Annotated in this window: 30 protein-coding genes, 1 tRNA gene and 2 rRNA genes; 15 read left to right on the plus strand and 18 right to left on the minus strand. The window is 57.4% G+C overall.

The features are described 5' to 3' along the window. From ACEW8N_RS05455 to ACEW8N_RS05465, 3 genes are all read left to right on the plus strand, one after another. A 23S ribosomal RNA gene (locus ACEW8N_RS05455) occupies positions 1–1,002 on the plus strand; the annotation flags it as partial. 49 nt (positions 1,003–1,051) lie between these two features. Then, positions 1,052–1,168: ribosomal RNA gene (gene rrf, locus ACEW8N_RS05460) — 5S ribosomal RNA — on the plus strand. A gap of 219 nt (positions 1,169–1,387) precedes the next feature. After that, positions 1,388–2,374, plus strand: a complete 987-nt coding sequence (locus ACEW8N_RS05465; protein ID WP_373498795.1) for a beta-ketoacyl-ACP synthase III — start codon at positions 1,388–1,390, stop codon at positions 2,372–2,374. Positions 2,375–2,387: 13 nt separating this feature from the next. Here the strand turns inward: ACEW8N_RS05465 and ACEW8N_RS05470 are convergent, their stop codons facing one another. Both ACEW8N_RS05470 and ACEW8N_RS05475 read right to left on the minus strand, forming a co-directional pair. Further along, on the minus strand, positions 2,388–3,749 hold the full coding sequence (locus tag ACEW8N_RS05470; protein ID WP_373498796.1) for a sigma-54-dependent transcriptional regulator: 1,362 nt from the start codon (positions 3,747–3,749) through the stop codon (positions 2,388–2,390). 25 nt (positions 3,750–3,774) lie between these two features. Next, positions 3,775–4,701 (minus strand): sensor histidine kinase, encoded by a 927-nt coding sequence (locus tag ACEW8N_RS05475; protein WP_373498797.1) that lies wholly within the window; start codon positions 4,699–4,701, stop codon positions 3,775–3,777. A gap of 27 nt (positions 4,702–4,728) precedes the next feature. On the opposite strand from ACEW8N_RS05475, the gene ACEW8N_RS05480 reads away from it, so the two are divergent. Then, positions 4,729–5,079, plus strand: coding sequence for a hypothetical protein (locus ACEW8N_RS05480; RefSeq protein ID WP_373498798.1), 351 nt, complete (start codon positions 4,729–4,731; stop codon positions 5,077–5,079). 258 nt (positions 5,080–5,337) lie between these two features. Here ACEW8N_RS05480 and ACEW8N_RS05485 read toward each other — a convergent pair whose 3' ends face one another. From ACEW8N_RS05485 to ACEW8N_RS05500, 4 genes are all read right to left on the minus strand, one after another. Continuing rightward, positions 5,338–8,079 carry a DUF1566 domain-containing protein gene (locus tag ACEW8N_RS05485; RefSeq protein ID WP_373498799.1) on the minus strand — a complete coding sequence of 914 codons (2,742 nt, stop codon included), beginning with the start codon at positions 8,077–8,079 and terminating at the stop codon, positions 5,338–5,340. A 156-nt stretch (positions 8,080–8,235) separates the two neighbouring features. Beyond that, positions 8,236–9,909, minus strand: coding sequence for an Hsp70 family protein (locus ACEW8N_RS05490; RefSeq protein ID WP_373498800.1), 1,674 nt, complete (start codon positions 9,907–9,909; stop codon positions 8,236–8,238). Beyond that, complete coding sequence (gene grpE / locus ACEW8N_RS05495) at positions 9,902–10,684, minus strand: nucleotide exchange factor GrpE (protein WP_373498801.1); 783 nt, start codon at positions 10,682–10,684, stop codon at positions 9,902–9,904. Before grpE ends, ACEW8N_RS05490 begins: the two co-directional genes overlap by 8 nt. A 221-nt stretch (positions 10,685–10,905) precedes the next feature. Then, positions 10,906–12,999 (minus strand): 6-phosphofructokinase, encoded by a 2,094-nt coding sequence (locus ACEW8N_RS05500; RefSeq protein ID WP_373498802.1) that lies wholly within the window; start codon positions 12,997–12,999, stop codon positions 10,906–10,908. Between the two features lie 334 nt (positions 13,000–13,333). Between ACEW8N_RS05500 and ACEW8N_RS05505 the strand changes: the two genes are divergently transcribed. The 8 genes from ACEW8N_RS05505 to ACEW8N_RS05540 all read left to right on the plus strand — a co-directional run bounded on the left by ACEW8N_RS05505 (position 13,334) and on the right by ACEW8N_RS05540 (position 23,145). Further along, positions 13,334–14,158, plus strand: coding sequence for a transporter substrate-binding domain-containing protein (locus tag ACEW8N_RS05505; protein WP_373498803.1), 825 nt, complete (start codon positions 13,334–13,336; stop codon positions 14,156–14,158). A gap of 121 nt (positions 14,159–14,279) precedes the next feature. Then, positions 14,280–15,290 carry an amino acid ABC transporter permease gene (locus tag ACEW8N_RS05510; protein ID WP_373498804.1) on the plus strand — a complete coding sequence of 337 codons (1,011 nt, stop codon included), beginning with the start codon at positions 14,280–14,282 and terminating at the stop codon, positions 15,288–15,290. Continuing rightward, the gene (locus ACEW8N_RS05515) at positions 15,290–16,021 is read left to right on the plus strand and encodes an amino acid ABC transporter ATP-binding protein (protein ID WP_373498805.1); all 732 of its coding nucleotides are present in this window, start codon (positions 15,290–15,292) and stop codon (positions 16,019–16,021) included. Before ACEW8N_RS05510 ends, ACEW8N_RS05515 begins: the two co-directional genes overlap by 1 nt. Positions 16,022–16,220: 199 nt before the next feature. Beyond that, entirely contained in the window at positions 16,221–16,898 is a 678-nt protein-coding gene (locus tag ACEW8N_RS05520) for a CBS and ACT domain-containing protein (RefSeq protein WP_373498806.1), read from the plus strand. Positions 16,899–16,951: 53 nt separating this feature from the next. Next, a complete protein-coding gene (locus ACEW8N_RS05525; RefSeq protein WP_373498807.1) occupies positions 16,952–17,641 on the plus strand; it encodes a superoxide dismutase in 690 nt (229 codons plus the stop codon). A gap of 185 nt (positions 17,642–17,826) precedes the next feature. Next, entirely contained in the window at positions 17,827–21,402 is a 3,576-nt protein-coding gene (gene smc, locus ACEW8N_RS05530; RefSeq protein WP_373498808.1) for a chromosome segregation protein SMC, read from the plus strand. A gap of 191 nt (positions 21,403–21,593) precedes the next feature. Then, positions 21,594–22,667: a signal recognition particle-docking protein FtsY gene (gene ftsY, locus ACEW8N_RS05535; RefSeq protein ID WP_373498809.1), complete on the plus strand. Its 1,074-nt coding sequence runs from the start codon at positions 21,594–21,596 to the stop codon at positions 22,665–22,667. Between the two features lie 205 nt (positions 22,668–22,872). Further along, positions 22,873–23,145 (plus strand): HU family DNA-binding protein, encoded by a 273-nt coding sequence (locus tag ACEW8N_RS05540; RefSeq protein WP_373498810.1) that lies wholly within the window; start codon positions 22,873–22,875, stop codon positions 23,143–23,145. Between the two features lie 56 nt (positions 23,146–23,201). Here the strand turns inward: ACEW8N_RS05540 and ACEW8N_RS05545 are convergent, their stop codons facing one another. The 11 genes from ACEW8N_RS05545 to mfd form a co-directional block, all read right to left on the minus strand. Continuing rightward, the gene (locus ACEW8N_RS05545; protein WP_373498811.1) at positions 23,202–23,480 is read right to left on the minus strand and encodes an acylphosphatase; all 279 of its coding nucleotides are present in this window, start codon (positions 23,478–23,480) and stop codon (positions 23,202–23,204) included. Positions 23,481–23,536: 56 nt separating this feature from the next. Further along, a complete protein-coding gene (gene ligA, locus ACEW8N_RS05550; protein WP_373498812.1) occupies positions 23,537–25,567 on the minus strand; it encodes an NAD-dependent DNA ligase LigA in 2,031 nt (676 codons plus the stop codon). After that, the gene (locus ACEW8N_RS05555) at positions 25,549–26,325 is read right to left on the minus strand and encodes a nucleoside phosphorylase (RefSeq protein WP_373498813.1); all 777 of its coding nucleotides are present in this window, start codon (positions 26,323–26,325) and stop codon (positions 25,549–25,551) included. Before ACEW8N_RS05555 ends, ligA begins: the two co-directional genes overlap by 19 nt. Continuing rightward, entirely contained in the window at positions 26,294–26,548 is a 255-nt protein-coding gene (locus ACEW8N_RS05560; protein ID WP_373498814.1) for a hypothetical protein, read from the minus strand. The genes ACEW8N_RS05555 and ACEW8N_RS05560 overlap by 32 nt, the downstream gene beginning before the upstream one ends. 27 nt (positions 26,549–26,575) lie before the next feature. Continuing rightward, a complete protein-coding gene (gene glyS / locus ACEW8N_RS05565) occupies positions 26,576–28,660 on the minus strand; it encodes a glycine--tRNA ligase subunit beta (RefSeq protein ID WP_373498815.1) in 2,085 nt (694 codons plus the stop codon). Between the two features lie 2 nt (positions 28,661–28,662). Continuing rightward, positions 28,663–29,535 carry a glycine--tRNA ligase subunit alpha gene (glyQ, locus tag ACEW8N_RS05570; RefSeq protein ID WP_373498816.1) on the minus strand — a complete coding sequence of 291 codons (873 nt, stop codon included), beginning with the start codon at positions 29,533–29,535 and terminating at the stop codon, positions 28,663–28,665. Between the two features lie 39 nt (positions 29,536–29,574). Beyond that, positions 29,575–30,639: a galactokinase gene (locus tag ACEW8N_RS05575; RefSeq protein ID WP_373498817.1), complete on the minus strand. Its 1,065-nt coding sequence runs from the start codon at positions 30,637–30,639 to the stop codon at positions 29,575–29,577. Next, the gene (gene recO, locus ACEW8N_RS05580; protein ID WP_373498818.1) at positions 30,629–31,423 is read right to left on the minus strand and encodes a DNA repair protein RecO; all 795 of its coding nucleotides are present in this window, start codon (positions 31,421–31,423) and stop codon (positions 30,629–30,631) included. The genes ACEW8N_RS05575 and recO overlap by 11 nt, the downstream gene beginning before the upstream one ends. A gap of 65 nt (positions 31,424–31,488) precedes the next feature. Beyond that, entirely contained in the window at positions 31,489–32,508 is a 1,020-nt protein-coding gene (locus ACEW8N_RS05585) for a peptidylprolyl isomerase (protein WP_373498819.1), read from the minus strand. A 7-nt stretch (positions 32,509–32,515) separates the two neighbouring features. Beyond that, positions 32,516–33,172, minus strand: a complete 657-nt coding sequence (locus ACEW8N_RS05590) for a SurA N-terminal domain-containing protein (protein WP_373498820.1) — start codon at positions 33,170–33,172, stop codon at positions 32,516–32,518. A 208-nt stretch (positions 33,173–33,380) separates the two neighbouring features. After that, on the minus strand, positions 33,381–36,893 hold the full coding sequence (gene mfd / locus ACEW8N_RS05595; RefSeq protein WP_373498821.1) for a transcription-repair coupling factor: 3,513 nt from the start codon (positions 36,891–36,893) through the stop codon (positions 33,381–33,383). A gap of 20 nt (positions 36,894–36,913) precedes the next feature. On the opposite strand from mfd, the gene ACEW8N_RS05600 reads away from it, so the two are divergent. From ACEW8N_RS05600 to htpG, 3 genes are all read left to right on the plus strand, one after another. Continuing rightward, positions 36,914–36,989: transfer RNA gene (locus ACEW8N_RS05600), tRNA-Thr, on the plus strand. 194 nt (positions 36,990–37,183) lie between these two features. After that, on the plus strand, positions 37,184–38,803 hold the full coding sequence (locus ACEW8N_RS05605; RefSeq protein WP_373498822.1) for a pyridoxal-dependent decarboxylase: 1,620 nt from the start codon (positions 37,184–37,186) through the stop codon (positions 38,801–38,803). Between the two features lie 60 nt (positions 38,804–38,863). Further along, positions 38,864–40,816 (plus strand): molecular chaperone HtpG, encoded by a 1,953-nt coding sequence (gene htpG / locus ACEW8N_RS05610; RefSeq protein WP_373498823.1) that lies wholly within the window; start codon positions 38,864–38,866, stop codon positions 40,814–40,816. A 45-nt stretch (positions 40,817–40,861) separates the two neighbouring features. Here htpG and ACEW8N_RS05615 read toward each other — a convergent pair. Next, positions 40,862–41,190: general secretion pathway protein GspB (locus ACEW8N_RS05615; protein WP_373498824.1), on the minus strand; the 329-nt coding region annotated here is incomplete at its 5' end.

Raw genomic sequence — 41,190 nt, forward strand, 5'->3', positions numbered from 1 at the left:
GTAAACGGCGGCCGTAACTATAACGGTCCTAAGGTAGCGAAATTCCTTGTCGGGTAAGTTCCGACCTGCACGAATGGCGTAACGACTTCCGCACTGTCTCAACCAGGGACTCAGTGAAATTGTATTGGCGGTGAAGATGCCGTCTACCCGCGAAAAGACGGAAAGACCCCGGCACCTTTACTATAGCTTGACATTGGACTTTGAACTAGTATGTGTAGGATAGGTGGGAGGCGAAGAAACTGGGACGCAAGTTTTGGTGGAGCCGCCCTTGAAATACCACCCTTGCTATTTTAGGGTTCTAATTTCGGCCCATGAACTGGGCGAAAGACAGTGTCTGGCGGGTAGTTTGACTGGGGCGGTCGCCTCCCAAAGAGTAACGGAGGCGCGCGAAGGTTCCCTCAGGCCGATTGGAAACCGGCCATCGAGTGTAAAGGCATAAGGGAGCTTGACTGCGAGAGAGACATTTCGAGCAGGTACGAAAGTAGGTCTTAGTGATCCGGCGGTTCTGCATGGAAGGGCCGTCGCTCAACGGATAAAAGGTACGCCGGGGATAACAGGCTTATCGCGCCCAAGAGTTCACATCGACGGCGCGGTTTGGCACCTCGATGTCGGCTCATCACATCCTGGGGCTGGAGCAGGTCCCAAGGGTTCGGCTGTTCGCCGATTAAAGTGGTACGTGAGCTGGGTTTAAAACGTCGTGAGACAGTTTGGTCCCTATCTTTCGTGGGCGCAGGATATTTGAGGGGATCTGTTCCTAGTACGAGAGGACCGGAATGGACGAACCACTGGTGTTCCAGTTGTCGCGCCAGCGGCATAGCTGGGTAGCTAAGTTCGGAAAGGATAACCGCTGAAAGCATCTAAGCGGGAAGCCCACCTCGAGATGAGATATCCCATCCGCAAGGACTGAAGACACCTCGAAGACTACGAGGCAGATAGGCCGGGTGTGTAAGTGCGGCAACGCATTGAGCTGACCGGTACTAACGAGTCGTGAGGCTTAGCCACAAATTAAGCGACACAAAAGGTTGAAGCGCTTTGATGTACTTATACGGATTTCGGTGGCGATGGCAAAGAGGCAACACCCGTTCCCATTCCGAACACGGAAGTTAAGCTCTTTAGCGCTGATGGTACTGCACGGGAAGCTGTGTGGGAGAGTAGGACGCCGCCGTTATCACTCAAAAAAAAGCCCGTTTCTCACCGAAACGGGCTTTTTTTATGATGACATATCGACGCCGGACCAGACGCTAAAAAATGGAAAGGCTCCGCTGCGATTCATCTGAAAAGAACGCGTCGGTCAACGGCTAGAAAATCTGTAATGCCGATGGTATTCATTCTCTGTATTTGCCTGATAACGGCTCTGGCTCTCGTCTGATTTTCAGGAGGAAGGTTAATGCGCGCGATTATAACTGGCCTTGGACACTACTCTCCGGAAGAAAAATTGACCAACAAGGATCTGGAGAAATTAGTAGACACCAATGATGAGTGGATAAGGGTCCGAACCGGCATCGCGGAGCGGTCCATCCTGGATAAGGCCAAAGGGACTTCCTATATGGCCCTTAGGGCCGCAAGGATGATATTTGAGCAAAGCGCCGTGTCGCCGGAGGAGATCGAACTGATCATTTTAGCGACCATTACTCCGGATATGCCTGTTCCCAGCGCTGCATCGGTTATTCAAAAGGAGTTGGGCGCTCATCGCTGCTGGGGGTTCGATTTGAACGGCGGATGCACGGGGTTCGTCTACGCCCTTGCCACGGCATCTCAATTTATAGAAACCGGCCGGTATAAAAACGCTTTGGTGATCGGCGCGGATAAAATGAGCTGTATCATCAACTATGAAGACCGGAACACATGCGTTATTTTTGGCGATGGTGCTGGTGCGGTTCTGCTTGAGCAATCCACGGAATCTGATCGGGGAATCATTGATTTCGACCTTCATCTTGACGGTATCGGTATTGAATATTTGAATGTTCTGGGTGGAGGAAGCCTTCATCCCGCAACGATGGATACCGTACAGCAAAAGATGCACTATGTGTATCAGGATGGAAAAACCGTTTTTAAATATGCCGTAAAAGGCATGTGCAGTGTCTCGGAAGAGGTTTTAAAGAGAAACGGGCTGTCTGGAAAGGACCTGAATTACCTGATTCCCCATCAGGCCAATTTGAGAATCATCGACGCTGTTGCCAAAAAGCTCAGATTAACGCCGGAACAGGTGATTATCAATATCGAAAAATATGGCAACACAACCGCCGCGACGATTCCCCTTGCCATGTCGGAGGCCCATCAACAGCATAAATTCAAAAAGGATGATTGGGTGCTGCTGTCCGCTTTCGGAGCAGGATTCACCTGGGGCAGTGTTTTGCTGAAGTGGGCCATATGACGCGGCGCATCTGTCACAAAGCGATGTCGTACGCTTTGATTTTAGATAATAAAGATGGATGGCTGATTTCAAGGAGTTGAATCGCTTTTGTTCGGTTTCCGCCCGTTTCTTCGAGGGCCTTTGTGATGAGATGTTTTTCAAGCATCTTCTGAGCTTCCTTCAAAGAGTACCCCTCGAACATGGTGGTCCGCTTTTTTTCGCCAGGCATGGCCTCCCGCAAAAATGGAAAGTTGTCAGGTGTAAGGATCGTTTCGTCCGCGAGGACGGCGGCCCGTTTGATTGAATTTTCCAGTTCCCGCACATTTCCCGGCCACGAGTGTCGCAGCAGCAGTGGCATGGCCTCCTTTGAAATGCCATGGATGTCCTTGTTCATGGACCGACTGACGCGATCGATGAAATGCATGGTCAGCAACGGGATGTCATCAGGGCGTTCTCTCAGGGGCGGAATCGTGATGGGAAGGACATTCAGTCTGTAAAACAGATCCTGCCGAAACATATCCCGCGAGATGCCCTCCTGGAGGTCTTTCGAAGTCGCCGCAATGATTCTGGCATTGATGGGCCGGGTTTTGGAGTCTCCGATGGGCCGGATTTCATTCTCCTGAAGCACCCGTAGGAATTTGACCTGAAGCGACAACGGCAGCTCCCCGATCTCGTCCAGAAACAAGGTTCCGCCCTCCGCATTCTCAAACAGCCCCTTCCTGTTTTTATCGGCACCCGTAAATGCCCCTTTTTTATATCCAAAGAACTCGCTTTCGAGCAGATTCTCCGGAATCCCCCCGCAGTTCACCGCGACAAACGGTCCGCCGGACCGGCAGCCTTCAAAGTGAACCCCCCGCGCGATCAACTCCTTGCCCGTCCCGCTCTCCCCGGAGATGAGAACGGTGGCATCGTATTGGGCTGCTTTTCGGGCGAGCCTGAATACCGCCTGCATGGCGTCGCTTTTTCCGATCATCCGAGCAAAGGAAGAACCCGACTCGATCGTCCGGATACGCTCCTTCAACTGCAGGTTTTCCCGACGCAAGCTCTCCCGTTCCTCCGCTTTTTTGAGGGCCAGATAAACCTCGTCTGTCTTGAAGGGCTTGGAAATATAGTCATATGCCCCAAGTTTCATGGCATCCAGCGCAGTATCGATGCTTCCATATGCCGACATGACGATTACTGTGGTATTGCTCACATCGTCCTTGGCGATTCTCAGGAAATCCATTCCCCCCATGTGAGGCATGTTGAGGTCGCATAGGATAAAATCATAGGACTCGTCCTTGATCATGCGGAGTCCGATCGCGCCATCGGCTGCGGTATCGACCTGGTATCCCAGTTTTGACAGCAGGACCGCCAGCATATGACGCATGTTTTCCTCGTCATCGATGATGAGCAATCTTCTTTCTCCGGGCATCTGCAACCTATTCTCCATTGCATACAGGGAGGTCAATGATCATTTTCGTGCCAATGCCTTCCTCGCTGCGCGCTTCAATTCTCCCGCCGGCAGCCTCTATGATCATGTAACAGACCGACAGTCCCAGGCCGGTTCCCTTCCCCGGGGCCTTGGAGGTGTAAAATGGTTCGAAAATGAAATTCAGCTGATCCGCCGGGATGCCGATGCCATTATCCGTGAACGTGACCTCAAGCCACTGATGCGTTTCATTCGCATGATTACTTGGGAAATTAAGGGTTTCGACGACCAGCGCTCCTGTTTTTCCGGCCTGATTTACGGCATCGGCGGCATTGATGGCAAGATTGATGAACGCCTGTCGAAGCAAGGACGCATCGGCCCTGACACCGTCTTCGCGGGCCGACAGGGAGAGCTTCAGTTCGACATGCCGCATGAGGGGCTGATATTGAAAAATGGTGCTGATATCCGATAGGATGTCATGGACGGATATCCTTCCGATGGTGTTGCTGGAGGGTCTCGAAAAATCAAGCAGCTGGCGAATAATACGATGGATGCGGCTGATTTCGCTCTCTGTCCGCGTGATGAAATCCTCTCTTTCCGACGGTGAGATGTCCTTCCGTTTCAGGAGTTCAAGATATCCCACGATAATTGCGAGGGGATTTCCGATTTCATGGGCGATGCCTGCGGAAAACCTTCCTACGGATGCAAGTTTCTCAGCGCTGATAATATCGTTCTGCGCTTTTTTTAAGTCGAGATTGGCCTGTCTGAGGGAATGGATGCTCAATTTGACATTTTCCTGGTCCTTGGATATTCGGTTGAGCATCTGGTTTAATGCATTGGAAAGCTGATTGAATTCGTTGCCATCCTTTTCGCCGCCCAGAAAGAGCGTTTCCCTGCCTTCGGTGTTGGCTTCGGTGGTCTCCAGCAGTTTTTTCAAGGGGTCGATCGTCAATCTGGAAAAACGATGCCGTCCGATAAAAGACAGAAGAATCAGGTTGATCAGGATATAGAGGAAGAAAACCATCTGAGAATGTCGCAATTGCTGGTAAATCTGTTGAAGTGGAAAGACGATGCTGACGCCCGCGGTGAGAATGCCGTCGTTGTACAAGGGCGCGCTCTGCATGAGGACGGCCTTCTGCCGCCAAAGGACGCCCCAAGTGGCGCCCATGAGTTCGGTGTTGGGCTGCCTGGAAGCCAGGGCCTTTTTCATCGCCAGGACAATCTCTCCGTGTGGGACATCCGTTTTTCCCAAGGCGAAACGTTCGATCAGGTTGAGATCAAAGATTACGGCATAGGTGTAATCGGATTCCTGTAACAGGGCTTCGAGGGCATCCAGCAGGTTCCCCGATGCCTTCGACCCCGATGGCTGAAGGCGCTGTTCGATGGCTCGGATCAACAAGCTGCCCTCGGTCGCCTTGTTTCTGATGAGCAATCTCTGAGCCACCCCTATCGATACGAAATTGATCAGCAGCATCGCCGCCGCCAACAGCAGGGATAGGTTGAAGCATATATTGAAATTGAGTCTGCGGTAAAACACACGCCCTCTCGAAGGCTTTGATCCTGTTTCAGGGGATCACGGGTTTCTGACCGCCAGAACCGACCCGCACTTTTCCACCCGACCCGATTCTTTCTTCCACTCGGTATTGTTGTGGGGGGAGAAAATAAAGGCCATTTCGTTCCAGCCATGCCAGAACAGTTCGGAGGTCCAGAAAAAGGTAGATCGATCCGCCGGAAACAGAGGGCGGGTTTGGAGGATGACCTGTAATTCTTCAACTGAGGGAACGCGCCAGTCGCGGTATCCGGCCGTTCCCAATCGATTGACATATTGAAGCGCCTCACGGTGGTTGACGCAGCTGTTGCCGGCAAGGCTGGCGTGGAAAATGGACCACATCAGCCCGGTCCGTTTGTCCGTGACGGTGCCGTTGTTGTTGTCGATAAAAAAACCGCCGAGGTTTTTCAGCATCCCGCTCAGTTGATGCATTTTTTCCTGCCGCCGGGATGCGTCGCTTTTCTCCTGAAGCAGCTTGGATTCCTCCAATTTTTGCTGTTTATTCAAGGAAACGAAAAGAATTTTGGCCTTGGTGATATAGTTGCCGTCCGGATAATTTTGGATGAAGCCTTCAACCTTTGACATCCTGCTGGATAGACTCAGCCGTTGATTCTGCGCGTCAAGCGCCAAGGCTTTCCAGTCGTGATTTTCTTTTTCTGTTCGCAGCTGCCTTGTTTTAAGCGTATTTTGTTTTTCGAGGCGGGTCAGGAGGTAATCTGCCTCTTCGCCATACCATTCCCGGGGATATTTTTGAATAAACGCCTTCAATTGCCGAATGTGGTCCGAAAGGCTGATGTGATCGTTATCGCTTGCGTCCATCAGGCGCCCCCACTCGTTTTCCGCCTGGTGGAACATCACAATTTTCCGGTCATAGGACTCGATCTCATCGACGATGGCTTTCTTGATGATCAAAGGCAGTTCAGGCGTTGATTCAAGATATTCCAGATAGATCAGGCGGCCGGCCTCAAAGTCAATCCCTTGCTGCTCCGCCCGCTGTTTCATGGACGCCAGATCTGCGATGCTTTGGATGATCCGGGCATATTTCTTTTTCAGCCCCGAGGCCTTCTCCGAATGCCGAGAATCCGAATTCTTGTAGATGAAATGGTCGCACAGGAGAATGCATTTCTCCCACTCTTTTCGCTCCTCACATACAGTGAGCGCTGCTTGCAGGGCTTCGTAGTTCGAGTCTTCAAGGCTTCGACGGATTTGCGCGCGCTTCTCTTCCATTTCCTTCCGGTGAGGCCCCTTGGGATATTTCTCCATGTGTTTATTCAGGACTGCCGCGGCCTCGATCAACGTATCATCTCGAACGAATTTTTCAAACTGTGTCAGAACGATTTTGTAATCCCGATTTTCCACGAGCCCCCGAACGGCCGCAATCTTTTTTTCCAAGTCAGGGGCAAGATCGCTGTCTGGATATTTTTCCAGAAACCCTCGAAGGATCATCTCCTTATTTTCAAGCTCCTGCGATAGTTCGGCGAGCTTGAGGGTCTCGCTGAATTCCCGGGCGACCTGTTTTTTTCTCAGGATGACAAGGGCAGATGCCGTCGAAAGCGCGAGCAGGACGGCAATGGCAATGGTGACGGGGCGGAGGAAGAAGGGGCGTCTTTTAGCGATGAACGGCTTCAGTTTCTCTATTTTCCATCGTTTTTTCCTCAGATAGCCCTCGATGTGCAGTCGGGCTTCATCAATATCCATTCCGAGTTTCAGCGCGCTTTTCATCAGGATGGAGAGGTATTCGGCGTGGATCTTTTTGCTGATGCCCGAAACATCCATATCCGCATCGAGTTCCTGAAGGCGGGACAGGGTCAGGGAGCGATCGTATGACCTGCGGTTCTCTTCGGTCTTGAAGATAGAGATGCAATGCCCGACCAGCGTCCCGCTTGCGGTTGTTTTGGCATCTTTTTGACCGATTTTGCGAACTTCGGCATCTTTTCCGTGGGTGGTGTCCTGCAGGACATTCAGATCGGACCCCTGGGGAACATCCAGGAAATCGTAGAGGGAGGATTTCCCGACAATTTTCAAATTGTCGGCAATGATTTTTTCGGTGCTCTTATCCAGCGGCTCAGGCCGGTCCTGCATGGGGGTGCCGCTTTCCTTGATCACGCACCTCGTCCGCCGCACGATATTATCCGTGGAGATCAGAAAGAGCCGGGACAGCGCGCTGATTTCCTCACGGGTGACATAGCCTCTCTGATTGCAGCGACGCAGACAGGCATCGATTTTCTTGTATTTTTCACGCTCCTTGTTTTGTATCCAATCCGAAATTTTGCCGGGATCCAGGGAGAATTCCTTAACTAGGCCGCCGTGATATTTGGGATCGGTCTTTCCGGTCCGGACCAGTTCCTCGATTTTGAAGTTGATGAGAAACAGGCGTTTTTTCTTCGTAATCCTTTCTTGGATCCTTTCTTCGGAAACCGAATTCAGACGGGCCAGTTGTGATATCTCGTCTCCGGAAATTCGCCCCTTGCTCAACAACAATGCGATATGCCGGTCAATCCTGTTGTTCGTCTCCTTTTCTCTTTCGATAAAGAGACGTTTGGCTTCTTCAGCCTCCTTCCGGCGAAGCGCATCATTTGTCATGACATTACGGATGTCCGGAAGCAGCCCCATGTATTGCTGCGCCTGAGTCCCCTTGGTCGGATGATTTCTGAGTCGGCTCCAGAGCGCCTGCTTTTTCTGGATCGCGTCTTCAATGACCTCCGGTGTATTTTCCGGGGGATCGATGGAAAGCTCCAAAAGAAAGTAATAGTTCTTGATGTCCATGGTTACCCTAAAAGCCGTATCGAGTCGTTTTTTACACCATTAAAGGATGGGTTGGGGTTCGATGGTGCCGAAAAATCCGGTTCCTGCTGCGATGCGCATCGTCATTAAGCATCAAGGAACCGCGCGACGCAGGTGACGGGATTGGAAGAAATATGGCTATATGACGACAATGTGCTTGGCTCGGGCCTTGGCTTCCTCGAACTCTTTTCCCCGAATCACCGACCGCGTTTCGATGGTTACGTTGACGGACCGATGCGCGGGGCTCATCTCTTCGGCCGTGATCTCCAGGCGTCCTTCGCGATTGAGCCTGAAAATAATCTCTATCGGGGTGTTTGCGGCAAGATCGGGCGGCAGATTGAGGACAGCCGTCCCGATAAGGATGGAATTGTCCAGCGTGGCGACGACATCGCTTTCTTCGTTTTCCATGATCTGGATGGAGGCGATCTCCTGGCCGTCGACCGCCGTTCCAAATGTTTTCTTCGTGTTTACAGGAACATCGTTGTTCTTCAGGATAAGGTTGTAGACAAGTTCGTTGCTGTCCTGATCATGGGCCACCACACCAAAGCTCTTGCTGGTGACATTCTTGATTTTCATCTTGGCGCTCTGAACGTCCTGAATCGAATAGCCGGTGTCGTTGGCGACGATTTGTTCGACCTCCTCGATGATGTCGTCTAGATCCAAATCGTTGATGTCTTCAAGGTCTTCGATATGTTTACCCGTCTTCTGTGAGATGTGCTCCCTGACCTCGTCCTGCAGGAACAATTTCCAGCCATAGATGGCGGCCCCCTTGGCAACGGCTTCATCCGGATCGAAAAGTTTGGGTTCTATCCCGAATTCCTTTTTGATTCTTCGCGCAACCATGGGCATTCGAGTGGAGCCCCCGACCAGGATGATTTCATCGAAATGCTTATATCCCTTCTTGCCGGCCTCCTCGAGCATCTCGTGGGTCAGTGAGATCGTCCTTTCGAGCAGATCCTGGGTCAGACGTTCAAATACCTTGCGTTCGAATTGAACTTTGATGCGTTCTCCGGCGTGGGTGATCAAGACGGTGGTGTTTTCCAACTGGGTGAGATTCTTCTTGGCCTTTTCGGCGGAAAGCTGCAGATCCTGGCATGTATCGGCGTCCGCGAGAACGTCTTCCCGGATGCCCGTCTGGTTTTGGAACTCTTCCACCAGGTAGGCGATCACCCGGTCATCGAAATCCTTGCCGCCAAGATTGTGATCGCCGCCGGTGCAGATGACCTCGATGCTGTCATCGGGCTTGATATCGATCATGGTGATGTCGAAGGTTCCGCCCCCCAGATCGTAGACGAGGATGACGCGTTCCTCATCGGTTTCGATGGACCCATAGGCGATGGCGGCGGCGGTGGGTTCGTTGATGATCTGGCGGACGTCAAATCCCGCGATTTCGCCCGCTCTTTTTGTCGCTTCGCGCTCATTGATTCCAAAATAGGCGGGGCAGGTGATCACCAGATCCTCGGTTCCCGATATCCCAAGGTACTGTTCGGCATCCTGTACGATTTTTCGGATGATGAAACTTGAGATCTCTTCGGCGCGATAGCGGACGGACTGGTGCTCAAAGATGAAATTGGGTTCACCCATGGACCGTTTGACAAAGCTTACGACATCGTTGGGATAGAGCTTTGAGTTCTCTTTTGCGATATCGCCGACGATGATATTGTTTCCGTTGAAGAAAACGACGGAGGGAGTGAGCCGCTGGCTCTCGGCGTTCGGGATAACGACGGTTTTTCCGTATTCGTCAACGCACGCGAGGGATGAGTATGTGGTGCCGAGATCAATACCAAATATTCTTTTAAGCTGTTTACTCATCTGTATTCCTCGTTTCTATTCCATCTTCTGGCGCTTTGTAAATGTACACCGATACCAATTCGGGCCGGATGACCTCACCATCCCATACATAGCCTGGGCGCAAGCTTTCCGCAACTGTTTTGTCCTGTTCCGCGGTTGCCATAAAAATTTTTCTAAGGATTCTCTGCCGACCCGGGTTGAAGGCTGTTTCGCTGCACTTGAAGGGAGAAATCCCCTGTTTGGAGCAGATATCTTCCAAGTCGGATGGAATCGATTTCAACACTTTTGTCAGTTTCATGATTCTTTGAGACTCGCTCTCATCGGGTCTGTCGAGGGTGAGGTATTGGATCAGTTTTCTCACCCCGTCGATAAACTGGATGATATCCATAATCGTGGGCAGGATATATTTTTTCAGGTGGTTGCTCTTGTATAGCTGGAGTTCCTGATGGAGGCTGTTGATCACCTTGTCCTTCTGAGCATCGTTTTTGATTTTGAACTGGAATTCTTTTCGGAGCTCCGCCAGTTGTTTGCCGATGCCGTCCAGCTTCAGGTGAACGGGCTTCATGATGTCTGCTTCGGACGCCAGGAGAAGTGCGTCGCCATCATACGGATGTCCGTCGTCAATCATCGTGGCCGGCATCGCATCGGCTTGGGTGTCAACGATGCCGTCGCCGGCTGCGAGGGGTTCGGATGGTGGGTTATTGATATAGTGGTCCCATTCCGTAATGGACCTTCCCGGCGGAGTGTTCTCCGCTTCCGGTCCATCGCTGGTTTCCACCTGTTGATCTTGGCTCATCAGGGGAAGCTCCTTCGCCGAGCCATGTGCGGCGGGAATGATGGTTTAAATAATGGATATAATATAATTTATAGTAATTATATGTAAAAAATCAGTTTATTACCGCTCTTTGTATAAAATAAAAGGGTATAACCTGTCAAGAAAAAAAACACAGCCGTCCGTTCGGTTTCCCGCAGGGCAATGATCATGGCGGGGCGGCGTCTCGCCCGCAGGATATCCGGCTACCTCGCGAGCGAATTGAGAAGCAGTGTAATCGGACGGCGCTCCTCGGTTTCGCCGAGAAGCTGGATTGGCCCCGGATTTCGGTAGTTGTCCTCACCCGGAAAGGCCGCCAGCCATGTTTCCCGGTTGGCCTTGGCGGCTTGAAAAGCGACGGAGTTCACATCGACGATGCTTCGCTCAATGACCAGCGAAAGCTTCCCCTGCCGCTCCTCCAGGTGCATCAGCGGTGCAATGGGAATGCCGATGGGTTCCCAGCGCGAGAGATCGAACTCCAGATTCTTGATTGCAGCCATCTGGCCGGTTGCGCCGTTTGCAATCAGGCTGAACACCGTGAGCCCCAGGTTATAGGTGTAAACGCAGTCGAAATAGGTGGGATCGCTCCCGCGTCCGTCATACCCGTAGAAATGGGTCTGTATTTTGAAGTCGGGAACCGATTTCTTGTAGATTTTTTGAACCGGCGGCGGAATTTCTTCGCTGGAACCGATCGCCTCTTCCCGGATAAGTACCTGCTTCAGGGTTTTGATGGAGATGATATCGGCCTTCATCAGCAGGTATTCCCCCTCTTTCCAGTTTGAAAACAGTACAGGGCCGTAGGCATCCGGATCCAGGCCGCCGTTCGTGAACGTCTTGACATAGTAGTCCCGCAGAATGCCGATGCGATAGCGGCCCTGTTCATGAAGGATCTTGAGGTAGTCCTTGACCAGATCCATCAGCACTTTTTCCGTTTCGACCTGCGAAAAGGGAAAATTCCCGTGGCTGTCCCGTTCCATAAGCAGGCCTTCCTTGAAGAAGTCCGGGATGTCGCTGAAAAGGTCCTCATCTCGGGTGTTCCACACCGTGAAGCCGCCCCTGTCTCTTGCGCGCTGGGCCTGGCGCCTCAGATAATCGAGCTTGTCGGTCAGCATCGGAAAGTCCTGATGAAAAGTGGCGTCATGGGTGGCGTTGTAATCGGCGATGATGGTGTTGAGCTTTACAATGAAGAGTTGAATTTCGTTGATGAACTCCAGAATTCCCTCGGGGATCACCATGACGCCGTAATTCTTCCCCACGGCAGCCCGGCTTACGATGGCCTCGCAGATGACCCGGGAAAGGTGCCTGAGAGTCATGCCGTAGGCGGTGTAATCGATGGAACCGGCGTTTTCGGCCCGTTTGAGGCGCGCTTCATCGACGTAGTCCGCCATCTCCTCACCGATGAAGGCCATGTTGGCATGGGTCTGGAGCGCCACCTCCAGGGCCAGGTGGCTTGCGACCCGTCCCATGACCTTGCAGATATGCCAGTACTTGACATCCGAGCTGCCGTCGGTGCAGAGGTTCGAAATGGCGCCGGCAAAGGATCTTGCCGCAGAGTGAAAGCCGAAGGACATGGCGCAGAGCACCTGGCCGGCGTCATCCCTGACCTGGATGTCCCCGTCGATGGTTTTCGGGACGCCGATCACCTGTACGCCGTCCGCGAACATTTCCTGAGCCAGAAAGGCGGCATTGGTGTTGGAATCATCCCCGCCCACGACCACAAGGGCGTCCAGTCCGAGATCTTTGCAGGTCTGTCTGGAAAGTGTCATTTTCTGGCGGGTGTCGATTTTGGTCCTGCCGGTCTTGATCATCGAAAACCCCCCCAAGTTGCGGTATCGGTCGATGATTTCCTTTGTCAGAGGGATGGCCTCGTTTTCGATGATGCCGTCGGGCCCCATAAGAAACCCGTAAATACGGGTCTCCGGATTCGCCTTTTGGGCGGCGTCGAAAAGGCCTGCGATGACGTTGTGCCCTCCGGGGGCCGGACCGCCGGAGAAAACGATGCCGAGCTTCCGCGGCTTGTCGTGGGTTTCCTGCAGCAGGGGGTCCGGCGCGTCGACGCCGACAATCCGCTGGACGCTGTTGCCGATGATATCGGGCAGTTTTTTTTGAGCTTCCCTGTCGATCCGGAACGTGAAGGACACGTCTGTGCTGAGTGTGGTGCAGGGGGAGAGAAATACCTTGCACTTCGGTGGGTTGAACCCCATTCTTTCTGAAAGCGCCGGCGTAATGTTTCCCGTTGCGTAGCGGGCTTCGGGGGTTTTCAGGATGTCGTCAATCGACTTGAGTTTGCTCTCGGCCATAAGACGCCTCCATAATCAGAACATGCTTCAAGAAACGATGCTGTGGACTTCCAGATCGGCTTGCCAGTCAACGGCATCGCTCGGGTCCGGCCGTCCGGCATTTCCCTGCCAAGATCAACACGGATGCGTACCTATAATGATGCGTTGGAGAATGGAACCACTGAATAACAAATCATATCCCGCTATGATCATCCTGTCAAGGCATTTGGAATTTATTAATAAGAAACCGGGATGTTATGCCGTGGATGCCCGTGCCCGGCAAAAAAGCATTTACTTTGTGAAATGGTCGTTATAGTAAATACGATCCATTAAATCATTATCTGAGGAGGTTTCAATGAAGAAGAATTTGAAGTGCCTGGCGGCGGCGGCGGCGATTTTGATGGGTTTGAGCGGATCGGTCTGGGGCGCGGACATCGATCTTGCGAAGAATTCGACCCTCGAACAGATTCTCCAGAAAGGAGAACTGCGGGTGGGCTTCGAGGCCGGCTATATGCCCTTCGAAATGACTGACAAAAAAGGCGAATTCGTCGGGTTCGACATCGATATCGCCAAAATGATGGCCAAGGCCATGGGGGTGAAATTTGTTCCGATCAATACAGCCTGGGACGGCATCATCCCCTCGCTCATCACCGGGAAGTTCGACATCATCATGAGCGGCATGACCGTTACCCAGGAGCGCAATCTGAAGGTGAATTTCGCCGACCCCTACATCGTCGTCGGTCAGGCGATTCTGTTGAATAAAAAGCATGAAGGTGCGGTGACCTCCTACAAAGATCTCAATGATCCCAAATTCACCGTCACCTCCAAGCTCGGCACGACCGGCGAACAGGCCGTAAAGCGCTACATTCCGAAATGTAACTACAAGTCCTTTGAGACCGAGACGGAGGCCGTTCTCGAGGTCATCAACGGCAAGGCCGACGCCTATGTCTACGACCAGCCCAACTGCGTCGTCATCATGGCGGAGCAGGGCGCCGGGAAACTGGTCTTCCTCGATCAACCGTTTACCTATGAACCCCTGGCGTGGGCCATCTCCAAAGGCGACCCGGATTTTATGAACTGGCTGAACAATTTTCTCAGGCAGATCAAAAACGACGGGAGGTACGATCAGGTTTACGACAAATGGATCAAAAGCACGGATTGGTATCAGAATGTGAAGTGAGTCCGGATCCCCCCGGGCTCAGCGGTGTTTGACGAAACCTGAGCCCGGAATTCCTCCTGAGGCCCCTCTGCTAGACGATTTGGCGCGATATGCTAAAACCATCCCAAAGAAAAACAGGCTCATGAATTCAACCTTAGTTCTCAGAAAGTTAAGGCAGAAGCGCTCCAATCTGATATGGATCACGGTATTTTTCCTGCTTCTGGGAGCCTCCATCGCTGCCCTCTATTATGCAGCCGCCCAGATTGATTATGTCTGGCGATGGTATCGAATCCCCCGGTACTTCTACTACCAGGAGGATATCGAGATCAAAGCCGAGCTGGGCGGAGAGGTCGCCGCCATCGCGCTCCAGGGCGACACGGTTTCCATCACCGTGAAGGGTGACGGAGAAGAAAAAACCTATACCGCGCCGACACGCAACGCCACGGTCAGCGAAGGCGACCTGATATTCGTCGGCGACACCCTGGCCTCCTACAAAACATGGAAGGTGGGGATCCTCCTGATAGGGTTGTGGATTACCATCAAGGTCAGCCTGATCTCCATTCTTTTCGGCATCCTGATCGGCATATTGACCGGGCTTTCCAGGATATCCTCCAATCCGGCGCTCAAATGGTCCGCAATCACCTACATCGAGCTGATCAGAGGCTCCCCCCTGCTGGTTCAGATCTTCATCTGGTATTTTGTTCTGGGAACCCTGATCAACACCCTGCTTGTCAAGCAGCAGGTCGGGATAACCATTCCACCCCTCTGGTTCGGTGTGGCGGCCCTGGCGTTTTTTGCGGGCGCCTATGTCGCGGAGATCGTCCGGGCCGGTATTCAATCCATCCACAGGGGGCAGACGGAAGCCGCCCGGTCCCTGGGGATGAACTATTTTCAGACCATGACTCATGTCATCCTTCCCCAGGCCATGCGCCGCATCCTGCCGCCCCTTGCCGGTCAATTCATCAGCCTCATCAAGGATTCCTCCCTCCTGGGGATCATCGCCATCCGCGAACTCACCAAGGCCACGCGCGAGGTCGTGACCACAAGCCTGCAGCCCTTCGAACTCTGGTTCATGTGCGCCTTGCTCTATCTGGTTCTTACCTTTTCGCTTTCCATGTGCGTACAGGTTCTGGAAAGGAGGACGTTAGCCTAGTGATCGATGTCAGAAATATCTCGAAAACTTTTATCGTTCCCCACGAGGTGCGCGCCCTGGTCAATGTCTCGAACAAGGTCGACGCTGGAGAAGTGGTCGTTGTCATTGGCCCCTCGGGGTCCGGCAAAAGCACGTTTATCCGCTGCCTGAACCACCTTGAGGTACCTGACGAGGGGCACATCTTTATCGACGGGATCGACATCCTCGACCATAAAACCGATATCAACAAGGTCCGCACGGAAGTCGGCATGGTGTTCCAGTCGTTCAACCTCTTTCCCCATAAAACCGTGATCGAGAACCTCACCCTGGCCCAGCGCGTGGTCCGGAAACGAAAGAAGGACGAGGCTCACGAGCGGGCCATGATCCTTCTCAAGAAGGTGGGCATCCAGGACAAGGCGAACGTATACCCGGATCAGCTCTCCGGAGGACAGCAGCAGCGGGTTGCGATTGCACGGGCGCTGGCCATGGATCCGAAGATCATGCTCTTCGATGAGCCCACGTCCGCGCTGGATCCCGAAATGATCGGAGAGGTCTTGGACGTCATGAAGACCATGGCCAGGGAAGGGATGACCATGGTGGTGGTGACCCATGAAATGGGGTTCGCGCGCGAGGTGGCCGACCGGGTGATCTTCATGGATCACGGGGCGGTTGTCGAAGAGGGGCCGCCCGAGCATTTTTTCAAGAATCCCACCCATGACCGGACGAAGCTGTTTTTGAGCCAGATTCTGTAAGCCGGTGAATCCCACAGGGGCGATTCGCCTCCGAGGTGAAACCGGCCTGGCCCTTATTTCCCCCGCAGGGCGTTTTCCACCCCGACGAACGCCGCGACGGGGCAAAGGTGCGCCTATCGTGATCCCAAGCCGCCAGAGCCGGGAAACCGAGATATCCCGGGGCGGCTTTTTTCAACCTGACACCCATAGGAGAACAGAAATGTATGTCGGCAGAGTAATGCACACGGATCTCGTGACCGTTGCGCCGGATACGCCTGTGGCGGATGCCCGGGATATCCTCATTGAAAAAGGGATCGATCATCTCTTGGTGGTCGACGGGGACGGCCATCTCAAAGGGATTATTTCAGACAGGGATATCAAGCAGAGCTGGGCTTCACCCGCGACCTCCCTCAGTGTCCATGAACTGAATTACCTGCTGAGCAGGCTGACCGTCGAGATGGTGATGATCAAAAGGATTCTTTCCATCTCACCCGACACCACCATCGAGCGGGCGGCGCTTCTCATGCAGGAGAACCGCATCCGGGCGCTGCCGGTCAAGGACGGTGAAGAGCTGGTGGGGATCATCACCACGACCGATGTCATGGGGGTATTGCTGTCGGCCATCGGCATCGATCAGGACAGCCGGCGCCTTGTTATTCTGGTGGAGAGGGACCGAGTCGGCGTCGTCGCCGAAATCACGAAGGTCCTGAAGGAGAAACAGATCAATATCGTGAGCCTTTTTGCCTGGCCGGACACCGAATATCCCGGCGTCCACCATCTGGTCATGCGGGTGCCCGGGGCGGACGGCGACCGCGCCGTCTCCGCACTCGAAGCCGAGGGGTACAGGGTGATGACCGGATACGTTCCCGACATCGCGCCCTACTTGACGCCCCGGTGACCCGGATGCCGCCCCATGTTCAATCCGTGAAGCCCATAAAGAGAGAGGAGACCATGAACCGAAGAGAATTTATCAAGATTTCGGCAAGTATAGGCGCTCTGACCACACTCCAGATGGTTGGAATCAGCTGCAGCAGAAACGGAAACGCGGGACCCATCTCCCTGACCGATCTCCCTTATGCGGAGGATGCGCTGGGGCCGTATATCTCCGCCAAAACCATTTCGTTTCACTACGGAAAGCACCATCGGGGATATACTGACAAGCTCAACGCGCTCATCAGCGGAACCCCGTTCTCGACCCTGCCGCTCGTGGAGATCATTCAGAAAACCCATGGGCAGGCGGAGCATGCCGCCATCTTCAACAATGCGGCCCAGGTCTACAATCATGCCTTTTACTGGAACAGCATGATCCATGGGGGCGGCGGAAAACCCAAAGGGGCGATCGCCCAGAAGATCGACGCCGCTTTCGGCGGTTACGAAACGTTCGCCGAAGCTTTTTCCGAGGCCGCGGCAACCCAGTTCGGGAGCGGCTGGGCGTGGCTTGTCGCGGACGGGGACGCCCTCAAAATCATCAAGACGGCCAACGCCGACACGCCCATCGCGACCGGGGTGAAGCCTCTGATCACCATCGATGTCTGGGAGCACGCCTATTATCTGGATTATCAAAACCGCCGGACAGACTATATCAAAGCCTTCCTGGAGAACCTGGTCAACTGGGAGTTCGCCGAGAAGAATCTCGCCTGATGCTTCCATACCATCCTTGAGAGAATGGGCAGAGCCGACAGGCTTTGCCTTTTTCTTGATTCGGCATGTTTTCCCTTGAAAATCCGAGCGCGTCCCCTTACTACAGTCTTGCCTCACTGGAGTAACCTACAGACAGTTCTGACGACGGACAGGCTGTCCTCCGAGGCCAACAGGCAGGTTTCGGTATGAGACTGAAAAAAATGGACATCATCGGCTTCAAGTCGTTTGCAGAGAAATCGGTGATCGCTTTTCCTCCGGGAATTTCCGCCATTGTCGGCCCCAACGGCTGCGGCAAGAGCAACATCGTCGACGCCCTGCGCTGGGCCATGGGCGAAATGAGCGTCAAGCAGCTTCGCGGCAAATCGATGGAGGACATCATCTTTGCAGGTGCCAACGGAAGGCCGCCCATGAATCTCGCGGAGGTCTCCCTCACCCTTTCCAATGAGAACGGGACGGGGCCCGAAGCGCTGAAGGATTTCACGGAGGTCATGCTGACCCGGAGGCTTTACCGTTCCGGCGAAAGCCTTTACATGATCAACAAGCAGCCCTGCCGCCTCAAGGACATCCACAATATCTTCCTGGGCAGCGGCATGGGCGCGAAATCTTATGCCGTGATCCAGCAGGGGAATATCGGGGCCATCACGGAGGCCGGGCCGGAGGAGCGCCGGTTTTTCATCGAGGAGGCGGCGGGCATCACCCGGTACAAGCAGCGGAAAAAAGAGACCCTCAGAAAACTGGAGATCACCCATCAGAATCAGGTCCGGGTTCTGGACATCATCGCCGAGGTGGAAACCCAGATGAAGGGGCTCGACCGGCAGGCGAAGAAGGCGGAGCAGTACCGCAGGTGTCGAGACCAGATCCGGATGCTGGACCTCCGCCTGTCCATGGGCCGGCAGGACCGGTATTCGGAAGCGATCCGCCGAAACGAGGGCCTGCTCACGGACCTCAAGGACGCCGATGTCGAATATACGGCCCGCCTGAACCGGCTGGATGCTGCGGTGGAGGAGATCAAGCTCCGCCGTTCTCAGAAAAACCAGGAGATCTCCAAACAGCGATCCGATAAATTCGAGCTTCAGCGTCGCATCGATCGCGCCGAGAGCGATATCGGCCACCGGAAAAATGAAATCGAGCGCCTGATCCAGGAGGCCGGAAACCTCAAGCATCTCTATGGAGAGCTGGAAGCGAAAAGCCGGAAGATGGACGAAGAGCGGGCCGAGGTCGACCAGCGGAACCAGGCCCTGAACGGGGAGATCGCCGGGGGGATCGAGCGGCTTGAGCGGGAAGAAAAGTCATCCCAGGCGGTCCGGTCCCGACTGGCCGAGCTGCGGGCCGAGGCGGAATGCCGCAAGAAACGCCTGATGGAGGTCGTGGGGGAGGAGGCCGGATATCGAAGCCGCCATCAGAACGTCACCCACAACCAGGACCGTCTGAAGCGCCGCCTGAGAAAGGTCGACGAAGACGAAGCGCTCGCGGCGGCCGGAATGAAAGGGCTGGAGGTTCGGGCGGCCGAGCTTCGCGAGGCGGCGCAGCGATGCCGTGCAGATGCCGGGGCCTGTGAAACGCGGATCCGCGAGATCCGGCAGCATATCGACGCGGAGAACCGCCGACTTGCCGATCAGGTCAGGCGGGTCCAGACCCTCGAGTATGACCGGAACCAGGTCCGGTCGCAGCATGCGGCGTTGAAGAAGATGGCCGATACCTTCGAGTGGTATCGGGACGGCGTCAAAACCATCATGAAGGATGCGGACCCCCAGGAGATCCTGGGCCTGATGGCCGACATCCTCGAACCGGCCCAGGCCGTGATCCCCGCCGTCGAGGCAACCCTGGGCGAGGCCCTCCAGTACGTCCTTGTCAAGGACGCGGCGACCGGCCGGGCCGCCATCAACCGCCTGCGGGCCCAGGGCGGGGGGCGGAGCGGGTTTGTTCCGGTGTCCGACGAGCGCGACGCGGTCCCGCCCGGCATCGGCGAAGACCGGGACCTGCTCTTGCATCACCTGACGGTCAAGGCGGGATTCGAAGCGGTCGCCCGAGGCCTGTTGAACAACGTGGTCCTCGTGGACTCCATCGGGGCGGCCTTGGAGGGGTATCGCCAAAACGGCCGTGACGCCACCTTCGTGACCCGGGAGGGGGACCTGGTCTCCCCCCAGGGGGTGATGATCGGCGGGAGCCCCGAGAACCTGTCCGGCATCCTGGCGAAAAAACAGGAGCTGAAGGCCCTGGGCGACCGTCTCACGTCCCTGAACGAGGCCATCGACGGGGCAAGAGCCCGGCAGGAGGAACTGGAGGCCCGGGTCAAAGGGCTTGAAAAGGTGCTGTTCCGGGAGACCGAAGAGAAAAACGGCGTGATCGAGGAAGAGCGGGAGGTTGAAAAATCCCTGATCCAGGCGACGGAAGAACTGAAGCATGTGGCCAGGGCACTGGAGGTCCTCCGGATGGAACAGGCCCAGCTTCTGGGCGAGTCGGATGAGATCGATGAGGAAATGGACCGGTGCAGCGCGGCCCTGGCCAGCATCGTGGAGGCTGTCAAAGCGGCCCGGGCAGGGGTGGTGGACATCGACCGGGACATCAGCGGCATATCCTCGGATGCCGAGGCGTCCGAGGCTGCGATCGTCGACATCAAGCTCAAGCTGACGGCACGGAAGGCGGTGCTGGAGAACGGCATCCATACCGCGCGGCGCCTCAAGGAATTCCAGGCGGACGGGCGCACCCGCATGGAGCATCTGTTGAAGGACATCGAGATCAAGGAGCGCAAGCGCCGGGAGACGAAGAGCGTTCTCGCTGAACTGGAAGCCGCCCTCATGGGGATGTACGACCAGATCCGAACCATCGAGGAGGCCCTCAAGAGCGGCGAAGAGGACTACGAAGAGATTGAAACCCTCCTGAAGGAGCGCGGGGGCTCTATTTCGGAGGTTCAGGGCATGCGCGAGGATGTCGTGCGGAAGATCCGGATGATCGAGGTGGAGCAATCCCAGCTCTGCATCAAACGGGAGGCGATCGAAACCCGGGTGGAAGAACGCTACCAGCACCCCCTGGCGGCCTTCCGGAGCGAGCTGGGGGAAAGCCCCGCCGGCCGCGAGATGTCCGAGGATGACATGGTCCGGGAGCTTTCGGAGCTTCGGAAGAAACTGGAGCGGATCGGAGACGTCCACCTGGGCGCCATCGACGAATACAAGGCCTTGTCCGAACGGCATCAGTTCCTCACGTCTCAGCAGGATGATCTTGTCAAGGCGGTTGACGACCTTCACAAGGTCATCCGGAAGATCAATCGGATTTCCCAGGAAAAATTCATAGAAACCTTCAGCAGGATCAACGAGAAGCTGGAAGAGGTCTTCCCCCGCCTGTTTTCGGGGGGATCGGCCCGGCTGATTCTGACGGAGCCGAACGACCCGCTGGAGACCGGCGTGGAGTTCATGGTCCATCCTCCGGGAAAGAAGCTGACCCGGCTGAGCCTCCTGTCGGGCGGAGAGAAGGCCCTGTCGGCGATCGCTTTCGTCTTTTCGATTTTTCTGATCAAGCCGGCCTCTTTCTGCATCATGGATGAGATCGACGCCCCTCTGGACGAGGCCAATGTATTCCGCTTCAACGAGTTGCTCAGGATCATCGGCGAAACATCGCAGATCATCATGATCACCCACAAGAAGAAAAGCATGGAGTTCGCCGACACGCTTTTTGGCATCACCATGGAACAAAAGGGGGTGTCCAGGGTAGTGTCGGTCAATTTCGAAGGCGAGGCGGGGGCGCCGACGGCCGCATCAACATGACAGGAAGCGAACAATGATACATTCGTAACCAGTCGATTTCCAGACGGTTTCGCAAAAAGTTCGAGATCAACGCCTGCGAATCCCAAAGAATGCGGCGGGCTTACAGTACGCCGCAGTGACGAGGGATAAGCGTAACGCAGATATCGGACTTTTTGCGGAACCGTCAACGATCACGGAGGACAGGTAGATCCATGGGATGGTTTGGAAAAAAGAAACAGCAACATACAGAGGGCGCCGACATACCGGCATCCGCGCCTGTCGAGAGTGGGACGATGGGCGCGGGCCTCTCCCCCGGGGATACCCTTTCCCGGGAGGGCGAAAACGATGCGGCGCCGGAAATGTACGCCCCGGAAGACGCGCCGAAAGGGTTTTTCCAGCAGCTCAAACGGGGCCTCTCAAAGACCCGGGATGTCCTGACGACGGATATCGACGCCCTTTTTCGCGGCAGAAAAAAGCCGGGGGCGGATTTGCTCGAAGAGATCGAGGAGCTGTTGATCACCTCGGATATGGGCGTCCAGACCACCCTGGATCTCATGGCGCGGATTTCAAAGAAATCGAGAGGCATAACGAGCGCGGAGGAGCTGAAGACCGCTCTGAAAACGGAGATCCGCGCTCTCATGGCCAGCCCTCCCGAGGTCATCCACCCGGTCCGCAAGCCCCATGTCATCATGGTGGTGGGCGTCAACGGGGTCGGTAAGACGACGACCATCGGAAAACTGGCCGCCCGGTTCGCCGGCGAAGGAAAGGGTGTCCTCATCGGCGCGGCGGATACGTTCCGGGCGGCCGCCGTCGAGCAGCTCTCCATCTGGGCAGAAAGAGCCGGGGTGGAGATCGTGAGGCACCGTGACAATGCCGACCCCGCGGCGGTGGCCTTCGACAGCGTCGAGGCGGCGATGGCCAGGGGGAAGGACATCGTCATCATCGACACGGCCGGGCGCCTCCACACCAAGGTCAACCTCATGGAGGAGCTGAAGAAGATCAAGCGGGCCATCGCCAAGAAAATCCCCGATGCGCCCCATGAAACCTACCTCGTGATCGATGCCACGACGGGCCAGAACGCCGTCTCCCAGGCAAAGCTCTTCAATGAATCCATGGGGATCACCGGATTGATCCTGACCAAGCTGGACGGAACGGCCAAGGGCGGGGTGGTGGTGGGCATCTGCCATTCCCTGGAGATTCCCCTGGCCTATATCGGCGTCGGGGAAGGGGTGGACGATCTGCAGAAATTTGATCCAGAACAGTTTTCGGAGGCGCTCTTTAGCTGATATCCAAGAATCTGCGGATAATATGAATTGTAAACTCTTATTTTATGGTGGTTGACGGAAAAAAAAGCAAGAAAAGTGTTGATTGATGGGCTTTTATGTTGACAACAAAAAAAAGCTACTATATTCAGCTTGAAATCGCAGGGCTTATTGGGGAATGGCTGACGAAAGGGCGCTAACTTAAATTTCGGGGTAAGGAGACATAAGGATGACAAAAGCGGAGTTGATCGAAAAAATCGCGGATGATTCGGGCATCACGAAGGCAGTGGCGGCAAAGGCGCTGGATTCGTTTTTCGAAGGCGTGGGGCAGGCGCTCAAGAAGAAAGACGGCAAGGTGACTCTGGTCGGCTTCGGCACGTTCTCCAAGCTCCGGAGAAAAGCCCGAAAAGGGCGGAACCCGCAGACCGGTGAAGAAATCAAAATCAAGGCCAGCAACGTCGTTAAGTTCAGACCCGGTAAAAAGCTTAAAGACGCCATTTAGAAACACGGATATCGGACGGTTGCAAAACCGTCCGATGTGGACTTTTCAAAAAGCCCTCAGTACGCGATGTCGAACCCGATGAACTCCCGCCGGTCGGCATCCCACTGGACGTCCATCTTGTCGACGCGGGAACGGGGCGACCCGTTCTTGCACCATTCCAGCATAGCGACGACAGCCTCCTCGGGGCCTTCAAAAACCGCTTCAACCGCTCCGTCCGGCCGGTTCTTCACCCAGCCGGCGACGCCCCGCGCCTCTGCGGCGCGCTGGGTTTCCCCCCGGAAGAAAACCCCCTGCACCTTTCCCGAAATGACCACATGTGCCCTGGTGCGTTTCATATTGCCTCCTTTTCCCGCCGATCGCTCGGGCGTTGCGTCAAGCATGATTCCAGTTTTCAGGATGACAGGAGCCCCTGCAGGTCCGCTTCGCCGATGACCTTGATGCCCAGGGCCTGCGCCTTGGCGAGTTTGCCGCCGGAATCGCTGCCTGCGAGGAGATAGTCCGTTTGACGGCTGACGGCCGACGCCACCTTCCCGCCGTTGGCTTCGATGAGCTGTTTGGCCTCGGCCCGCGTCAGGGTCGGGAGGGTCCCGGTCAGGACGAAGGTTTTCCCCTTGAGGCGGTCTGCGGCCGGCACCGCGTTTTCTTCAATGGCGACGCCGCTCTCCAGCAGCCTGTTGACGGCATCCCGGTTTTCGTCCTGGCTGAAAAAATGGCGGACGGCGCCGGCGATCTCCATGCCGATGCCGTCGATCCGGGAGAGTTCCTCGGCCGGCGCGTTCATGAGAAGGTCCAGGCTTCCGAAACGGCGGGTCAGGATGTCCGCGATGTTCTCCCCGACGTGGCGGATGCCCAGCGCGTAAAGGAAGCGGGAAAGGGAAATTCGCCGGCCGGCCTGGATGGCCGCCACCAGGTTCTTTGCCGATTTGGGCCCCATCCGATCCAGTCCCGAGAGGGACGCTTCATCCAGAAGGAAGATGTCCGCAACGGTTCGGACGAGATCCCGGTCCACCAGTTGATCGATCAGCTTGACGCCCAGCCCGTCGATGTCGAAGGCACCCTTGGCGGCGAAATGGCGGATTCTCCCCTTGATCTGGGCCGGGCAGTTCACGTTGATGCATCGCGATACCACTTCTTCCGGAACGCGTTCCACCGCGGCGCCGCAGGACGGGCAGGCCTCCGGCATCCGGAAGGGCCTTTCGCTGCCGTCCCGGCGGGAGACGACGACCTGCACCACCTCGGGAATGACGTCTCCGGCCCTCCGGACCAGCACGAAGTCCCCGATGCGGACGTCTTTTCGCCGGATTTCGTCTTCATTGTGGAGGGTGGCGTTGCTCACGGTCACGCCGCCGACGGTTACCGGTTCGAGCCGGGCTACGGGCGTGAGGGCCCCGGTGCGGCCCACCTGTACGTCGATCCCCAGGATTCTGGTCATCTCCTGAACGGCTTGGAATTTATAGGCGACGGCCCATCGGGGGCTCCGGGCTTTTGCACCCAGACGCTCCTGAAGGTCGAGCCGGTCGACCTTGATGACCATGCCGTCGATTTCGTAGGGCAGGTCGTGGCGTATCCGCCGAAGTTCATGATAGTGGTCCAGGACCTCGGCAAGCCGGAGGCCAGCGCGCACCATCGGGTTGACGGGAAAGCCCATCTCCTTGAGGCGATGAAGCATTTCCCCGTGGGCGGCGGCCGCCAGCCCGCCGGCATTCCCCAGACCGTAGACAAAGATCTTGAGGGGGCGTTTTGCGGTGATTTGCGCGTCGAGCTGCCGGAGGGAGCCTGCCGCGGCGTTCCTGGGGTTGGCGAAGGTCGGCAGCCCCTCGGCCGCGCGCTCTTCGTTGAGCCTTTCGAAACCCTTCGCTTCCATGAAAACCTCCCCCCGGACCTCGATTCGGGGGGGCGCCGGGGGCCGGTTTCGAAGGACCAGGGGAACCGACCGAATCGTGCGGACGTTCTCCGTGACCACCTCTCCGGTGACGCCGTCGCCCCGGGTCGATGCCGTGACCAGCCGCCCCGCGTCGTAGACCAGTTCCACGGCAACCCCGTCCATCTTCGGCTCCGCGACATAAAGGATCTCGTCTCCGGTATCCAGCAGCCGCTGGATCCGGCGATCGAAGTCGATCACATCCCCGTCCGTGAATGCGTTGTCGAGGCTCAGCATGGGGAGGGAATGGCGAGTGGTTGCGAATTTGGGCAGGGGCGGCCCGCCCACGCGGACGGTGGGGGAGCTGGGGTCGGAAAGGCCCGGATAGGCTGCCTCGAGGGAAATGAGCTCCTGCATCATCCGGTCGAATTCGGCGTCGGATATCTCCGGATCGTCCAGCACGTGGTACCGGTAATTGTGATGGTGCAGGGCGTTTCTGAGGGCCTCGGCCCGAAGGGCGATCCCTTCCGGGATATCCCGGGTCAAAGAGGATTCTGACATAGGTCTTTGAGCACCTCGATGACCGCTCCGCGGCTTTGGCGGAACCGGTCGTCCTTGAAGCCGGGTTTCCAGGAAAAGGTCGTCAGCTCATCGGAAACCACGAGAACGGCGCCGACCTGGACGCCCCTGAAGCGGCCGACGGTGAAGAGCGCCGACGCCTCCATTTCAACCGCCAGGGCATTTCGGGCCTGAAAGCGAGCCACCTTCTCGGGGGTTTCCCGGTAGATGGCGTCGGTGGACCAGACCGGACCTTCGTGGAACGCCATGACGCGGGCGCTCAGGGCCGAGGTGATCCGCCGGCGCAGGGCCGGGGCGGGATGTGCAACCGCCAGGGCCGCTGCGCCATACCCCGGGGAGGTCCCCTCGTCGATGATGGCGCCCGTGGGGACGATGACATCCCCGATCTCCGCCTGGGGGGAAATGGCGCCGCACCATCCCATGAAGACGATCTCGCGGGCCCCCCATGCGATCAGCGGCTCCATGACCATGACCGCATAGGGCGCCCCGACGACGGGGCCGACGATGGAATAGCCGGCGACGGCCCCGGTTTCCAGGAACAGCCGGCTCATCATCAGGCGGACCGGGTGTTCCGTCACGGGAAGCGTCCGGGTCAGGCGGTCGAGGTCGGGGCCGCTGCTCACGATGACGGCCAGTCGCCCCAATTTCGGGGATTTCCGTCCGACGACCGGCCGGACGATGGCATCGTCCGTATCCGTCATGAGGGCTTCAGAGAGGCCCCGACAGTCTGGAGAGTTCATCCTTGATCTCGTCGATGATGTCGTAAAACCAGAGGATGTCTTCGATGGAAAGGCGGCCGGCCTTGGCCGGCGCCCGCTCCGTCCCGTCCTTCTTGGAAAGGATCCTGGGGCCGACCTGCACCTTGGGCTCGCCGTCTCCGTACTGGTTGATGGTCACAATCAGACCGGTTTCCTCGCACTTCCATTTTTTCAGAACTTTATCCTTCGAAGGATCAAAGGCCATGGCAGCTTCCTCGATACAGGGTTCGTTTCAGGTGGTAATTTTGGAAAAATCGGCGAATCTGCCGAACATCTCCGCGATCTGTTTGAGCAGGGCCAGGCGGTTGTTCCGGAGATCGGCGTTTTCCGTCATCACCATGACCCCGTCGAAAAAGGCGTCGACCCGGTCCTTCAGGGAAGCGATGTCGCGGAGGGCCTGATCGAACTGACCGTCGTCCAGCTGTTTTGCGACGCGCGCGTTGACATCCTGGAAGGCGTCATACAGTCCGGATTCGCTGGGATGTTCAAAGAGGGCTTCATTGACGGCCCGGGCGCGAGCTGCGGCGTCTTCGCTTTTCTTGATGATGTTCACGACCCGTTTGAATGCAGCCGCCAGCGGTTCGAAGTCGGGCTCCGCCTTGAGTTTTTCCAGGGCCGCCACGCGTTTCCAGACGTGGGGGATATTATCGATGGAGATATCGGTCACCGATGCGATGACGTCTTTAGAATAGCCGTCCTCTTCCAGGATGTGCGCCATGCGGCCCTTCAGGAACCCGTAGACCGCGTCTAAGGTCTCGTGGGCGGGCTGGGTGCTCACGCCTGCGTGGGCCGCCACGCTTTGCCGGATCATCTCCGCCAGTGAACACGGGAAGCCATAGGCATTCATGATCTGCAGGACGCCGATCCCCTGACGCCTCAGGGCATAGGGGTCTGAGGCGCCGGTGGGCGCGAGCCCGATGCTGAAACAGCCGCAGATGGAATCGAGCTTGTCGGCGACGGCCAATACGGCGCCGGTGGCTGACGTGGGCAGGGGGCCTCCGGAATAGGTGGGCCGGTAGTGCTCCTCGATGGCCGTGGCCACCGCCTCGGGCTCGCCGGCAAGGCCGGCGTAAATGCGTCCCATGACCCCCTGCAGCTTGGGAAACTCCACCACCACCTGGCTGACCAGGTCAGCCTTGCAGAGCCGGGCCGCGCGGGAGACGTTCGACCGGAGGTCCCCCCCGGGCGCCAGGGCGTCTGCCGCAAAGCATGCGATCTCCCGGACGCGGACGGCCTTATCGTAGACCGACCCCAGTTGGGCCTGGAAGAGGACCTTTTTCAGCTTTTCGACCCATGTCTCCATGGGGGTCGCCGCATCTTGCTTGAAGAAGAACCGGGCATCGGAAAGCCTCGCCCGGATGACGCGTTCATGGCCCGTGGCCACGAGACCCATGTCCCTCGCCAAAGTGTTGTTGACGACGATAAAGCAGGGCAGGAGCTTCTGGTCGGCGTCGACCACCGCAAAGTATTTCTGGTGCTCCCGCATGGCCGTGATGAGCACCTCGTCCGGGACCTCCAGGAAGACCTCGTCGAACTTTCCGGCGACCACCGCGGGGAACTCGATGAGGTTCTTGACCGTATCGACCAGCTCCGCATCGGGGAGGATCCTGCCGTTCAGGCTTTCGGCCGTCCGGGAGATCTCCTGTTCGATGATCCGCCGTCGCTCGGCCAGGTCCACCAGGACACTGGCGCGCCTCAGGGCGTCGACATAGACGCCGGGATGGGGGATCGGGATGCTCTCGGGGTGCATGAACCTGTGGCCGCGGGAGTGATTTCCGCTCCGGACGTCTCCGTAGGAAAAGGGGACGACCTCGCTTCCGAGAAGGGCCAGGATCCATCGCACGGGACGGGCGAAGGTCACGTTCAATTCCCCCCACTTCATGCTCTTGGGGAAAGGGATCGCCGCAATGACCTCCGGCATGATTTTCGACAGGATCTCCAGGGTGGGCAGGGTCGACTCGACCTTGTCGGCGCAGAGGTAGCTGCCTTTCTCCGTCTCTTTGACGCGGACCTGGTCGATGGGCACCCCCGCTTTCTCCGCGAATTTCAAGGCGGCCATGGTCGGGTTGCCGGCGGCGTCGAATCCGACGCTCCTGGGAGGGCCGGTCATCTCCGTAACGACGGGGGTCTGGGCGCCGGCGACACCGGCGATTTCAACGGTAAGCCTTCTGGGCGTTCCGTAGGTCATGGCGGCCCCGTGTTCGATTCTCGCGTGGGAGAGCTGCCGGATCATCAACGAGGAAAAGGCCTGTAGCGCCGGCTCGATGTAGCCGGCCGGGATTTCTTCCGCTCCGATTTCAATCAATAACGTATCCATGTTTATCCCTTTTGCAGTAATGGGAACCCCATCGCTTCCCGTTGTTTCAAATATTCCTTGGCACAGGCCCGGGTCAGGTTCCGTATCCTCGCGATATAACCGGTCCGTTCGGTCACGCTGATGGCGCCCCGCGCATCCAGCAGATTGAAGGTGTGGGAGCATTTGAGGCAGTATTCGTAGGCGGGAAGCACGAGGGATTGGTCGATGATGCGTCTGGCTTCGGCTTCGTAGGTGTTGAAGAAACGGAAAAGCATGTTGACGTCGGCGACCTCGAAATTGTAGGTCGACTGCTCCACCTCCTGCCGGTGGTGGACATGGCCGTAGGTGATCCGGTCATTCCATTTCAGGTCGTAGACGCTGTTCACGCCCTGGAGGTACATGGCGATCCGTTCCAGCCCGTAGGTCAGTTCCACCGGGATGGGATGAAGCTCGACGCTGCCGCACAGTTGAAAATAGGTGAACTGGGTGATCTCCATGCCGTCCAGCCAGACCTCCCATCCCAGGCCCGAGGCGCCCAGGGTGGGGGATTCCCAGTCATCCTCGACAAAGCGGATGTCGTGGTCGAGAGTGTCGATGCCGAGGTTTTTCAGGCTTTCCAGATAGAGTTCCTGGATGTCGTCCGGGGAGGGCTTTAAAATGACCTGATACTGGTAGTAATGCTGGAGTCGGTTGGGATTTTCGCCGTATCTTCCGTCCGTCGGACGCCGTGAAGGCTGAACATAGGCCACGTTCCAGGGCTCGGGCCCGAGGGATTTCAGGAGGGTGTTGTGGTGAAAGGTGCCGGCCCCGACCTCGAGATCGTAAGGCTGGGTGACGACGCATCCCTTTTCCCCCCAGAATGCGTTCAATGAGTGAATGATATCTTGAAAGTTCATGCTGTTTCCCCATTTAGAATCGTTTGGTTTCCTGCCGTCCTACGGGCAACTGTAGAGCAGCCCGTCCGAATCGATTTTTACATCGAGGAGGCGGGCGCCCTGCCTTTCGGTGAGGATCTTTTCCCACACATCCTTGAGCCTGTCAATATGTGCCGTTTCTCCCAGGGCCCACATGCACCCCCCGCCTCCCGCGCCGGTGAAGCGGGCTGCGCAGCCCTCCCCGAGGGCGGCATCCGCCAGTCTGTCCGCAAGGGTGTCCATGACCTCGGGCGTCATCTCTTTCCGGATCAGGGTCTCATGGTTCATGGCCTCGACGGCGTCCTGAATGTCCTGCCGCTTCAGGGCGTCCGTGAATTTCTGCGTGCAGTGGATGATTTCGGCCCAGAGCCCCCGGTCTTTTCCGGATATGAAATTCCTGACCCAGCACTGGTTGATATTGATGGACTCGTGGGGGATCCCGCAATAAGCGACCAGGAGGTGTTTTTCAAATTCGGGGAGGGCGTTCTTCTTGAAAAGGGCCTCCTTCTCGAACACGGCCTCCTTGACCCTGCCGTGCCATCTCCAGGAATTGACGCCGCCGTAGGCCGCGGCCAGTTGATCCTGGAGCCCGCAGGGGACCCCGGCGACGCTCTCCTCCAGCGCGTGGGCCAGGATCGCGATCTCGCGGCGGTAGAGCTTTCGGTAAACGCCGACCCGGGTGAGCACGCTCGAAAAGGCGGCGATGAGAGCGACCGCGGCAACGGAGGAGCCCCCCAGCCCGCTTCGCGGGGGAGAGGTTGAATCGATCTCGATGTGAACCCCTTCTGCCTGAAAATAGGCGGCGATGGCGAACATGAGGCCCATGGGATGATCGAAGGGCGCGCTGTCGACGGGATACTCGGCGCTGTCGAATCCGGTTGAAGAAATTTTTACGGCAGGGGCGTCGTAGGGCAGAAGGCGGATATGGGTCCTCAAATCCAGGGCGATGTTGAAGGTCAGGGGATTGAGGTGCCTGAGCGGATAGTAGAAGGTGCTGATGTCGAGGGTTCCGCCCATGTCGATCCGACAGGGGGCGGAGGTTTCCACGGGTTTCGATTCCAGATAGCGTTTCAGGTTAACCGACATGATGGGTGCGTCCTTCCTCTCTTCTGCTTCGGATATGGGTAAGAAAAGCCAGGCTCCGAGCCTGATGTCCCAGGTGATGGGAAATGAATGCCTCGAGAAAGCGGACGGCTTCTTCCAGCGACGCCGGGGTGAAGCGGATCCGCGAGGCTTTCTGGATGTCCGCCGTCCCCAGCCAGAGCAATGCCTTGATCGTCCCTTTGGAGATCCTGCAGGGCCGGGGGAGGGAAGAGAGGCACCTTTCGCAGACCATCCCGCCGGAAGCGATATCGACCGCAACAACGGGAGGGGCGTTGTCGTCGAGGGGGATTCTGCAGCTTCGGCAGCAGGTCAGTTCAGGAAAAAAACCGGACAGGCCCGCAAATTTCGATAGAAAAAAGACGTTGAGGGCTGTCTTCCCGAGGGCGTCCCGGTCCAGGGCCGTGAGGGCGTCGTGGAGGAGCCCGTAGACTGCGGGCTGCGGGGCGCCTTCTTCCGATCCGGCGCAGACGAGTTCGCTCCAATAACTGGCATAGGCGGCCTTGTGAAGGTCGGCGCGAAGGGTTGGAAGGGGATCGACCAGCGCGGCTTCCGCCAGCGTGGGAAGTTTGCCGCGGCCGCTCCGGAAGAGAACCTTCAGAACGCTGAAGGGTTCGGTCGCCCCTGAAAAGCGTCGGGCGTCTTTTTTGGCGGATCTGGCGAAAACGGACACCTTGCCGTGATCCGGGGTGAGCAGTGTCAGGACCAGATCATAATCTCCGTAAGGGATCCTTCGAAGCGTGATTGCCGATGTGGAATAATCCGCCATTGTCGCGCCCTTGGGAAGGTATGGGAAGCCGCACCGCGACCTTGATGCGGTTTGCCTGATGGGTTTTAATAAATAATTTTGATCACGGATTTTTCCCGCAGATTCGAAAGCCAGGATTGAAACTCTTTGTTGATCACTTCCTCGTAAAGTTTTTCTTGGATTTCCGTCGATGCCTCATCGACGGATCGCTCCGAGGCGGTGGCGATTTTCTCGACATAGAACAACTGGTACCCCTGCTCCATTTCCAGCACCTCTGTGACATCGCCGGCTTTCATGCCCTTGAGAAGGGTCTGCATCACCTGGTTCATATCGTCGAATTCAAACTCGCCCAGGGTTCCCCCGTTCTCGGCTGTCGGGGCTTCGGAATACGCCCTGGCCAGATCGGCGAAGGATTTTCCGGCGACCACCTCGTTTCGAATGGATTGCATTTTCTTTTTGACGGCCGCCTTTTCCGATTCACCGGCAAGCGGAGGCGTGGAGAGGAGGATGTGCCGGAGGTGGTATTGTTTTTCGAAACGGTATTCGTCCGAATGGGTAGTATAATAATTTTCGATGTCTTCCTTGGTGATCACGATCTTTGACTTGACTTCCATATTGACCAGCTTGGTTCTCAGGATCTGTTCCCTCATCTGCAGGCGGTACTCCTCCAGGGACATGCCCCGGCTTTTCAGGGCCTCGACCAGATCCTCCTCCGTGCCGAACCCGCGCGCCTTGATCCGTTCAAGGGTGCCGTCAATCTCCTTTTCGCTCACCGTGATGTTGAGCCGCTTGATTTCCTGATCCGTGAGCTTTTTATCGATGAGTTGGTTGAGAACGTCCTCTCGTAGTTTGTAGCGCGCCGCCTCTTCCTGCTCGGGGGAATACCCGAGGGATGCCATTCTCTCTAAATACGGCTGCATGGCCTGGTTCAGCTCGAAAAGAGAGATGATATCGTCGTTGACCACCGCGGTGATCCGGTCAACGACCTTCGGGTCCGCCCAGGCGACCGAAGCCAACACGAGCAGCACCTGAAGCGCGAGGAAAACGGGGCGGAGGATCCCATGTCGGACGAGAGGTTGTTTGGGTGCTGAAGTTTTCTTGAACATGTACGTCTCACTTGGATAAAATTGACGGTTGCGTGTTGATGAGGCGGCGCAGCGCCACCTCATTGAAGTCAACGGAGTATTTCCCCCGAAGTTTCCCGATCCAGTCAGGATAGGCGGCTTCGGCGATCTCCCTTTGTAAACGTTTATGTCTATTCCTGTCAATATCAGCAACTTCCGGTGGAATGATTTCCCTGATGCCGATGTCCCTCAGGATCAGTTTATGAATGATCAACCGCGCCTTGAGTTCCTCCCGCCACATTTGGTAGGATACGGCGGACGTGAACAGGGCTTTCTCGAATTCTCCGGGCGGATAAGACCGCCGGATCGAGCGGACGGCGGTTTCCAGCTCCCGGGGAGATACCCGGATGCCTGTTTCCCTCGCCCTTTCCAGGATCAAGGCCCGTTCCACCAGCTCGCGGAAAATATCGCGCTTGAGCTGCTTCAGCAGCTCCGGATCCGATGCCGAGTTGCCGTAGACGGTTTTCTGAACATCGAATGACCGCTTGAAATCCGCCTCGGTCAGGACGGTGGCGCCGATCCGGAGAAGAAAGCCCGACGTCTCGGGCGAGTTGTCCCGGGAACACCCGAAGGCGGCGAAACCAAAGAAGACGGCAAGAATGCGGATGAGCTGGAGAGCCGTTCTGAAAGGGGGGTTCTTGGCCATGCCTCGCTGGTGTTTCCCGGGGTCTGTCTTCTTGCGTAAGATGCGGGCCAAAAAGGGCGCCCGGACGTTGACGGCACCCGGGGCTGCAGCGCTGTCGCTCGATGGATGCAGGCCTCCGGGATGCCGCGGAGATAGTATGTGACGGACTGGCCCACCCGAACGTGTTTGACCCTTTCCAGGGGCCGTTTCACGACGGGGGCAAAAGCTTTCAGCAATTAACACGCCGGGTGATTTCCTTCAAGATATTTTTTGCCTGGGTGAGGCGGCCCCCGATGGCGTTTCCGGTCAGTTTTACCTTCAAGACGTGATCCGGCGTAAAGGTGAACTGGTCCGGGCGGTCGGTGATCAGGTCGACGATGCCGAAGGGGTTTTTCTGGTGCTCCTCGGAGAAATGCAGGGAAAGCTGGGTGTCGGAGAAATCGAGGCGCTTTACCCCGGCGTTTTCCGCGAGAATTTTCAGCATGATCTTGAGAAAGAGGTTTCCGGTTTCGTCGGGCAGGGGGCCGAAACGGTCGATAAGTTCCGACCGGAATTCGGAGATCTCCCTGACGGCGGTCATCCTGGACATCCGCCGATAGGCGCTCAGGCGCTGATCGATATCCGGGATGTAGGATTCCGGGATAAAAAAGGACATGGGGATATTGATTTCAGGCTCCAGGGGGCTCCTGACCGGTTCTCCTTTCAACTCGGAAACGGCCTCCTCCATCAGCTTCAGGAACATGTCGTAGCCGACGGCGGCGATGTGGCCCGACTGGGATGCACCCAGGATCGTCCCGCCCCCCCGGAGCCTGAGGTCGCTCATGGCGATCTGGAACCCCGAGCCCAGGTCGCTGTGCTCCATCAGCACCTTCAGGCGTTTCTGGGCGTCCTTGCCGAGGCCGCTTTCCTCGGGAATGAAGAGATAGGCAAACGCCTGTTCGTCCGCCCGGCCGACGCGCCCCCGCAGCTGATAAATTTGGGCGAGGCCCAGGCGGTCGGCCCGGTTGACCAGGATCGTGTTGGCCGCCGGGACATCGAGCCCGGATTCGATGATGGTCGTGCAGACCAGCAGGTCGATCTCCTGGTAAAGAAACCGCAGCATCACCTTTTCCAGATCATCCTCGCTCATGCGGCCGTGGGCCACGGCCAGGCGGGCCTCGGGCACGATTTTTCCGATCCGCTCCGCCATGCGGTCTATGCTGTGAATGTTATTGTGGACGAAGAAAATCTGCCCCTTCCGTTTCAGTTCCTTGCGGACGGCATCGCGGATGACGCCGTCCTCGAATTCCGAAATATAGGTGATGATGGGGCGGCGCTGCTCCGGCGGCGTCGAGATGACGCTGATGTCGCGGATCCCCGACAGGGACATGTGCAGGGTCCTCGGGATGGGGGTGGCGGTCAGGGCCAGCACGTCCACGGTGCTCCGAAAGGATTTGAGGCGCTCCTTGTGCTTGACCCCGAAACGCTGCTCCTCATCCAGGATGATCAATCCGGGGTCCTTGAAGGAGACATCCTTCTGAAGCAGCCGGTGGGTGCCGATGACGATATCCACAGAACCTGCGGCCAACCCTTCGATGATGGCGCGCTGCTCCTTCGACGAGCGAAACCGGCTCAGGCAGGCGATGTGGATGGGATAGTTCTGGAACCGCTGGGAAAAGGTTTCGAAATGCTGCTCGGCCAGAACGGTTGTCGGCACCAGCACCGCCACCTGTTTGCCGTTGCAGACGGCCACATATGCGGAACGGAGCGCGACCTCGGTCTTGCCGTACCCCACATCCCCGCAGACCAGACGGTCCATGGCGGTTTCCTTCCGCATGTCATCGAGGACGTCCTCGATGGCCCGCGTCTGGTCCGGGGTTTCATCATAGGGAAAACCGGCGACAAATTCCCCGAGGTCGACGTCGGCCAGGCTGAACGCGAACCCATCCTTCACCGAGCGCTCCGCATATACCCTCAGGAGGTCCCCCGCGATTTTTTCAACCGATTTCTTGACGTTGTTTTTGACGGTGTTCCAGGAATTCCCGCCCATTTTGTCCAGAATCGGTTCAATGCCCTCGATGCCCATGTACTTCTGGATCATGTTCATCCGGTCCACAGGCAGGTAGAGCTTGTCGTCGTCTTTGTAGAGGATCTCCAGAAAATCATTGGTGGTCCGGTTGAGGGTCAGTTTTTTGAGCCCTTCGTATCTGCCGATGCCGTGTTCCGAGTGGACGATGAGATCCCCTGCTTTCAACTCCTCGAAGGAGAGCAACTCGGTCCGAACCTTCGGGGGCGGGATTTTCCGGGTCGGTCCGCCCGGACCGAAGATATCCTTTTCCGTGACGAGGGAAAAGGACTCCAGCGGCCAGATGAATCCCGAGGAGACCTGTCCCCTGATGAGATACACCGACCCCCTGACCCGCTGGATATCCGGAAAGGCATCCAGCGTGGCGGGCTCGATGCCGTAGGGCGCGAGGAGGGCGGCAAGGCGGGCCGAACGGGAACGGTTGTCGCAGACGAAAAGGGTCGTCTGGCGGTCCGCCCGGTTCTGGCCGATCCACTCCGCCAGGGGCAGGAGAGGACGTTCGCTCGCCTTGGCCGCTGAAAGCTTTTCCCTGAAGAAGGCGGTGTCGCCGATGGAGAAATGATGCTGCACCGGGTCGGCCGCGCCGGACGGCCTTGTGACGGGGAGATGCCTCAGGACCAGGGGATTCCCCGCCATGAGGGGGGCGTGGATGTCGTCCCATTCCAGATACAGGTCGTGGGGGTCTGCGCATACCCTCTGGTCGGCCACGGCCGCCGTGAAGCTCTCCCTCGCCTGGGCAACGGTCTCCTCCGCGGTTTTTTTGAGTTGCGCGGGCTCGATCAGGACGAAGAGGGTGCCGGGCGGGGTGTAATCCAAGAGGGTGTCGAGCCGTGGATAGATGAGCGGCAGAAGCCCTTCGATCCCGGAGAAATTCCCGTTTGTCTTGATCTTCTCGATAAGCTCCCGGGCCTTCCGGACGGGAATGTCCAGCCGATTGGCCTGGGCACGGATCCTTGCGGTGATTTCGTTGATCCGGTCCATTTTCAGAATGGATTCCTTGGCCGGCAGGATGACGGCCTCGTCAACCGACTGGAGCGTCCGCTGACTTGCGGATGAAAAGAAGCGGATGGATTCGACGAGATCGCCATACATTTCAACGCGCACCGGCTCCGGGTATGTGGGAGAGAAGATGTCGATGATGCCGCCCCTGACGCAGAAATCTCCGGGCTCCTCCGCCACGGCCGATCGGGTATAGCCGCCTGCGACCAGTTTTCCGATGAGCTGGTCGCGGTCGACCTCCTCCCCCGCCAGGAGCAGTTCGGCAAAATCGTTGAGCTCCGCCTTGGGAATCAGTCGCCGCTGGAGCGCTTCAATCGTCGTCACCGTGATGCATCGCCCCTGGCCGCTGGCCTGCCGGTAGAGGGTCCGGATGCGCTCGGCCGTGGTGCTGTTGTGATAGGAGACGAATTTGAAGGGGGATAGATTGTAGGGGGCGAAATAGAGCAGCTCCCGGCTGTCGGCCCCCGAAAAAAACACGAAATCCTCGATGAACCGTTCCGCATCCTTGGCCGTGGGAAGCACGGCGGTGATGGGAGAGGAATTTTCGCGGAACACCCGCGCAAGGAGGTAGGCTTTGCACGGATCCGGCAGGCCGGTACACTCGATCGGTCCGCCTTTGCCGATATGGGGGAGGAGGTTTTCGATGGAAGTTTTTTCTTGATTTTGTTTCATAAGCATACTAATAGAGTGCTTCCCGCGCCGACGTAGCTCAGCCGGTAGAGCAGCTGATTCGTAATCAGCAGGTCAGCGGTTCGATTCCGCTCGTCGGCTCCAATAAATTTTCAAAGCCGTTTCGAGGATTTTACTCAAAACGGCTTTTTTTGTTATTTCTTCCCGGCCCGGCGGCCAAAGGCCGCATCTCCGCCCGGAGTCTTTTGTCATGCTTCCGGCTTCTATATCACAAAAACCCCAGGACACCAAGGTGGAGATATCGGGGAACGCGGGCAGCACAGAGGAAGGAATTCGACATGTCGGCAAAAAAAGCGGAGCTGGTTGCCAATTGGGAGACGCTGCAGCGCATTTTCATTCGTCCCGAGGATGAGGCTTCCCGAAGGACCCTCATCAAATACATGGAGCAGATCCTGTTCGGCCTCCATGAGTTCCTCAGGCAACATGTCGGCATCACCCGGGAGGCGAGCCTGGAGGATCTGTCCGAACGGTTCAAGGAAAGCCTCATCGCCGACCATCCCCAGAAGAAACTGGCGGAGGTCATCCGGGGGATCATCGAGAACATCGCCCCCCATGCCGTCAACGTGGCCTCGCCTTATTTCATCGGCCACATGACCTCGGCCATCCCCTTTTTCATGGTTCATCTCCACACCATCACCGCGGCCCTCAACCAGAATGTTGTCAAGATCGAGACCTCCAAGGTCGTTTCGATCATCGAACGCCAGGTTCTGGCGAAGCTGCACCGGCTGATCTTCGGGAAGAGCGAGGCCTTCTACGATCTTCACATTCAGGCCCCGGACAGCACCCTGGGCGGGTTCCTCGACGACGGGACCCTTGCCAACATCACGGCCATGTGGGTGGCGCGGAACCGGTGCTTTCCGGCGAAGGACGGCTTTCCGGGCATCGAGGCCGAGGGGGTGGCCGCCGCCCACCGGGCCTACGGGGCGGACAGAAGCGTCATTCTGGTTTCGGGGCTTGCCCATTATTCCCTGCGCAAAGCCGGCGGTGTCCTGGGCATCGGCAGCGGGAACGTCATCCCGGTTCCGTCGGCGGGGAATCCCCGAATGGATCCGGCGCGCCTGGAGGCGGCGATCCGGGCCCTGCGGTCCGCGGAGCCCCGCACGCAAATTCTTGCGGCGGTCGCCATCGCCGGCGCCACGGAAACCGGGACGATCGACCCCCTGGCGGAGATCGCCGAAATATGCGCCCGGGAGAACATCCATTTCCACGTGGACGCGGCCTGGGGCGGTCCGACGCTCCTGTCGCCCCGCTACCGGGGCCTGCTTGCAGGCATCGAGCGGGCCGATTCCGTCACCATCGACGGGCACAAGCAGTTTTACATGCCGATGGGATGCGGCATGGTCCTTTTCCGGGATCCCGGGATCATGGACACGATCGCCTATCATGCCGCCTATATCAACCGCCCCGGCTCGGTGGACCTGGGCATCCGCTCCCTCGAGGGCAGCCGGCCGGCCTCGTCGCTGGTGCTGGCCGGCGCCCTCGAGATCATGGGGGCACAGGGCTACGCCCTGCTCATCGATCACGGCATCGAGACCGCGCGGGCCTTCGCCGATGAAATCGGGCGGCGGCCCCTCTTCGAACTGGTCACGCCGCCGCAGCTCAATATTCTGACCTACCGGATCGTTCCCGAGGAGATCCAGCGGAAATGGACCGCCGCCGGACCGGAGGAGAGAAAGAACTTGGCGCGACGCCTGAACGACCTCAATATCGCGGTCCAGAGAATCCAGCGGGAAGCGGGAAACAGCTTTGTCTCCCGCACGACCCTGAGGCACCTGGGGGAGGATGTGGTGGTGCTCCGGGCCGTCCTCATGAATCCCATGACGCACATGGGAATCCTCTGCGATATTCTGGACGAGCAGGAGCAGATTTATCACGGACATCCGGAACTCGCGGCTTGACAAACGCCGATCCGCACATAAATATTTGAAAAAAATTCTGTGGAATCCAAGGGAGGCAAGATGCAAGCCAGCAAAGAAACACATCCGTTCAAAACAGAGGTACAGCAGCTTTTAAACCTGATCATCCATTCGCTCTATTCCAACAAGGACATCTTTCTCCGGGAACTCATCTCCAACGCATCGGACGCCATCGACAAATTGCGGTTCAAATCCCAGACGGATCCGGAGATCCTGGGGGAGGACACCGAGTTCAGAATCCGGATTGCCGTGGATCCCGAGAACCGCACGCTGACTGTCTCCGACAACGGCATCGGCATGACCCGCGAAGAGGTCCTGGAGCACATCGGCACCATTGCCAAAAGCGGCACCGCGGCCTTTGCGGAGGCCCTTGAAAAGGTCCAGGACCAGAGCGCCCTGACCCCGGACCTGATCGGCCGGTTCGGGGTGGGATTTTACAGCGCCTTCATCATTGCCGCCCAGGTGACCCTGATCACGAAAGCGGCGGGTTCGGATGCGGCGGTGAAATGGGAATCCACTGGAGACGGCGCCTTCACCATCGAGGCGGCGGAAAAGCCCGGGAGAGGGACCGACATCCTCCTGAAGCTCAAGGAAAAGGAGGAGGGCGACAAGGACTATACGCAGGAATGGACCATCCGCGACATTGTCAAAAAGCATTCCGATTTCGTGGCCTACCCCATCGTCATGGATGTGGAGCGGGATGAACCGATCCCCGACAGCGAACAGATCCAGGACAAGGATGGCAAGCCCGTGGGGGAGACCACCCGCAAGCTCCGGGCCGAAGAGACCCTCAACTCCATGAAAGCCATCTGGGCACGGAACAAGGCCGAGGTCTCCACGGAAGAGTACAACGAATTCTACAAGCACCTGAGCCACGACTGGAACGATCCGTTGACCCACCTGCATGTCAGGCTCGAGGGGGTGACGGAATACAGCGCGCTCCTCTACATCCCCGCAAATGCCCCGTTCGACCTGTTTTTCCCGGAGCGCAAGCACGGCATCCAGCTCTACTGCAAACGGGTCTTCATCATGGACGACTGCCGGGAACTGGTCCCCGAGTATCTGCGGTTCATCAAGGGGGTCGTGGACGCACCGGACCTGAACCTGAACGTGAGCCGGGAGATCCTTCAGCAGGATCGGCTGGTCCGCAACATCCGCAAAACCCTGGTCAAAAAGGTTCTGGATCTCCTGAAGGGGATGGACGAAAGCCGGTATGAGACCTTTTATCGGGAGTTCGGGGCGGTTCTGAAGGAAGGACTCCATTCCGACTGGGAGAACAAGGACAGGCTCTCCGACCTCATTCAATTCAAGACCACGAAATCCGGTGACAAATACGTCCGCCTCAAGGAGTATGCGGCCAACATGAGACCGGATCAGAAAGAGATCTACTACATTACCGGCGACAACCTCTCCATGCTCGTCAACAGCCCTCACCTGGAGGCCCTGAAGGCGAAAGACTACGAGGTCCTCCTGATGACCGACCCCGTGGATGAATGGGTGGTCCAGTCCCTTCAGGAATATGACGGCAAGAAGCTCAAGAGCGCCGAAAAGGGGGATCTGAAGCTGGACGATGCGGATGCTGCGTCGAGCGGCGCATTCAATGCCCTGTTCGGGCGGATCAAGTCCCACCTGGAAACCAAGGTCAAGGAGGTCAAGGCGTCCTCCCATCTGAGGGAATCGGTGGCCTGCCTGTCGGGGGACGCCCACGACATGAGCGCCTATATGGAAAAGCTGCTGAAGGCCTCGGGTGGACAGCCGCCCGAGACCAAGCGCATTCTCGAACTGAACACGAAGCATCCGGTCATTGAAAAGATCAACGCCGTGTTCGAAAAAGATCGCAATGATCCGGTGCTGGAGGATTACAGCCGACTGCTGCTGGACATGGCCGTCATCAGCGAGGGGGGCAAGATCGAAGACCCGTCCCGTTTCAACCGGATGGTCGGGAATTTGATGAATGAAGCCCTCGGCCGGTCGTCCGAACCCGCGGCCGGATGAAAGGATGACGCTCGGGGTCCGCTCCGCCCGGGGCGGACCCCCGCCTTATTTGAGCTGAAACTTCAGCTTCCACCGGGAGCCGCCTTGGCTCATGATGATGTAGTCCTCGCCGATGAAGGTGACGGACGCCCCGCCGATCACCCCGCCCTCCTTCAGAATATTTCCGTTCACCACAACCAGCCGGTCTTCCGGCGCGGTCGACCAGACCAGGGCCTGGATCGTGAGGCCGGCTTCATCCTGCGATTTTACGGGGATGTCCTTGTGGCCTCCGGCCGGGGGCGCCGCAGCTTCCGGGATGTGCTGTCCCGCCGCCGGTCGCGTCCGGGACTGCGCATCCGTTGCCGGCAGCAGCCTCCCAGGCGGGGCTGTCGGGG

This window comes from Desulfococcus sp., from assembly GCF_041737845.1.
Taxonomy (GTDB): domain Bacteria; phylum Desulfobacterota; class Desulfobacteria; order Desulfobacterales; family Desulfococcaceae; genus Desulfococcus.

What these genes read in the sequence shown, in the direction of transcription:
- ACEW8N_RS05465 (WP_373498795.1), top strand. Translation starts at nt 1,388, where the DNA reads ATGCGCGCGATTATAACTGGCCTTGGACACTACTCTCCGGAAGAAAAA.
- ACEW8N_RS05480 (WP_373498798.1), top strand. Translation starts at nt 4,729, where the DNA reads ATGCCGTCCGATAAAAGACAGAAGAATCAGGTTGATCAGGATATAGAG.
- ACEW8N_RS05485 (WP_373498799.1), bottom strand. Translation starts at nt 8,079, where the DNA reads ATGGACATCAAGAACTATTACTTTCTTTTGGAGCTTTCCATCGATCCC.
- ACEW8N_RS05490 (WP_373498800.1), bottom strand. Translation starts at nt 9,909, where the DNA reads ATGAGTAAACAGCTTAAAAGAATATTTGGTATTGATCTCGGCACCACA.
- grpE (WP_373498801.1), bottom strand. Translation starts at nt 10,684, where the DNA reads ATGAGCCAAGATCAACAGGTGGAAACCAGCGATGGACCGGAAGCGGAG.
- ACEW8N_RS05500 (WP_373498802.1), bottom strand. Translation starts at nt 12,999, where the DNA reads ATGGCCGAGAGCAAACTCAAGTCGATTGACGACATCCTGAAAACCCCC.
- ACEW8N_RS05505 (WP_373498803.1), top strand. Translation starts at nt 13,334, where the DNA reads ATGAAGAAGAATTTGAAGTGCCTGGCGGCGGCGGCGGCGATTTTGATG.
- ACEW8N_RS05510 (WP_373498804.1), top strand. Translation starts at nt 14,280, where the DNA reads ATGAATTCAACCTTAGTTCTCAGAAAGTTAAGGCAGAAGCGCTCCAAT.
- ACEW8N_RS05520 (WP_373498806.1), top strand. Translation starts at nt 16,221, where the DNA reads ATGTATGTCGGCAGAGTAATGCACACGGATCTCGTGACCGTTGCGCCG.
- ACEW8N_RS05525 (WP_373498807.1), top strand. Translation starts at nt 16,952, where the DNA reads ATGAACCGAAGAGAATTTATCAAGATTTCGGCAAGTATAGGCGCTCTG.
- smc (WP_373498808.1), top strand. Translation starts at nt 17,827, where the DNA reads ATGAGACTGAAAAAAATGGACATCATCGGCTTCAAGTCGTTTGCAGAG.
- ftsY (WP_373498809.1), top strand. Translation starts at nt 21,594, where the DNA reads ATGGGATGGTTTGGAAAAAAGAAACAGCAACATACAGAGGGCGCCGAC.
- ACEW8N_RS05540 (WP_373498810.1), top strand. Translation starts at nt 22,873, where the DNA reads ATGACAAAAGCGGAGTTGATCGAAAAAATCGCGGATGATTCGGGCATC.
- ACEW8N_RS05545 (WP_373498811.1), bottom strand. Translation starts at nt 23,480, where the DNA reads ATGAAACGCACCAGGGCACATGTGGTCATTTCGGGAAAGGTGCAGGGG.
- ligA (WP_373498812.1), bottom strand. Translation starts at nt 25,567, where the DNA reads ATGTCAGAATCCTCTTTGACCCGGGATATCCCGGAAGGGATCGCCCTT.
- ACEW8N_RS05555 (WP_373498813.1), bottom strand. Translation starts at nt 26,325, where the DNA reads ATGAACTCTCCAGACTGTCGGGGCCTCTCTGAAGCCCTCATGACGGAT.
- ACEW8N_RS05560 (WP_373498814.1), bottom strand. Translation starts at nt 26,548, where the DNA reads ATGGCCTTTGATCCTTCGAAGGATAAAGTTCTGAAAAAATGGAAGTGC.
- glyS (WP_373498815.1), bottom strand. Translation starts at nt 28,660, where the DNA reads ATGGATACGTTATTGATTGAAATCGGAGCGGAAGAAATCCCGGCCGGC.
- glyQ (WP_373498816.1), bottom strand. Translation starts at nt 29,535, where the DNA reads ATGAACTTTCAAGATATCATTCACTCATTGAACGCATTCTGGGGGGAA.
- ACEW8N_RS05575 (WP_373498817.1), bottom strand. Translation starts at nt 30,639, where the DNA reads ATGTCGGTTAACCTGAAACGCTATCTGGAATCGAAACCCGTGGAAACC.
- recO (WP_373498818.1), bottom strand. Translation starts at nt 31,423, where the DNA reads ATGGCGGATTATTCCACATCGGCAATCACGCTTCGAAGGATCCCTTAC.
- ACEW8N_RS05585 (WP_373498819.1), bottom strand. Translation starts at nt 32,508, where the DNA reads ATGTTCAAGAAAACTTCAGCACCCAAACAACCTCTCGTCCGACATGGG.
- ACEW8N_RS05590 (WP_373498820.1), bottom strand. Translation starts at nt 33,172, where the DNA reads ATGGCCAAGAACCCCCCTTTCAGAACGGCTCTCCAGCTCATCCGCATT.
- mfd (WP_373498821.1), bottom strand. Translation starts at nt 36,893, where the DNA reads ATGCTTATGAAACAAAATCAAGAAAAAACTTCCATCGAAAACCTCCTC.
- ACEW8N_RS05605 (WP_373498822.1), top strand. Translation starts at nt 37,184, where the DNA reads ATGTCGGCAAAAAAAGCGGAGCTGGTTGCCAATTGGGAGACGCTGCAG.
- htpG (WP_373498823.1), top strand. Translation starts at nt 38,864, where the DNA reads ATGCAAGCCAGCAAAGAAACACATCCGTTCAAAACAGAGGTACAGCAG.